Origin of the sequence: Dehalobacter sp. CP (assembly GCF_047652685.1) — a bacterium.
GTDB lineage: Bacteria > Bacillota > Desulfitobacteriia > Desulfitobacteriales > Syntrophobotulaceae > Dehalobacter.
This window is the reverse complement of record NZ_CP157399.1, coordinates 2,655,811-2,713,481: the sequence shown is the minus strand read 5'-3', so window position 1 is coordinate 2,713,481 and position 57,671 is coordinate 2,655,811. Positions and strand designations below refer to the sequence as shown.

General features: G+C 43.1%; 54 protein-coding genes and 2 pseudogenes (2 of these 56 only partly in view). 41 read left to right on the top strand and 15 right to left on the bottom strand.

Translation table 11 applies throughout. From position 1 onward, the window contains the following. The 9 genes from AAH944_RS13485 to AAH944_RS13445 all read left to right on the top strand — a co-directional run. Window positions 1-424, top strand: the 3' portion of a protein-coding gene (locus AAH944_RS13485) for a 4'-phosphopantetheinyl transferase family protein (RefSeq protein ID WP_415535308.1). It extends 242 nt beyond the left edge of the window; only the last 424 of its 666 coding nucleotides appear in the window; the start codon falls outside the window, past its left edge; its stop codon occupies window positions 422-424. An 81-nt stretch (window positions 425-505) separates the two neighbouring features. Next, window positions 506-4,819 (top strand): amino acid adenylation domain-containing protein, encoded by a 4,314-nt coding sequence (locus tag AAH944_RS13480; protein ID WP_415535307.1) that lies wholly within the window; start codon window positions 506-508, stop codon window positions 4,817-4,819. 5 nt (window positions 4,820-4,824) lie between these two features. Further along, window positions 4,825-6,858 (top strand): ATP-binding protein, encoded by a 2,034-nt coding sequence (locus AAH944_RS13475; RefSeq protein WP_415535306.1) that lies wholly within the window; start codon window positions 4,825-4,827, stop codon window positions 6,856-6,858. Beyond that, a complete protein-coding gene (locus AAH944_RS13470; RefSeq protein ID WP_415535305.1) occupies window positions 6,842-8,344 on the top strand; it encodes a DUF3369 domain-containing protein in 1,503 nt (500 codons plus the stop codon). Before AAH944_RS13475 ends, AAH944_RS13470 begins: the two co-directional genes overlap by 17 nt. 164 nt (window positions 8,345-8,508) lie before the next feature. Then, window positions 8,509-9,537, top strand: coding sequence for a glycosyltransferase (locus AAH944_RS13465; RefSeq protein ID WP_415535304.1), 1,029 nt, complete (start codon window positions 8,509-8,511; stop codon window positions 9,535-9,537). 394 nt (window positions 9,538-9,931) lie between these two features. After that, a complete protein-coding gene (locus tag AAH944_RS13460) occupies window positions 9,932-10,990 on the top strand; it encodes an energy-coupling factor ABC transporter permease (RefSeq protein WP_415535303.1) in 1,059 nt (352 codons plus the stop codon). A 72-nt stretch (window positions 10,991-11,062) separates the two neighbouring features. Continuing rightward, window positions 11,063-11,872, top strand: coding sequence for a cobalt ECF transporter T component CbiQ (gene cbiQ / locus AAH944_RS13455; RefSeq protein WP_415535302.1), 810 nt, complete (start codon window positions 11,063-11,065; stop codon window positions 11,870-11,872). After that, window positions 11,873-12,643, top strand: a complete 771-nt coding sequence (locus AAH944_RS13450) for an energy-coupling factor ABC transporter ATP-binding protein (RefSeq protein WP_415535301.1) — start codon at window positions 11,873-11,875, stop codon at window positions 12,641-12,643. Between the two features lie 173 nt (window positions 12,644-12,816). Then, on the top strand, window positions 12,817-14,037 hold the full coding sequence (locus tag AAH944_RS13445; protein WP_415535300.1) for a S1C family serine protease: 1,221 nt from the start codon (window positions 12,817-12,819) through the stop codon (window positions 14,035-14,037). A gap of 162 nt (window positions 14,038-14,199) precedes the next feature. Here the strand turns inward: AAH944_RS13445 and AAH944_RS13440 are convergent, their stop codons facing one another. After that, window positions 14,200-14,532, bottom strand: coding sequence for a cation:proton antiporter (locus tag AAH944_RS13440; RefSeq protein ID WP_415535299.1), 333 nt, complete (start codon window positions 14,530-14,532; stop codon window positions 14,200-14,202). A 226-nt stretch (window positions 14,533-14,758) separates the two neighbouring features. Here AAH944_RS13440 and AAH944_RS13435 point away from each other — a divergent pair, with 226 nt between their 5' ends. The 4 genes from AAH944_RS13435 (at window position 14,759) to nrfD (ending at window position 16,828) form a co-directional block, all read left to right on the top strand. After that, entirely contained in the window at window positions 14,759-15,682 is a 924-nt protein-coding gene (locus AAH944_RS13435) for a hypothetical protein (protein ID WP_415535298.1), read from the top strand. Window positions 15,683-15,699: 17 nt separating this feature from the next. Next, the gene (locus AAH944_RS13430; RefSeq protein WP_415535297.1) at window positions 15,700-15,927 is read left to right on the top strand and encodes a hypothetical protein; all 228 of its coding nucleotides are present in this window, start codon (window positions 15,700-15,702) and stop codon (window positions 15,925-15,927) included. A 15-nt stretch (window positions 15,928-15,942) separates the two neighbouring features. After that, the gene (locus AAH944_RS13425) at window positions 15,943-16,260 is read left to right on the top strand and encodes a 4Fe-4S dicluster domain-containing protein (protein ID WP_415535296.1); all 318 of its coding nucleotides are present in this window, start codon (window positions 15,943-15,945) and stop codon (window positions 16,258-16,260) included. A gap of 70 nt (window positions 16,261-16,330) precedes the next feature. Next, window positions 16,331-16,828, top strand: a complete 498-nt coding sequence (nrfD, locus tag AAH944_RS13420; protein ID WP_415535295.1) for an NrfD/PsrC family molybdoenzyme membrane anchor subunit — start codon at window positions 16,331-16,333, stop codon at window positions 16,826-16,828. A 172-nt stretch (window positions 16,829-17,000) separates the two neighbouring features. Here the strand turns inward: nrfD and AAH944_RS13415 are convergent, their stop codons facing one another. Next, window positions 17,001-17,360, bottom strand: coding sequence for a rhodanese-like domain-containing protein (locus AAH944_RS13415; RefSeq protein WP_415535294.1), 360 nt, complete (start codon window positions 17,358-17,360; stop codon window positions 17,001-17,003). Window positions 17,361-17,366: 6 nt separating this feature from the next. Next, the gene (locus AAH944_RS13410; RefSeq protein ID WP_415535293.1) at window positions 17,367-17,780 is read right to left on the bottom strand and encodes a MarR family winged helix-turn-helix transcriptional regulator; all 414 of its coding nucleotides are present in this window, start codon (window positions 17,778-17,780) and stop codon (window positions 17,367-17,369) included. A gap of 171 nt (window positions 17,781-17,951) precedes the next feature. Here AAH944_RS13410 and AAH944_RS13405 point away from each other — a divergent pair. The 10 genes and pseudogenes from AAH944_RS13405 to AAH944_RS13360 all read left to right on the top strand — a co-directional run. After that, a pseudogene (locus AAH944_RS13405) lies at window positions 17,952-18,224 on the top strand (reductive dehalogenase); the annotation flags it as partial. A gap of 306 nt (window positions 18,225-18,530) precedes the next feature. Next, complete coding sequence (locus tag AAH944_RS13400) at window positions 18,531-19,169, top strand: B12-binding domain-containing protein (RefSeq protein WP_415535292.1); 639 nt, start codon at window positions 18,531-18,533, stop codon at window positions 19,167-19,169. Between the two features lie 69 nt (window positions 19,170-19,238). Beyond that, entirely contained in the window at window positions 19,239-20,411 is a 1,173-nt protein-coding gene (locus tag AAH944_RS13395; RefSeq protein WP_415535291.1) for a uroporphyrinogen decarboxylase family protein, read from the top strand. 14 nt (window positions 20,412-20,425) lie between these two features. Then, window positions 20,426-20,572 (top strand): hypothetical protein, encoded by a 147-nt coding sequence (locus tag AAH944_RS13390; protein ID WP_415535290.1) that lies wholly within the window; start codon window positions 20,426-20,428, stop codon window positions 20,570-20,572. Window positions 20,573-20,666: 94 nt separating this feature from the next. Then, a complete protein-coding gene (locus AAH944_RS13385; protein WP_415535289.1) occupies window positions 20,667-21,833 on the top strand; it encodes a uroporphyrinogen decarboxylase family protein in 1,167 nt (388 codons plus the stop codon). 60 nt (window positions 21,834-21,893) lie between these two features. Next, complete coding sequence (locus tag AAH944_RS13380; protein WP_415535288.1) at window positions 21,894-22,016, top strand: hypothetical protein; 123 nt, start codon at window positions 21,894-21,896, stop codon at window positions 22,014-22,016. Between the two features lie 275 nt (window positions 22,017-22,291). After that, complete coding sequence (locus AAH944_RS13375) at window positions 22,292-23,866, top strand: phytoene desaturase family protein (RefSeq protein WP_415535287.1); 1,575 nt, start codon at window positions 22,292-22,294, stop codon at window positions 23,864-23,866. Window positions 23,867-23,907: 41 nt separating this feature from the next. Next, window positions 23,908-24,138 (top strand): hypothetical protein, encoded by a 231-nt coding sequence (locus AAH944_RS13370; RefSeq protein WP_415535286.1) that lies wholly within the window; start codon window positions 23,908-23,910, stop codon window positions 24,136-24,138. Between the two features lie 56 nt (window positions 24,139-24,194). Continuing rightward, the gene (locus tag AAH944_RS13365; protein ID WP_415535285.1) at window positions 24,195-24,947 is read left to right on the top strand and encodes an SDR family NAD(P)-dependent oxidoreductase; all 753 of its coding nucleotides are present in this window, start codon (window positions 24,195-24,197) and stop codon (window positions 24,945-24,947) included. Window positions 24,948-24,958: 11 nt separating this feature from the next. Continuing rightward, window positions 24,959-25,070 (top strand): annotated as a pseudogene (locus tag AAH944_RS13360) (methyl-accepting chemotaxis protein); the annotation flags it as partial. A 264-nt stretch (window positions 25,071-25,334) separates the two neighbouring features. On the opposite strand, the gene AAH944_RS13355 reads toward AAH944_RS13360, so the two are convergent. Genes AAH944_RS13355 through AAH944_RS13345 form a run of 3 tightly spaced genes read right to left on the bottom strand, consistent with a single transcriptional unit; the run spans window position 25,335 to window position 27,235 of the window. Then, on the bottom strand, window positions 25,335-25,772 hold the full coding sequence (locus AAH944_RS13355) for a MarR family winged helix-turn-helix transcriptional regulator (protein WP_415535284.1): 438 nt from the start codon (window positions 25,770-25,772) through the stop codon (window positions 25,335-25,337). Between the two features lie 43 nt (window positions 25,773-25,815). Continuing rightward, complete coding sequence (locus AAH944_RS13350; RefSeq protein WP_415535283.1) at window positions 25,816-26,502, bottom strand: TorD/DmsD family molecular chaperone; 687 nt, start codon at window positions 26,500-26,502, stop codon at window positions 25,816-25,818. 31 nt (window positions 26,503-26,533) lie between these two features. Beyond that, window positions 26,534-27,235 carry a DNA-binding response regulator gene (locus tag AAH944_RS13345; RefSeq protein ID WP_415535282.1) on the bottom strand — a complete coding sequence of 234 codons (702 nt, stop codon included), beginning with the start codon at window positions 27,233-27,235 and terminating at the stop codon, window positions 26,534-26,536. A gap of 284 nt (window positions 27,236-27,519) precedes the next feature. On the opposite strand from AAH944_RS13345, the gene AAH944_RS13340 reads away from it, so the two are divergent. The 3 genes from AAH944_RS13340 to AAH944_RS13330 are packed head-to-tail and all read left to right on the top strand — an operon-like array spanning window position 27,520 to window position 31,931. After that, the gene (locus AAH944_RS13340; RefSeq protein WP_415535281.1) at window positions 27,520-28,569 is read left to right on the top strand and encodes a hypothetical protein; all 1,050 of its coding nucleotides are present in this window, start codon (window positions 27,520-27,522) and stop codon (window positions 28,567-28,569) included. After that, window positions 28,569-31,307, top strand: coding sequence for a molybdopterin-dependent oxidoreductase (locus AAH944_RS13335; protein ID WP_415535280.1), 2,739 nt, complete (start codon window positions 28,569-28,571; stop codon window positions 31,305-31,307). Before AAH944_RS13340 ends, AAH944_RS13335 begins: the two co-directional genes overlap by 1 nt. Before the next feature lie 12 nt (window positions 31,308-31,319). Next, window positions 31,320-31,931, top strand: coding sequence for a 4Fe-4S dicluster domain-containing protein (locus AAH944_RS13330; RefSeq protein ID WP_415535279.1), 612 nt, complete (start codon window positions 31,320-31,322; stop codon window positions 31,929-31,931). A 229-nt stretch (window positions 31,932-32,160) separates the two neighbouring features. Here the strand turns inward: AAH944_RS13330 and AAH944_RS13325 are convergent, their stop codons facing one another. Continuing rightward, a complete protein-coding gene (locus AAH944_RS13325) occupies window positions 32,161-33,345 on the bottom strand; it encodes a pyridoxal phosphate-dependent aminotransferase (RefSeq protein ID WP_415535278.1) in 1,185 nt (394 codons plus the stop codon). Between the two features lie 203 nt (window positions 33,346-33,548). Here AAH944_RS13325 and AAH944_RS13320 point away from each other — a divergent pair, with 203 nt between their 5' ends. The 5 genes from AAH944_RS13320 (at window position 33,549) to AAH944_RS13300 (ending at window position 38,745) form a co-directional block, all read left to right on the top strand. After that, a complete protein-coding gene (locus AAH944_RS13320) occupies window positions 33,549-34,727 on the top strand; it encodes a GGDEF domain-containing protein (protein ID WP_415535277.1) in 1,179 nt (392 codons plus the stop codon). Between the two features lie 131 nt (window positions 34,728-34,858). Further along, window positions 34,859-35,533, top strand: a complete 675-nt coding sequence (locus AAH944_RS13315; RefSeq protein ID WP_415535276.1) for a response regulator transcription factor — start codon at window positions 34,859-34,861, stop codon at window positions 35,531-35,533. Window positions 35,534-35,549: 16 nt separating this feature from the next. Further along, window positions 35,550-37,028 (top strand): sensor histidine kinase, encoded by a 1,479-nt coding sequence (locus AAH944_RS13310; RefSeq protein WP_415535275.1) that lies wholly within the window; start codon window positions 35,550-35,552, stop codon window positions 37,026-37,028. Window positions 37,029-37,049: 21 nt separating this feature from the next. After that, window positions 37,050-37,565 carry a hypothetical protein gene (locus AAH944_RS13305; RefSeq protein ID WP_415535274.1) on the top strand — a complete coding sequence of 172 codons (516 nt, stop codon included), beginning with the start codon at window positions 37,050-37,052 and terminating at the stop codon, window positions 37,563-37,565. Window positions 37,566-37,902: 337 nt separating this feature from the next. Beyond that, window positions 37,903-38,745 (top strand): DegV family protein, encoded by an 843-nt coding sequence (locus AAH944_RS13300; protein ID WP_415535273.1) that lies wholly within the window; start codon window positions 37,903-37,905, stop codon window positions 38,743-38,745. A 105-nt stretch (window positions 38,746-38,850) separates the two neighbouring features. On the opposite strand, the gene AAH944_RS13295 is transcribed toward AAH944_RS13300, so the two are convergent. Next, the gene (locus AAH944_RS13295) at window positions 38,851-39,804 is read right to left on the bottom strand and encodes a substrate-binding domain-containing protein (protein WP_415535272.1); all 954 of its coding nucleotides are present in this window, start codon (window positions 39,802-39,804) and stop codon (window positions 38,851-38,853) included. A 367-nt stretch (window positions 39,805-40,171) separates the two neighbouring features. On the opposite strand from AAH944_RS13295, the gene modA reads away from it, so the two are divergent. The 3 genes from modA to AAH944_RS13280 all read left to right on the top strand — a co-directional run bounded on the left by modA (window position 40,172) and on the right by AAH944_RS13280 (window position 42,592). Further along, entirely contained in the window at window positions 40,172-40,978 is an 807-nt protein-coding gene (gene modA, locus AAH944_RS13290; protein WP_415535271.1) for a molybdate ABC transporter substrate-binding protein, read from the top strand. Between the two features lie 265 nt (window positions 40,979-41,243). Further along, complete coding sequence (gene modB / locus AAH944_RS13285; RefSeq protein ID WP_415535270.1) at window positions 41,244-41,936, top strand: molybdate ABC transporter permease subunit; 693 nt, start codon at window positions 41,244-41,246, stop codon at window positions 41,934-41,936. A 5-nt stretch (window positions 41,937-41,941) separates the two neighbouring features. Beyond that, window positions 41,942-42,592, top strand: coding sequence for an ATP-binding cassette domain-containing protein (locus tag AAH944_RS13280; RefSeq protein ID WP_415535269.1), 651 nt, complete (start codon window positions 41,942-41,944; stop codon window positions 42,590-42,592). Between the two features lie 108 nt (window positions 42,593-42,700). On the opposite strand, the gene AAH944_RS13275 is transcribed toward AAH944_RS13280, so the two are convergent. The 6 genes from AAH944_RS13275 to sleB form a co-directional block, all read right to left on the bottom strand. Further along, window positions 42,701-44,116, bottom strand: coding sequence for a DEAD/DEAH box helicase (locus AAH944_RS13275; RefSeq protein WP_415535268.1), 1,416 nt, complete (start codon window positions 44,114-44,116; stop codon window positions 42,701-42,703). A gap of 292 nt (window positions 44,117-44,408) precedes the next feature. Next, complete coding sequence (locus tag AAH944_RS13270; RefSeq protein ID WP_415535267.1) at window positions 44,409-45,566, bottom strand: ABC transporter substrate-binding protein; 1,158 nt, start codon at window positions 45,564-45,566, stop codon at window positions 44,409-44,411. 172 nt (window positions 45,567-45,738) lie between these two features. Beyond that, window positions 45,739-45,996 (bottom strand): hypothetical protein, encoded by a 258-nt coding sequence (locus AAH944_RS13265; RefSeq protein ID WP_415535266.1) that lies wholly within the window; start codon window positions 45,994-45,996, stop codon window positions 45,739-45,741. Between the two features lie 70 nt (window positions 45,997-46,066). Then, a complete protein-coding gene (locus AAH944_RS13260) occupies window positions 46,067-46,759 on the bottom strand; it encodes a Crp/Fnr family transcriptional regulator (RefSeq protein ID WP_415535265.1) in 693 nt (230 codons plus the stop codon). 213 nt (window positions 46,760-46,972) lie between these two features. Next, window positions 46,973-48,340, bottom strand: coding sequence for a PepSY1/2 domain-containing protein (locus AAH944_RS13255; protein ID WP_415535264.1), 1,368 nt, complete (start codon window positions 48,338-48,340; stop codon window positions 46,973-46,975). Between the two features lie 10 nt (window positions 48,341-48,350). Continuing rightward, complete coding sequence (gene sleB / locus AAH944_RS13250; RefSeq protein ID WP_015044778.1) at window positions 48,351-49,046, bottom strand: spore cortex-lytic enzyme; 696 nt, start codon at window positions 49,044-49,046, stop codon at window positions 48,351-48,353. Between the two features lie 138 nt (window positions 49,047-49,184). Between sleB and AAH944_RS13245 the strand changes: the two genes are divergently transcribed. From AAH944_RS13245 to nifJ, 7 genes are all read left to right on the top strand, one after another. Continuing rightward, the gene (locus AAH944_RS13245; protein ID WP_415535263.1) at window positions 49,185-49,916 is read left to right on the top strand and encodes a FadR/GntR family transcriptional regulator; all 732 of its coding nucleotides are present in this window, start codon (window positions 49,185-49,187) and stop codon (window positions 49,914-49,916) included. Between the two features lie 217 nt (window positions 49,917-50,133). Next, a complete protein-coding gene (gene rd / locus AAH944_RS13240; protein ID WP_015044776.1) occupies window positions 50,134-50,298 on the top strand; it encodes a rubredoxin in 165 nt (54 codons plus the stop codon). Between the two features lie 190 nt (window positions 50,299-50,488). Next, window positions 50,489-51,193, top strand: a complete 705-nt coding sequence (locus AAH944_RS13235; protein ID WP_415535262.1) for a response regulator — start codon at window positions 50,489-50,491, stop codon at window positions 51,191-51,193. Continuing rightward, the gene (locus AAH944_RS13230) at window positions 51,186-52,592 is read left to right on the top strand and encodes a sensor histidine kinase (protein WP_415535261.1); all 1,407 of its coding nucleotides are present in this window, start codon (window positions 51,186-51,188) and stop codon (window positions 52,590-52,592) included. Before AAH944_RS13235 ends, AAH944_RS13230 begins: the two co-directional genes overlap by 8 nt. 134 nt (window positions 52,593-52,726) lie before the next feature. Continuing rightward, on the top strand, window positions 52,727-53,128 hold the full coding sequence (locus AAH944_RS13225) for a hypothetical protein (RefSeq protein ID WP_415535260.1): 402 nt from the start codon (window positions 52,727-52,729) through the stop codon (window positions 53,126-53,128). Between the two features lie 20 nt (window positions 53,129-53,148). After that, window positions 53,149-53,709 (top strand): hypothetical protein, encoded by a 561-nt coding sequence (locus AAH944_RS13220; protein ID WP_415535259.1) that lies wholly within the window; start codon window positions 53,149-53,151, stop codon window positions 53,707-53,709. 265 nt (window positions 53,710-53,974) lie between these two features. After that, a complete protein-coding gene (nifJ, locus tag AAH944_RS13215; protein ID WP_415535258.1) occupies window positions 53,975-57,526 on the top strand; it encodes a pyruvate:ferredoxin (flavodoxin) oxidoreductase in 3,552 nt (1,183 codons plus the stop codon). A gap of 78 nt (window positions 57,527-57,604) precedes the next feature. On the opposite strand, the gene AAH944_RS13210 is transcribed toward nifJ, so the two are convergent. Then, window positions 57,605-57,671: the 3' portion of a YhgE/Pip family protein gene (locus tag AAH944_RS13210; RefSeq protein ID WP_415535257.1), read on the bottom strand. 2,141 nt of this gene lie beyond the right edge of the window; 67 of the gene's 2,208 nt are visible here — the last part of the coding sequence; its start codon lies beyond the right edge, outside the window — the gene reads right to left on this strand; the stop codon is at window positions 57,605-57,607.

The following is a 57,671-nucleotide window of genomic DNA, read 5'->3' as shown; positions in this document are numbered from 1 at the left end:
GGATGCATTTCATTTCAGTGTTGCCCATTCCGGAGAATGGGTTCTTTGTGCGACAAGCAGCCAAGAAGTAGGTGTTGATCTCGAACAAATCAGACCGGTTGACCCAGAGATCGCCAGGCAGCATTTTACCGAACAAGAGAACATTTACTTAACGGGGCTTAGCCTGGACAGGAAAACAGAATATTTTTTTAAACTTTGGACGCTTAAAGAAAGCTATTTTAAAGCAAAGGGTACAGGCCTTGCGGGTAATCTTAAAGAAGCTGATTTTTCCAGCATGGCCGGAGCCAGTTTTTCTTATCCGAATGAAGGGCTGTACTTTCATATTTATCCATTTGATCCGGGTTACGCTGTGGCAGCATGCGGCTGCGAAAAAGAATTCAGCCCCAAGGTTCATGTAGTAAACATCCGATATTCAGACTTTTGAGCTTCTCTGAATACACGTACCTTGTCGATCAAGTCGACAGGGTATGGGAAAATTTGCAGATCTATGGAGGGCCGCTGTTTTATGGTCGAGTATTATCCGTTATCAATCCCGCAGAGAGGTATTTGGTATTTAGAGAAACTCCATCCAGGCACCAGCATTGGCAATATTGCTTCAACCCTGAAGATTAAAGACAGCATAGATTTCCGGCTTCTCGAAAAGGCCATCAACCTTGTAATCGAGAAAAATGAAGCGCTCAGGCTCAGGTTTAGGGAAAAGGACGGACAGGTATTCCAATATGTTGCCAAATTTGCATATACGAAAATAGATTTCTTTGATTTCAGCGAGGGCGGCCTCAAACGGCTGTATGCCTGGGATCAGGGGGAAACCAAAAAGCCATTTACCATTAACGACAGCCCACTGGTTTATTTTTCTATCATTAAAATCAGCGAAAAAGAGAATGTGATATACTGCAAAATCCACCATCTGATTTCTGATGGGTGGACTGTTGTTTATATAGGCAATAAAATTATGGAGAATTACAATATGCTGGAAGAAGGTGTTTCCTCTGAGCAGGAAAATGATCCTTCTTATTTAGAATATGTCAATAGTGAGCTTGAATATCTGCATTCTCCAAAGTATATCAAAGATAAGGAATACTGGGAAAATGTTTTTACGGATACCCCGGAGATGACCACGCTGAAAAGCAAAGCAGCCAAGATGAACCATACTGAAGCAGTCAGAAAAACGTTTAAAATTCCCAATAAATTATCCAGAAAAATTTCCCAATACTGCCTAGAAAATAAAACATCGGTTTTTACCCTTTATATTTCTGCACTTTGTATCTATATTAACAGAATCTCCAATAAAGAAGATATCGTACTTGGAGTACCTGTTCTGAACCGTGCCAATGCCCGGGAAAAGAAAACAGTTGGTATGTTTATCAGCACAATACCGCTAAGGATTAATATCGATAACGATACGAATTTCCAGGATTTCTGCCATAAGCTGACCAGAAATTGGATGGAAATTCTGCGCCATCAAAAATATCCGTATGATGAAGTTCTGAAACATGTCAGAAAATATAACAGAAGTATCGAAAAATTATATGAGATTGCCGTATCTTACCAAAATGCCAAATTTGTCAAGAACAGTGATATTACTAGCTGTGAGGGCAGATGGCACTTTTGCGGTCACCAGACAGAAGCGCTTTACATTCATATCAACGAGCGGGAAGACGACGGCAATATCATTATTGATTATGATTATCTGACGGATCTCTTCTATAGTAAGGAAATTGAATTTATTCATGAGCATGTGCTGAGGATTCTTTGGCATGCACTGGACAATTCTGTGAAAAAAATCTCCGGACTAGAGATGATTTCGGAGAAGGAAAAGCAGAGAATCCTGTATGAGTTCAATGACACCGGATTACTCTTCCCTCACAATAAAACGGTTGCCCAGTTATTCGAAGAACAAGCAGAAAAAACGCCGGCCAAGACAGCATTGATTTTTGAGGAGAGCAGTATTTCCTATTATGAGTTGAATCAAAGAGCGAACCGGCTTGCTAAAGTGCTCAGGGACAAAGGCGTTGGGCCTAACAAATTTGTAGGAATCTTTGTTCCACGTTCTCTGGAGATGATGATAGCGATCCTGGCAGTACTGAAAGCAGGCGGTGCTTATCTGCCGATTGATCCGGACTATCCTTCCCAGCGAATCGATTATATGCTCGAGGATAGCCATACTGCTATTCTGTTAACCTGTCAGAAACTCATGAAAGAGATCCGTTTCAACGGGGAAATGATCGACGTTTTTAGTAACAATGAACGACTGGCCGGATTAGCTAACCTGCCGAAAGTCAATACACCACAGGATATTGCCTATCTGATTTATACATCCGGTTCGACTGGAAAGCCCAAGGGTGTCATGGTTCAGCATTCAGCCGTCGTGAATCTGATTTCGGGAATAACGGCAAAGATTGACTTTTCTCCCGAGAAGGTCATGCTGTCGGTCACAACGATTTCGTTTGATATCTTTGTTGCGGAATCTTTACTGCCTCTCAGCAGAGGGCTTACAGTCGTAATTGCGAACGAAAAGCAGCAGATTATTCCGGAAGAACTTAATAAGGTAATATATGATCATGATATTAATATATTTCAGGCTACACCTTCGAGGATTCAGTTGCTACTGAGCAGCGATCTGGATCTTACGGGGATCAGAAATCTTACTGATATTTTAGTAACTGGGGAAGCAATGTCTGCTGCTGTATTAAACGATTTAAAAAGAGTCGTATCGTCCTCGGCAAAAATATATGATTTATATGGGCCGACCGAAACGACGATTTGGTCGACTATGGCCGATGTTACTTATGAAAGGAAGCCCCATATCGGTAAACCTATTGCTAACACGCAAGTTTACATCCTTGACCACCATATGAATTTACTGCCAATTGGAATTCCAGGGGATTTGTTTATCGGTGGAACGGGCGTCTCGAAAGGCTATTTTGGAAAAGACGATGTGACCGCTGAACGCTTTATTGCCAATCCTTTTTTTCCCGGAGAAAGACTTTATAAAACGGGGGACCTTGCCAGGTGGTACCCGGAAGGGGATATTGAATATCTGGGGAGGACTGATTATCAAATAAAAATCAGAGGATACCGAATCGAGCTTGGTGAAATTGAAGACAAACTTCTTCAACATCCTCATATCAGGGAGGCAGTTGCAGTTGTCAAAGAAAATTCAAACAATAGTAAAATAATATGTGCTTATATTATTGCAGATACAGAAATAGACAGTACTGAGCTAAAGGCCTACTTAGCACAGTATCTGCCTGACTATATGATCCCAAGTTATATTATCCCGGTTGATTTTATCCCTAAAACCCCGAATAATAAGATTGACAGAAATTCACTGCCTGAGTATGAAGAAAATGCAGCAAAACCTGTTTCGCCAAGAAACTCAATAGAAAGGACAATTGCGAAAGTCTGGTGCTCTTTGCTGGGCAGAAAATCTGTTGGTATTGATGATAATTTTTTTGATCTAGGCGGAGACTCACTTACGATTGTCCAGCTTCAAGTCCTGTTGATGAAAAAAGGGATTGATATCGGGATTCAGGATCTTTATGAATATCAGACGATCAGACAAGTATCCGAGAATATGGAGGCTCAAAAAGACAGTGCTCAAAGTGGATCGATTAGTGAAAACCCAATCAAGGAGATTAGTCTTGATTATGATGTGCAGCCTAGTCTGAAGGAGGCGCAGCACATCTTACTGACCGGAGCTACTGGTTTTTTAGGGATACATTTACTTGAACAGCTAATTAAACAAAAGGACTGTAATATCTACTGTTTGCTGAGAGGAAAAACGATTCACGAAGCGGAAGATAAACTGCGGAAACAACTGGACTTTTATTTTAACGGAAGATACAGTCAGGAGTTAGACCAACGGATTATTATTATTTCCGGTGATATTGCGCAGGATCGGTTTGGACTGGACGGCAATATTTATCAATATCTTCTGGAAAAGATCGATCTGGTCATTCATTCGGCCGCAATCGTAAAACATTATGGATTTTATGAAGACTATATGGATGTCAACATTAAAGGTACGGAAAGAGTGGCGGCCTTCTGTCTGCAGGGGAACATTCGTTTGAATTATATTTCCTCGATCACAGTCTCCGGAAACTATCTTACAAATAATATCCACGAGGGAAAGGTAGATTTTACAGAATCCGATTTGTATATCGGACAGGATTACAGCGGGAACGTATACGTAAAAAGCAAGTTTGAATCGGAACGATTTATTTATCAGAACGTCAAAAATGGTTTGAAGGCGGATGTTTATCGCATCGGCGTCTTAACCGGTCGTTACAATGACGGACAGTTTCAGAAAAACATTCAGGAGAATGGTTTCTATGAGAGGATCAAAGCAATTATTAAGCTTGGTTTTGTTCCGGAAATCTGGGCGGATGAACAATTGGAATTTACCCCGGTTGATTGTTGCAGTGAAGCGATAGCCAGGTTAATCAATTTATCTGTCGGAACACGTATTTTCCATTTGTTTAATCATAAAACGGTCAGCCTTGCCAATATAGTTGAGATGTTAAACAGCCTGGGCATTGATATTGAAGTTGTTCCGAATGATGTCTTTGTTCAGATCGTTGAAAAGAATATGAAAGAGCATAACATCAGTCCTGCTGTCAACGAGCTGCTAAAGGGAAATTTTTCTGCTTATTCTCAGACAGTCAATGTTAAATCAGAAATCACTCGGAATGCATTGGGTCAGGTGGATTTTGACTGGCCGGACATTGACCAGGCTTATATTTCACAGATTCTTCGCTATATGAGCAAGATCAATTATCTAAATAAAAATCAGATCAGAAGGAATGTTGTATGTTAAAAAAGATGAAAGAATCTTTTCAAAAGAGGATAAGTCTGCAGATAACGCTTATCTATACGCTCGTCATTCTTTGCACGGTACTCGCGTTATATTTCCTCATTCCATTTGTATTCAACTATCCGCCAGGATCCATAAATTCCAACTTTGATGTTGACGTATCGTATATATCCTATAATACCCAGTTCATTATCATTACGTTCTTAATCATTATTCCAAGCTTTATATTTTTCAAATTGTCACTTTCCAATATTGATCAGTGGGCTCCTTTAGTAGCAAATAATTCTGAGGAGTCGCGTCTGAAGCTGCAGAAAATCAGGAAAAAATGTATCAACATGCCCTATATCATTTATTTCGGGCAAATCATCGTATCGCTAATTGTCTTGTTTATCATACTATTTATAACAGGAAGCCACCCGTTAACACTGATCTATAGAATTGTTATTCTGGTGTTTTCTTTCGCAACACTGGCAGCACTTTTTTCTTTTATTTTCTCAAAAAGGATGTTTACCAATGTCCTTTTAAAAACTTCTGTCAATAATGAGCTTCAAGGAATCAATCTAAGCATTCGAAGAAAAATAGTGCTTCACGTTTTGCCAACAATTATCATCGCAATATTATTCACATCTCTAGTGGGTTATTCCAGATTGATCACCGAAAAAGGCGATCTTATCTATAGAATGTATTCAGAGGAGCTAAAAACGAATGTCACCATGGAGACTTATGATGAAAAAAAGGTAAAAGAGGCTTTAAGCCAGATTGTCATGTTGAATAAAGACCATGATTCCAGGTTTATTATTACACCGGCGGGAGAATATATTTCCCTAGATGATAAAAACGCGAGTGATTTCTTTATTAAATATGCCATTGAAGTATCAAGCAATTACGAGGGAAGAATTTATGAAGACTATACAGTCGAGTCTCAGGGAACATCCGTAAGAGTTCCAGGTCCTAACGGCGATTATATTATTGGTATTAAATATGATATTTCTTCCTATAATACAATTATTTATTTTTCTGTAAGCTTCATCCTGCTGTTCATGATTAACTTTATCGTCTTAAACTACTTTTCCAAGTCCCTCGGTGAAGACGTTTCAAGGGTGGCCAAAAACCTCTCCGACATTTCGCATGGCGTTAACGTTGACCTCGATCAGAAGTTGGCGATCACCTCCAATGACGAAATCGGAGATCTGATTATTGCCTTCAATAAAATCCAGGAAAAAGAAAAAGCGAATATTGAATCGATGAAAGAAAATCAGGCTATCATTCTGGAACAGGAGAGGCTGGCTTCGCTTGGCCAGCTGATCGGCGGAATCGCCCATAACCTCAAAACACCGATCATGTCGATTGCCGGGGGTATCGAGGCACTCAAGGATTTAACGAATGAATACAAGGAATCTATTGAAGATCAAGCTGTATCACCTGCCGATCATTATGAGATTGTGAAAGAGATGCAGGAATGGCTCGATAAGATGAAGCCATACTGTTCCTATATGACAGACATTATCAGTGCAGTTAAAGGCCAGGCAGTACAGATGAACTACGCCGGCTCAGATAAGTTCACCGTGGAAGATCTGGTTAAAAGAATTGATGTTCTGATGAAGCATGAACTAAAAAAATACCATTGCAAGATCAAGTTTGATTTCCAAATTGATTTGCAGACAGAAGTACGAGGAGAACTGAACAGCCTGGTACAAGTATTTGACAATCTGATTATCAACGCAATTCATGCCTATGAAGGGCAAACCGGAGAAATTGGTTTTAGAATTCACAGAGACGGCCATAACCTCAAATTTGAGTTAAGCGACAAGGGTAAGGGCATTCCTGAAGAAGTGCAGAAAAGACTGTTCAAGGAAATGTTTACGACCAAAGGTAAAAATGGAACAGGTCTTGGACTATACATGTCGTATTCTACAATTAAAGGACGATTCTCGGGCAATATGAAGTTTGAATCGCAGGAAGGCGTTGGCACTACATTCTATATCACGATTCCTTATCTATCCGCACACGTACAGGAGGCTAACGATGAGACGTTCAACTAATCGCGTTAATCTAGACTACAAAATCTTAATTGTTGATGACGAACCAGGAATCATTGATTCGCTGTCCGTCGTCCTGAAAAGAAGCGGCTACCAATTCGTCGGCCTGACCGATCCACTGGAGGCTATCGAAAAAGTCCGTGAAGAGAAGTACGATTTGTTGATTCTTGACTATTTAATGTATCCGATCCATGGCGACAAGGTCGTAGAGAGAATCAGAGAGTTCAACAACGAACTGTATATTCTTTTGCTGACAGGACACAAGGATCTTGCTCCGCCGCTGGAAACCATCAAAGCGTTGGAAATCCAAGGTTACTGCGAAAAAGGTGACCGCTTTGACCAGCTGCTCCTGCTCGTTGAATCCGGGATCAAATCGATTTCCCAAATGCGGACGATCAAGAAGTTCCAGGAAGGCCTGAACAAAATTCTGCAGTCTGTTCCTAAGATCTATCAGCTTCAACCGATAGATAACATTCTGGAGGATATCCTGGCTGAGATTCTGCCTTTGGTCAATAGCAAGAATGCTTTTATTCTGATCGATGATATCACCAGGATTAGTTCCGGCAATAACAGCATATTTAAAGGGATCGGGAAATATAAGAAAAAAGTGGCCGATTTCATGGAAATGCTTGATCCGGAACTGATGGAGTTTATCGGCAGCGCCAGGATCAATAAAAAGGTCGTTAAGCTTGATAAAAAAGTAATTATTCCTCTGATCAACGAATATCTTCAGGACATTGGCATCATTTTTGTAGAAGGGGACGATCTTGAGGATGGACTGAAACTGCTTGAGATCTATTCCAACCAGGCCTCCTCGTCCATCAATAATGCGTTTCTGCATTCCCTGGTGAATATTAAAAATGATGAGCTGAACAAAACGTATGACCAGCTCAGAGAAACCTACATGGATACGATTGAAGCCCTAAGAATGGTCGTCGATGCGAAGGATATTTATACCCGCGGTCATTCCGACAGAGTGGCCTATTTTGCCGTTAAGATCGGAGAGGCTTTTGATTTCTCCAAGGAGGAGCTTGAGTTGCTGCGGATCAGCGGTATTTTCCATGATGTTGGGAAAATCGGTACTTCAGATGATATTCTGTTTAAGTCCCAGAAGCTGAACGAGAAAGAGTATGAAGAGATTAAAAAACACCCCTTGAAAGGGGCGAGAATCCTATCGGCTGTATCGATGTTCAAAGAGGTGGTTCCGATTGTGAAATGCCACCATGAACGCATCGATGGCAAAGGATATCCGGAAGGACTGAAAAAAGATGAAATCCCGTTCCTGGCGAGAATCATTTCTGTTGCTGATGCTTTTGATGCGATGATTTCCGACCGTCGCTACCGCTCCAGACTGAAGTTTGAGGAAGCCAGGAATCAGCTCATTCAGGGATCCGGGACCCAATTCGATGCGGAAGTGGTTGAAAAATTCATCCGCCAGCTGTCTGATTTCGAACAAATGGCTAAGGAAGTTGCTTCAACATTTGAATAAAATCATTCGAGCATATTCAAAAAACGTACGGTGTTCACTATTATTTTACCAAATGATATTGACGTTTGAATTCATGAAACCGTAATTGAAAGTTCACGAAACGGACATAATGAATCCTTACAATAATAGATACAATCGTGCAGTTATGTAAGGAGCGGAATTCGATGACGATACTTATACCGGCCTATGAACCGGATGATCGGCTTCTCAGGCTGATAGAGGATATAAAAGAAAAGTGCGATTTTCAGATTGTGATTGTAGACGACGGTAGCGGTAAGCCTTATAGCAGGATATTTCAGGCCGCTGGCAAATTGGGATGCACGGTGTTAACACATCCGGCCAATGAAGGCAAAGGGGCTGCCCTGAAGACGGGATTTCGATATATCAAGGAAAAAGGTGAAAAAGAAGGGGTTATCTGCGCCGACAGTGACGGACAGCATTTGCCTGAAGATATCATCAGAGTTGCCCAGGTTGCCAAAGAACACCGCGAATTTATCGTTCTTGGCTCCCGAAAGTTTTGCGGCAAGGTTCCTCCGCGCAGCCGTTTCGGGAATACGGTAACCCGGGCAGTATTTTCTGTCTCTTCGGGTTCGCATTTGACGGATACGCAAACAGGCTTAAGAGGGTATTCTGCCGATATGCTCGATTGGTTAGGCAGCATCCAGGGGAAAAGATTTGAATATGAAATGAACATTCTGCTCGAAGCGAAGGCAGCGGGCTATTTGTTCTACGAAGTATGGATCAATACAGTCTATGACGAAAAAAACAGGTCTTCCCATTTTCGGACCTTTTCAGATTCAGCCAGAGTATATTACCCGATCCTTAAATTTTGCACCTCCTCTTTGATGTCCGGAGGGCTTGACTTTGCTCTGCTGCTGTTGTTTCAATTCTCTACATCAAATCTGCTGATCGCTGTAGTTGGGGCAAGAGTCTGCAGTTCTATTTTCAATTACAGTATGAACCATTACTTTGTCTTTTCCCGGAATAAAAACACGGAACATCATAAATCTGCCCCGAAATATTTTTCACTCGTTGTATTTATCATGGCCTGCAATTACGGGCTGATGTATCTCTTCCACATTCTGATCGGCATACCGTTAGTCTTTGCCAAGATTATCACCGAATTAACACTTTTCTTATTCAGTTACTGGTCTCAGCGCAACTTTGTGTTTAGTTCGGGAAAGACTCCCTGATTACGGTAAATAAAAAATAACACTGACCCACTGACGAATGTTCATAAAAAGAAAAAAGAAGGTTTGCTTTGCAGTCCGTGGCTACGCCCGGTTTTTTTGTTTTAGTGCAAGGTTTAGTACCTTAATGGCATTGGTTTGGACATAGGACCTCCTGCCGTAATTGATTGAACAGCTGGATATAGGGTATATTCTTAGTTCAACGTACAAATAGGATAAGTGATGAAGAAAATAGGCGATGTATCCCCCCTACCAGGATTGTAAAAATTGAAGAGTAATTTATAATTGATCTAAGCAAGATTGCTTTGCAAAGCAGGAATTGGGGCCTTGGTGCCTTGAATTGGTGCCTTGTTGAAAAGTCTATAAGAAATATACAGAAATATAGGGGTGTTGGGGAATGCATATGGCAGATGCTTTGATTTCGCCGGTCGTTGGTGGAACCATGTGGGTTGCTACAGCAGGGGTAGCGGCTTATTCGATAAAAAAGATTCAGAACGATATGGAGGAAAACAAGGTTCCCTTGATGGGAGTTATGGGAGCTTTTGTTTTTGCAGCCCAGATGATCAATTTTTCGATTCCAGGAACGGGTTCCAGCGGACATCTTGGAGGAGGACTGATTCTAGCTGCTATGCTTGGGCCGTATGCCGGGTTCTTGGCCATGGCATCAATACTATTGATACAGGCCTTGTTTTTTGGCGATGGCGGGCTTTTGGCCTACGGCTGCAATGTATTCAACCTGGGATTCTATACCTGCTTTATTGCTTATCCGCTGATATTCAAGTGGTTTATTAAGAAAGGGATTTCGGCTAAACGCATGATGGCCGGTTCGATGATTGCAGCGGTTGTCGGGCTTCAGCTGGGGGCCTTCAGCGTTGTCTTGGAGACGGTCTTTTCTGGAAAGACTGAGCTTCCGTTTTCAGCTTTTGTGCTTATGATGCTGCCTATTCATCTTGCGATCGGGATTGTGGAAGGGCTGGTTACCGCCGCAGTACTTACTTTTGTATGGAAAGCGAGGCCTGAACTTATTGAAAAGCAGGTATCGGGAAAAATCTCAGGCAATACTTCCATAAAACGTATCATATACGGACTTGCTATTGCAGCAGTCATTATCGGTGGAGGACTTTCTTGGTTTGCATCGTCAAATCCGGACGGCTTGGAATGGTCTATGGAAAAGACCGCCGGGACCACGGAACTGGCAGAGTCCGGCGGAATTTATGGCATATTGGCCGATATTCAAAGCAAAACAGCATTTTTGCCGGGTTACAGTTTTAAAAATGATGGCAGCGTGAGCGAAGAACAAGTCTCAGAGACAAGCGCTGAGGTTGCATGGCCATCCGTAAATGCAGGAACAACCGTATCCGGATTGGTGGGCGGCGCGATGACACTCGTATTAGCGGCCATGATAGGGCTCTTTATCCGTTCCGTGAAGAGAAGGAAGAAGAAAGTTACTGCATGAACCATCTTGAGGCGGGGAACGATATCCTTGCCTTGAATTACTCTGTTCCGGAAGTAGGATTGAAAAGCAATAATGGCTGACTTTACAAGTTCGTTGTACAACATAAGGCTTATGGATGATCTGGCCTGTAAGGACACGTTTATCCATAAGCTTCATCCGCTGATTAAGATATTGACGACGATCGTCTACTTATTCGTCGTGGTCTCATATGACAGGCACGAAATTATCGGTTTGCTGCCCATGATTTTCTATCCGGTGGTAGTTTTTTTTCTTGCAGAGCTGCCGGTCAAACAGGTGTTGGCAAGATTACTCCTGATCGAACCGTTTATTATTGCAATCGGTATTTTAAACCCGTTTTTTGATTCTCAAGTCATTACAGTGGGTGGACTTGCATTGTCCAGAGGGTGGATTACTTTCGCTTCAATCCTGCTGAAAAGTCTCTTCACGATCACGGCTGCTCTGGTTCTTATTTGTACGACAGGAATGGATAAACTTGCCGCCGGTTTGCGTATGCTGAAAGTTCCGCGGCTTTTTGTTTTGCAGCTGCTGCTGACATACAGGTATATTTCCGTATTGATCGAGGAAGTATCCAGAAGCATAAGGGCATATAAGCTTCGGGCCCCCCAGCAGAAAGGTATTCGCCCCGGTGTTTGGGGAACGCTCGTTGGTCAGCTGCTCCTGCGGACGATTGACAGGGCCGAGAGAGTGTATCAGGCAATGTGTGTACGCGGTTTTACAGGAGAATACTATACAGGAGCCGACACCAGGATAACGATAAGGGACGGAGCTTATTTTGGCGGCTGGCTGTTATTTTTCATTTTAGCAAGAATGGTTAATATCCCGTTGATGATCGGTCTATTAATATCAGGAGTGATACGCTAAATGAGCCATCATAAGTTAGAGGCCAGAACCATTAATTATGTTTATCCGGACGGCAACAAGGCGGTTAAGGATATCTCGTTTACGATTCATCATGGGGAATCGGTCGGCATTGTTGGTGCGAACGGTGCAGGAAAATCCACTCTGCTCATGCTACTGATGGGCGTTCTTTTTCCGAGCAGCGGCGAGGTGCTGGTAGGCGATATTCACGTTACCAAAAAAACACTGTCGTTAATCCGCCAAAGACTCGGAATGGTTTTCCAGGACCCGGATGACCAGCTTTTTATGTCGACGGTCTATGACGATGTGGCCTTTGGTCCCCGGAATTACCGTTATGATGAAAAGGAAGTAGAAAACAGGGTTCTTCAAGCTTTGGAAATGGTCGGCATCCTACATCTAAAAGACCGGCCGCCTTTTAAACTGTCCGGCGGCGAAAAAAGGGCAGCGGCGATTGCGTCTGTCCTTTCCATGCAGCCCGATGTTTTGATCATGGACGAGCCGACTGCATCGCTTGACCCGAGATCCCGCCGCAGAGTCATCAATCTACTGAATCGTTTTGAACATACCAAAATTATTACGAGCCACGATCTCGATATGATCCTGTACGTTAGCCAGAGAGTCATCGTGATCAAAGACGGCGAAATTGCTGCCGACGGAGAGGCTGCCGAGATATTGGCGGATGCTGAACTGCTTAACCAATGCGGGCTTGAGGTGCCGATTTCATTGCAAAGATGTCCGAAATGCGGAGAACGGTACTTTACGGGCAGGTCATAAGATGAGATGTGATGTAAGCAGAAAAAAGTAAGAACGGATTTTTGGGGACCATTTTTCACAATTCTGTAAACAAAAGTTCACAGGATTGTCATAAATAATAATTATAATAATAAATAATCTGTAACCCGATTATTTTGCATAAGTAAGTTTAATTTAAAAAGGTGGGGAATGACGTGGACTTTAACAACAATAACCATTATAAAGAATATAACGCTTATCATGACTATCCATACAATGGGGAGCGGCCGCAGACAAAGAAACCGGGGGTCATGGTTATTGCGGTTGTCGCGATCATCAGCGCCTTGTTGGGTGGGACAGCCTCTCTCACTTTAGCCCCGGTAATCTATCCGGAAATCATGAGTATCCAGAACCAGAGCGGTAGTTCGGCTAACACAAATTCACTCGTCACAACCTCGGCGGTCGCGAACACTTCGACGAGTACAGACGGTAATGGCAACACGTATCCGGTGGTAGAAATTTCGAAAACAATAGGTCCGGCTGTCGTGGGGATCGCCAATTTCCAGAGCGGCGGTAATATATTTGGCCGGTCAAGTGAACTTGCTGAAGTAGCCAGCGGATCAGGCTTTATTATTGATGCGCAGAAAGGGCTAATTGCGACCAACAATCACGTTATTGAAGGTGCCGAGAAACTGGTGGTAAGTCTTGCCGACGGGCGTAATATCACAGGTAAACTCGTGGGAGGAGATGGGCGGACAGATCTGGCCGTTGTTCAAATATCGGCCGACAATCTGACTGCAGTCAGTCTCGGAGATTCCAGCAAACTTCAAGTCGGAGAACCTGTGGTTGCGATTGGGAATCCAGGTGGAGAAGATTTTGCCCGCTCTGTGACAACGGGTGTGATTTCAGCGACGAACCGTTTTCTGGAACTGCAGGGAGAAGCAAGTTTTAATCTGATTCAGACCGATGCGGCGATCAACCCCGGAAACAGTGGAGGACCGCTGGTAGATTATCATGGAAAGGTCGTTGGCATTAATGCAGCTAAAAACCAAGACACCGGCTATGAAGGAATGGGCTTCGCGATTCCGATTACAGACGCCTGGCCGACGATCCAACAGCTGATCAAGAAAGGCTATGCTGCTCATCCAGGTATTCTGGTCTCGATCGACGAACGGTATACTGTTGAATGGGCTTCTCAGCAGGGCTGGCCTGCTGGAGCCTATATCTCAGCGGTCTCAACCGGAGGGCCTGCCTATAAAGCCGGGATTCGTGCCGGAGACGTCATTACGAAAGTCAATGGGGTTGAGATCACCAGTTCTCTTGAAATGACCCATGAATTGTTTAAATCTGAGGTCGGGAATACGGTCACCATTACCTATTATCGTCAGGGGGACACAAAAGACGTTAAGGTTACACTGGCAGAATTAAAATCCTGAGCAGTCGGCCTTAGCGATGGGGGGCGTAAAGAAACTTAAATGAAGTTTCTTTACGCCCCCTAATTTCTATATTTCTTCTTATTTCTCAAGATATTGCAGAACGGATTGGTGACAGCTGAGTTTTCTTTTATATTCATTGAGTGCGATCAATCTTGAGGTATATTAAGATAAATTGATGTTACGATCTTTTGTTAAGATGTTAAAAATAAGCGGCGATAGTGTGCAAGATATTATTGCTACTAATATTATTGTTCCATTAAGACTATCGTTAATTATTCCTAGTTTTAGGGCAATTGCGCCGGTGGCTATTATTAAACTTAGTCTTGAAGAAAGCAGCGTTGTAGCTGCCATTGATTTTTTCCATGAAAAGTTAAGTTTAAAAAAAATTGACGGCGCCATTGTAACAGCGTAAACGGCAATGACTAACAAAGGTAAAAGATAAAATGAACTGGAATTATTTATAATGTCCCGAAAGTTAAAATTTACTCCAACCATAACAAAGAAAAACGGAATAAAAATCCCTAGGCTATGGCATCCAGCTTATGGAAAATCTAACTTGTTTTGCGATCATCAACTAAGGAAAAGACTAGTCCAACTAGGAAAGCTCCGAGAATCACCTCAGTTTTTAATAATTGAGCAACTATCATAAATAAGATAAGAAGCGCAAACGCTGCCCGTTCCTGCACGGTTAATTCCGTGCAGGAAGAATAATGTCGGATTGATGGGAACCTTGGTCAGAAGGCCCGTTGTTGAAAACGTCTTTAATACCCGCCTGGCTCAATCCATTTTCATTGATCTGACCGAAAAAACAGGGGGCTTGGCAAAGCTGAATATGATTACAAATCATGATTTTTACACGCGGATTGATGAAAGCTTTCCGCCAGGACTAAGCGGTGAGTATGCTTTGGATCCGGGGAAAAAATATTCCTATGAAGAAATCATCGAGAGAAAAATATGCAGCCATTATGGCCCCGAAGCCTTAGAAGAGTTTGAGAAATGTGCTTTTAAACCTTTTCGCCTGCCTTTGAAGCAAAGCTACAATTACTGGTACGTACCGGAGAACAGCATTCGGCTGCCGCTTTATTATGAACGGATGGCGCGGAATGGGAAAAAACTACTGGCCCAGTTGGCTGAATTTAAGGCCACCCTTCCCGGCCAGGATATGAAACAGGTGGAAGCCCACTATTCCGCTTTGCCTAACTGGTATCAATCCCCGAGCTGGGAAACGACAAAGGAGTTCCCCTTCAAAGTCGTAAACTGGAAAATACATTACGGGCCCAACAATACCGGTAGAATGTATGAAAATGCTTATATGCAGGAAACGATGGATTATTCCAATCCTTTTCTTAAATGCATTTGGGTAGCGGAGTCAGTCGCTGAGGAAATGGGTCTTAAGGAATGGGATACCGTAATCGTCGAATCTGCCGTCGGCGGTAAAATAAAAGGGAAGATTCACCTTTCCCAGTTCATCCACCCCAAATGCATCGGGATACCGGGCAACTTCGGCAGAAGGACTCCTTATATGAATCCAGTCAATAATACAGGCGTTCATTTTAACAGCCTTTTATCGGTAGATGAAAGTACTTTAAACCCGATTTCGCTGTCCCTGGAATCTTCACCACAAGTTAAGTTTTATAAAGCGTAGAGCGAGGAGGTGTTTATGTGCGCTACGGAATGGTTATTAATCAAAAAAGATGTATCGGATGCGATGCCTGTACCATCGCTTGCAAGCAGGCCAATGGCACCCCTCCGGGCGTATTTTGGGGGCATGTTGTGCATAAAGAGACAGGAAAGTATCCCAAAGCCATCATGGAGTATACGCCCTCTTTTATGTATGCATTGCTAAGATCCATCTTGTGTCAAAGTTTGCCCGACCGGAGCCTCCGTTAAGATAATGACGGAATTGTGCATATCATTGCTGAAAAATGCATCGGCTGCAGGCAATGCCTCGTGGTCTGCCCGTATGAGGCACGGTGGTTCCAACCCCAAAAACCCCAGGGTTATTACCCGCAAAAAGGATTGTCCCCAAAAGAAAAGGTCGATCTGACCAAATTTACCAAAGGTAAGGTAACCAAGTGTAATTTCTGTATGGATAAGGTTCACGCCGGTATGAATCCGGTTTGTGTCACGACTTGCCCGGCTGACGCACGAGTCTTCGGCGATTTGGATGATCCTTACAGCAAAGCCGCCAAATTATTAAGGGAAAGAAAGTTGGCCAGTTAGCCGGCCAATATGGAACAAATCCCTCGGTATTTTACATTTAGATTCGTTCGGAGTGATTAGGAGGAACGTTATGATTGATGGAATACTCATCGTCTCGGGTATTTTTACGATAATCTGTCTGATTCTGGGTTTTAAACAAATACGTACCGGTCATCCTCAACCGGGGTTTAATAATAGCTTCCCTTGGGGCCTTTTTATGCAATCTTTCTTTTTCTTTTCGGCTCTTGGCAGCGGTTTGCTGCTGTATGTTGCGACAGTGTATTTATTTAATATTACAACTCTTCTTCCGGCTGTGCTAAAAAGCATACCCTATGCTTTGGGTTTTCTGGCAGGTGCAGGCGTTATGGTTGCCCTTGACATGGGACAGCCGTTTCAGCTGTTAAGGATTGTCACGGGATTAAGGTGGACCTCTCCGTTAACCTGGGACTTCTATCTGATGGGCCTTTGTGCAGCGATTCTTCTTTATTTTAGTCACCGCCGGATCAATACCTATGGTCATATGGTCCATTCTGGCCTTGGTGTTAAGCCTGGCTTTTCTCACAGTTGGCAAAGGTTAATCGGAACATAGTGGTATTAAGTACGGCTTTGAAAAAATAAGAGTGAACCGGTCAAACGGCAGAAGGACATCGTGGAGCGTATCTGAGAAGATGATGAAAAATTGCCGCTTTTTAAAATGACTACACTAGTGTAGTTATTTTAAAAAGCGGCAATTTTTGCAATAGAGGCTGTGATACAATTTATTATCCTATGGCTTCAACATTAAATCCTACTGCTTTCCACGCAGCGATTCCACCGGACAATTCAAGAACATCATAGCCGTTTTCCAAAAGAATAACCGCGGCATGTGCAGCCATATTACACCATGTTTCCCAGCAGTATACAACAATTGTTTTGTCTTTTGGTAATTCAGCCAGTCTGTCTGACAGATTCATTAAAGGAATGTGGGTAGCTCCGGCGATTTTTTCTTTCATAATGTGCGGTGGAGCATTGCGTACATCAACCACTAAAAACTTGTCTGGTTCAGCTTTTGCTGCTTGCATAAAATCCATTGGACTGATGGTTGCCTCAAGTTTCGCTTTGAAATAATCCATTTTACTCATTTCTTTTTACTCCTTTTCAATTATATCAAGCAATTTAAATAATTGCGTGATTTCATCCTGATTCAACCTTTGCAGAAATACGGCTTCACAGTGTTTCATTTGGGCCCACAGAGATGTTATTAGTTTAACGCCGTCATCAGTTAGAACGAGGCTATAGGCTCGTCTATCGGCCGGGTGTTTGACACGTATAACAAGATATTTCTCTTCTAGCTGATCAATAATTTGCCCCATTGTTGTTTGGTCTACCTTTTGAAGCAAGGCAACCTCTTTTTGTGTAATGTTTTTGTGCTCATGAATAATTAGCATCGCACCATTCTGTTTAGATGTAATACCAGCCTGATTCAAGTAATCGACAAAAAGTTCAAACATACGCTGGGATGCTTTTGCCAACTTAAATCCTAAAGATTCCTCAAGCTTCATTACTAATCTCCATTCATATAATATGCATAACTTATAATAAGTAAAACTTATTATAAGTATAACTTACTATTTTGATGTTGTCAATAATTGAATCAGGCTAATAGCGTCTTTGCGCAACAGAGCGATTTTAACTTGAATGTTTTCAACACGTCGAATATGATGTTAATAGAATATTTGCGTTGGAACAGCGATCACAAAAAATGTACAGAGTTTCGTACCGGTAATGATGAAGGGGTTAATTGTGGCCGTTGTATTAAAGTATGCCCATGGAATTCCAAAGAAAGTTCATGGTTCCACGAAGCTGGAATTTGGATTGGCAGCAAAGGTGAGGCCAGTTCAAAACTTCTTAAAACCATTGATGACATGTTCGGCTATGGAACTGAACAGGTTGAAAATTACAAATGGTGGCTGGAATGGCCTGAATTGTACAAATTTAAATATTAATCCCCATTGACTCATTACTTAAGATCAGCTGCGTCGAACCGAAGGCGCAGCTGATCTTGCATAAAAGCCGAAAAATAATTGAAGTGAAAATATATTGACATATCAACAAAAATCGGTTTATATTGTATATACAAAAGGCATCAACATCTAGAATTTTTTGAGGCCTTTCAAGTTAAAAAAAGAGATAGTAATTACCCATAGTGTTGACATATCAATTAATCAATCTCCATAACCTAGACAAATACATGATTTTACATTCCACTATCTGGGTAATATTAAAATATATTTTTATAAGGAGGAAGAAAGATGGTAAATTTCAGTGAGGTTTCAGTTGCAATGGGGGAATTGGATGAAGATAATTTACTCTCGATGCTGAAAGAGTTTGTAAATTCTAATCCCTCGCAAGAAGAAGCACAAAAAGTAGTGGCTGCTTGTCAGAACGGAATGGCAACCGTTGGGGATCTTTTTGAGAAAGGAGAATACTTTGTCGGTGACTTAATTTTCGCCGGGGAAATTTTAACAACAGCAATAGAAACCCTAAAGCCTGTGCTGGGAGCACAAAGTTGGAGAAATACCGGAGTTATGGTCTTGGGAACCGTTGCAGGCGATTTGCATGACATCGGTAAAAATATCTTTAGGAGCATGGCCGAAGCATCAGGTTTTCAAGTACACGACCTGGGTATCGATCAATCTGCCGGTGAATTTGTGAAAAAAATAAAAGAGGTTAACCCTGCGATTGTTGGCTTAAGCGGAGTCTTGACTTTGGCTTTGGAATCGATGAAAAACATTGTTGATGCGCTGGAGCAAGAAGGATTACGCAGCAAAGTTAAAGTAATTATCGGCGGAAACCCTGTAACCAAGGAAGCTTGTGAAGTAATTGGTGCCGATGCCTTCACCACAAACGCAGCAGAAGGTATAAAAATATGCCAAAAGTGGCTAAGTTGATTCAGTAATGAACCGGTCAGATTTAGGTAGAAGGGTATTCCTTAAATACTCTAGAGGGTGGGTTGAAACATGAGTGAATTTTTGAAACGATATCAAGAACGCATGGACCGAGTATTCAAAACATTTATGCTGGAAAAGGCGGACCGTGTTCCGGTCATGGCTTCATATGGGACTTGGAGTTCTTACTATGCCGGGTATACCGATGCCGAAACCAATTGGGATACAGATAAATGCGGCCAATCTTTAATGAAAGTTGCAAATGATATACCGTGCGATATCATTCACATGATCTATAGCAGGCCGGGCAGCCTTTATCAGGCCTTGGGAAGCAAGGCATATCACTATTTAAGTGATAGCAATATCATCCAATACTCGGATGAATCAGCAAACATAATGAGAGAAGATGAATACCCGGAATTTAGTAAGGACCCATTTAGGTTTATGGTAGAGAAGATCTTGCCGCGAAAATACTCCGAACTGGCCAAACCGTCTCCGGGAAAAGACCTGGCATTGGCCAAAGGCGCTATGTTCTTTGGAATGTACGGGCAAAAAGTGGGTGCCATTGTCGGCAGTTTAGCAGGACAATGCGGAATGCCCGTATGTTTTGATGCCACTATGGTTCACCCAATGGATTGGATTGGCGATTTTTTCCGCGGCATTAAGGGAATCTTCGGCGACATTCGCCGCAGACCCGAGGAAGTCTTAGAAGCCATACACGCACTTACACCGCTGGCAATAAGATTAGCCATGTGCGGAATTAATATGGTTCCGCCAAAACAATACCCCAAAGTTTTATTTATACCTATCCATTTGCCTACGATGCTAAAAACTTCGGATTTTGACAAATTCTACTGGCCGACGTTTAAGGCACTTATGGAATTTTTTGCTGCCCATGATATATTTGTGGTTCCGTTTTATGAAGGTGACTGGTCACGCTATTATGATCATCTTCAGGAACTTCCGGTAAAAAAATCAATGGGGTGGTTCGAACATGGAGATCCGAAAGTAATAAAAGAGAAATTAAAAAATACTATGTGCATTACAGGACTTTTCCCAACGCCCCTGTTGCAATATGGTACACAACAAGAATGCATCGACAAGGCAAAAGAATTATTAGATGTTATGGCACCTGACGGCGGTTACATTTTTGCCACCGATAAAGAACTAATTGCGCCAAATGACGGGAAACTAGAAAACATCATCGCTGTAAATAAGTTTGTCATGGAGTATGGTATTTATTAAGGAGGTGCTTACTGGTGGAAGAGCAAAATTTGTTGATTTCCTGGAGTGAGATTGTAGAACAGTATCCTGAACTTGCTGATAAAGATCCTGCAATGGGTATGAATTGGGACATCGGGCAAAGTATGATTTTTGCGTACGTAGGTTTTCTTACGATTTTTTAAATAAACGGATCAGACATGCACAACCTTTGCATTTTATTAACAAATACGTTAACGCGTATCTAATATGAAGAATACGCATAAGGGAGAATAATGTATGAATGATAAATTGAATTTATACAATGAACGAGTCAAAAGACTCAAAGACGCTATAGAATTAAGAGAACCGGACAGAGTTCCCATTTACGGTCTGGTCGATAATTGGGCTCTTTCCTATTACGGGGCAACCTTAAATGAGGTGTTAAAAGATCCGGAGCTGGAATATCAAGTTTACGCTAAAGCCCTGACTGATTTTCCTTTCGATGGAGCGCTTGCACCAGGCGTAACCATGCCGTTAAATTTTGTACATGCTTTAGGTGGCGGTATTTTTAACAATAATACTGAAACCATTCAAATTGCCACCGGTCAGTCGGAACTTATGCGCCCTGAGGAGTATGATGACCTAATAGCCGATCCGATAAAATTCATCCGTGACACGATATTTCCCCGAAAATATAAGATATTTCAAGAAGGAACGGTGGAAGAAAAATTTGGAAGATATGCGTATGCGCTTTCACATTTCTTTAAGTATGTCCAATCACTTCAAATTTGTTCCGAAAGGATCAAACAGGAGTACGGTCTTCCCATTACCAATGGCGGTGTAAATTTATTTATGCCTGGCGATCTTATCATGGATTATTTAAGAGATTTTAAAGGGATTATGAGAGACATAAAGAAATGTCCCGATAAATTGGCCGAAGCCTGTATGGCCCTGGTTGACCCTTTACTAATGAATACATTTGGAGTATTGCATTCGCCCACCGATGACAAGTATGTTCACTTATATTTACATCTGCCGCAATATATAAGGGCTAAAGAATTTGAGAAGGTTTACTGGCCGTCCTTCAAAAAATATGTGGATATCGTTGCAGCTAGGGGTTTGAAAATTCTTATTCTATTTGAAAAGAATTGGGAACATTTATATGAGTATCTGCAGGAGTTTCCAAAAGGATCGGTTATTGGATTCTTCGAAGAAGATGATCTGAGAAAAGCCAAGAAAGCTTTGGGTAAGAATATATGTATTGCCGGCGGTTTGCGCACAAACGATCTGTACTACGCTTCGAAGGAAAAATGTATCGATATTGCCAAAGGTTTAATTGATGATCTAGCGCCGGGCGGAGGATTTGTTTTTGCACCGGATAAGGTTCTGGCAACTAAAAATGATGCCAAGGCTGAAAACCTAAAAGCGGTGACAGAATTTATCGTTGAGTATAGCGCGAGATAACAAAATTATGGGCTGTTTATTTAATTTTCGAAATTATTCGAAAATAAGGGGGTACTCAAGATGAACGAAATGGAAATTATCTTTAAATTGGCTCGGGAAAATATTCTATCTCAATTTCTTAGTACGGATCAAGAAAAGGACGGAGTAGAACTGGCAATTCTGGTCATGATGCTTATGTCATAAGTCGGTATAAGCATCAAACAAATTAACTACCACAAAAGGGCATTTTAATTACTAAATGCCCTTTCACTTAGAACTAGCTACTGTGAAAGATTGTGAGCGTCTATAAGTTTTCTGAGTCTTTATGCATTATTGAATCACTGCTGAAAGTTTGTCAAATATTTAATAAAATTGCGCATAAAAGTGTTGACTACACAACCGAACGGAACTATACTTAATCTGTTGACATATCAATTGTTTGGAGTTGAACAATAATTCATTGCGAGGAGGTAGATCAAATGTCAAGCAAACATGAGGTTGTCATAGCAGGAGCAGGGCACCATGGATTAACAGTTGCCTGCTACCTGGCTAAAGCGGGATTGGATGTGATCCTGCTGGAGAGGAGTTCCAAAGTCGGAGGGGGTGTAACCTCGACTGAAGCTGCGGCCCCAGGGTTCGTCACAGATACCTGCGCCGTTGTCCATCACCTTTTTCAAGCCAGCCCAATTATGACGCGGGATGAACTTGGACTGCAATCCAAATACGGACTTAAGTACAGTAAGCCGGATCTTACTACAGCAGTACAGTTTACCGACGGCACCTACTTAACTATTTGCGCCAGCCTGGACAGGACATGCCAATCTATAGCCAAATTTTCACAAAAAGATGCTGAGGCCTACAGGAATTTCGCCTCCTGGATATCGCATGCACACGATATGATGATAGCCGGCTTTTTTGCTCCGCCACCGCCGTTTGGCATGTATACAACGATGCTGGATTCCAGTGACGAAAGCAGAGAACTGCTCAGGTGCAACCTTTTAAGTGCCTGGGACGTTATCGAAGAATGGTTTAGCTGTGATAAAGTTAAAATTGCCCTAAGCCGGTGGGTTTCTGAAATTATGATCATGCCCCAGACCAAAGGCACCGGGATTGTTGTTCCCATGATGATTGGTTTGCAGCATTCGCCAGGCCGCGGCCCCGGAATTCCAATCGGAGGATCAGGTAAAGTCAGCGAATCCATGGAACAGTTTATCCTTGATAACGGCGGTACCATCCGTACCAAGGCAGCTGTTAAAGAATTCATCGTCAAAGGCGGCAAGTGTGAAGGCGTAATTCTGGAAGACGGTGAAGAAATTTTCGGCACTAAGGCTGTTATCAGTAACCTAAACATCAAAAAAATGTTCCCCGAAATGTTCAGCTCCGGTCTTTCACCGGAAGGTTATACACGAAAAGTTGACAGGCTGCGGGTTAGTGAATTCTCAGCTTACCAACAAGGTTTGGCTTTGCACGAAGCACCAAATTATAAAGAAGATGAACTTAATGAAGCACTGCTGGTTGAGTATGCTCCGGCTAACGAAGAAGATTATCTCAGGTACTTTGAAAATCTCAAACACGGTGTAACGGATCATTTCCCGGGGCTTGTCTGCCAGAGCCGGTATGATGAAACCCGTGCGCCAAAGGGCAAGCATACGCTCTATCTCTATGAATACGCTCCATATTTCCTCAAAGACGGTGGACCAAGCAAATGGGATGAAATATCAGATCAATATGCCGAAGAGGTAATGAATTTCCTACGTCAATTTACTACGAATATGGGTAAGGAAAACATCATTGGGCATTGGAAAATGTCCCCCTTGGAAATGGAACGTAAAAATCCTTCGTTCCTCTACGGCGATTTTGGTCATGTTGCTGCATTCCTTGATCAAAATATGGGAAATAGGCCACTGCCGGGCTGGAACTATAAAACGCCGTTTGATAACCTTTTCTTATGCGGACCCGGATGCCATCCCGGAGCAGGTTGTAACGGGGCCGGTCGCGCAGCTGCTCAAGCAGTTATGGAGGAACTGGGTATAGATATCGAAACAGTGGTTTGATGAAATAAACTAGCAATCATAGCAAATACGAGGTAAACGATATGAAAATGCATTCAAAAGAAGGACAGGTTCTTGTGGATGTAAGCAAGATTTGGTGTGAAGGTCAAGACCTTGTTATGAAGGGTAAGCTGATGGGTGCTTATTCTATGAATATTCACCTTAAGCCCGAGGAAGCTTGGAGCATTTTAAAGCTTTTGACCTGGGGCGTTATCAGAAAAATGCCGGGGTACATGTTTAGAGGTTGGCGGAAGTCCCGTCAGAAAAAGGATTAAAAACTAAAAGGATACCAATTACAAAAAGGATTTTAAACATAAAGGAGAGGTAAACAATGAGTAGTCTGGATGGTAAAGTAGCTGTCGTAACGGGCGGAGCGCGCGGAATTGGCTCGGCGACTTGCAAAACCTTAGCTTCAAGGGGAGCCAAAGTAGTGGTTAATTATATGTCCAATAGTTCAGCTGCTGATCAGGTTGTGGCCGATATAAAAGCAGCCGGGGGAGAAGCAGTAGCCATCAAAGCCGACGTCAGGAGCCAGGAACAGGTTGAAAAGATGATTACTGAAGCAAAAAACCAGTTTGGACGTATTGATATCCTGGTTAACAATGCATCGATGAATTTTGTTGTGAAACCATTCCTCTATATGAGCTGGGAAGAATTCTCCCAGAAATTGAATGATGAGCTTCAAGCATCTTTTGTCACAACCAAGGCTGTCATTCCAACGATGCTGGAACAAAAAAGCGGTCGGATAGTTTATGTATCAAGCAATATGTCCAAAGTAGCCGGACCGGCCTTTATCGCCCATGGAACAGCCAAGGGCGGACTTGATTCCTTTGTAAAATATATTGCTCAAGAATTTGGTCCGAATGGTATTACGGCAAATGTTGTGGGTCCAAGCTTAATTGAAACAGATGGTTCAGCCGGGGTTCCCGATGAAGCCCGTAAAATGATGATCGGTCACACCCCCTTACGGAGACTAGGGGTACCGCAAGATGTTGCCGGGGTTATTGCTTTCCTGGCCAGCGATGACAGTTGCTACGTGACAGGAACTTATATTCCCGTATCGGGAGGACAATTAATGCTTTGATTCAATAGACTATTGCAGAACAAACTAATCTTTTGGCACTTAATGCAGCTATAGAAGCTGCCCGGGCAGGGGAATACGGTAGGGGATTCGTTACAGATGAGGTCAGGAAACTGGCTGAACAGTCCTCCAGTTCCAGAAGATCGCAGTGCTATTCAATCGGAGACCAACCGTGCAACTGAAGTGACTAATGCGGGAGCAGAAGATGTGAACCAAGGAGTAATCGCGGTTAATCAAGCGGGGAATGCCTTTTAAAAATATCATTGCGGAAGTGGAAAGCGTTGTTAGGCAGAACGAGGACACAAAAAACGACTGATAAATAATGTTTGAGATAAATATTAAAAAAATGTCTGCCGTATGATATATAGGGCAGACATTTTTTATTCCATTTTAAGATAGGTTATCAAAGAGGTTTTCAGAAGTCAAATATATTCTGGAGAGACAATTCCTGAAAAATGAGACTTCCTCCGGGGCTAATTTTGATAGAACCTCATCCTCCCATTTAACGATCATGTCTAATATTTGGGGAGCAATTTCTTTACCCTTTTCTGTGAGAAATAAATTTTTCTTGGACTTATTTCGTTGGTCAGTCAATACGTATATATATCCGAGCTTTACTAGATTACGTGTAACCCGAGCAATGAGTGCTTTGTCTCTTTTCAGCGCCCTGGCTATCTCATTTTGGCCGGGGTTCTCTATATTTTCGTTATAATTCAAATAAAGTATTATAGGGTAGTCGCTTAAACCTATTTTAAATTGTCTAATATTCTTAGATAAGTATAATTGGTAAACATTTATAATATCCATAATTTCTCTGGAAAAATACATAATGCTAGACACCCCTATTCATAACAGAAATAAGCTACAATCATTATAACTGGTTAAGAGCTTTATTCAAATATTTTTTTTCCTCTTTAATAAAATCGATCAGAAAATAAGCTAAACCCTTAAAGAAGTCAGTTTTGGCATATTCTACGACTTGAAGGCAGAAATCAGGAATCCATTTTGATAAATGATTTTGGTAAAAATTCTGTTTCTGTTTTATGATTTCAATATACTGAGGTTCTTTTATTTGGTTGAATTCTCTTTGACACAGTTCACTCATGAACGAAAGCTCTACTCCTATATAGTCTGGTCTTTCGTGAATATTTTTACTAATAGCAAAACCACTTTGCTGGTAAAATCTCAGAAGTTTGATTATTGTGTTTGAATCATGCTGTTCCTTTATATAAAGAGATTCATAGGGTGGAACCGGCCCAACTGCTTGATTAATGCCTCTGCATAAAAAGGTCCGGTCCACAGCTATTTTCTCCTGAATGGCTTGGGCAGTCAGAAGTAAACAAGAGTCGTAGAAAGTTTTTAAAAGTCGAAAACCTTCAGTTTTATTCTCGGAACAGTTAACCAGGATCGAGACATTGTTCAACATTGTATTGGCATACTTCTCTCCGGGGACTGGTATTGGCTCCATAAAGATCTGGGCAAAAAAGCTGTAAATTTTTGAGCGGTTGGACATTTGTTCTATCCATAACAATTCCTCATGGTTCTTTGAATTCTGCATTCGATTCTCCTCCATATCAGTATCTTTCTAATCAAATCCTCTTTAATAATTCCTGATTGGTCTGCAGCGTTAAAAGCTGAGTACGTTTGGTAATGCCTAATTTGCGATATAAGTTAATAAAATGGTTATCCACAGTGCTTTTTGATATGACTAGTTGCTGAGCGATTTGCTTATTGGTCAAACCTTTAAAGGCATACTCGCATATTTCTTTCTCCCGAGGGGTAAGATTTTTCTCCAAGTTGGGCATTTCGTTGTAGCTTACTGACTCTTTTAATAATTCTATTATCACTTGCGAAATTTTGGGGTCTAAATACGAGCCCTGATTAATAAATTGCTTAATTCCAAGCGTTATATCATCGATACTCGAATTTTTTAACAAAAAAGAATCAAAACCCGCTTTTATCGTAGCGCAAATGGTTACTTTAGATATAACGGAAGTAAAGGCCATTATCTTAATATTAGGGTTGTACTTATATACCAGTTCTGAAAAATCTTTAATGTTTTCTATTATATTTATGTCGACAATAATTATTTTAAATGTTTCGTTATTTAAGGCAGCAATAAAACTTTTCAGTGATGCAAATTCCGTAATTGAATAACCGGTATTGAGAAAATCCATCAGAATGTGATTTAGAAGGCTGCGGATAAGAGAACTATCATCGATTAAGGCCACACTCAATTCTTTTTTAGCGGTATAGATGAGTGAATTTATGTTAGGATGATTAAGTCCCATAAAAACACCTCGTTCTTGTAAATATATGGGGTTGGGGTAACATACAGTTACCCCGTTAAGAGGAAATTGAGATCTTACAATAGTATCATATATGTTAAACGTTGATATGTCAACGAGTATTATACTAAATATCTAGATATCTTTTATAAAAATAAATATTTGTATCTATTGTTTGCAGGAATCAGTATATGCAAAATTATTAGTAAGGTGTCCACTAACTTCTTTCAATGGTCGACCGAAAGAAAGTAGTTAAAGAAAAAAATAATAAGGAGTGTGAAAAACTAGTGAAAATTAATAATTTAGGAAAGCATCATATTTTTGCCATGTGTTTATTTATCATTGGCATAGTTTCCCTGATAAAACAAATGGTTACAGGCTTTGACGGTTACATTAATCATTATCCATGGGGTCTGTACATTGGGTTATTTTTTACAGCTGCAGGCGGCGGTGCAGGTCTTCTAATAATTCTTGGATTCGGCATGCTAAGTGGCACAATAGAAAATTCGACAAGCAAACAGTTATACACATGCGCATTGGCAATGTTCATAACCGCAGGTTGTCTGATATTTGCAGATTTAGGTTATCCTATTGGGTTTTACAATATGATTATTTCACCCAATTTATCTGCTCCCATGAATTATGATGCCATAGCTCTTCTGGCTGCAATTATTATGAGTTTACTGGCAGCCATTAAAATTAAATCCGATGGGGCAAAAAGCAAAAATTTCGCTGTAGCCGGTATTGCGATAGGAATCATTCTTCTCGGAGTGGAATCATGGCTTGTTGCCGTCAGTGTCAGACAGGATATCTGGGCAGTGATGTTAGGAGCCGGCCCGGCTTTATTTCAAGCCCTGACCATAGGACTCGCCGTTGTTGTCCTATTTCATAACGGCGGATCTTGGCGCAATGGGCTTGTAATGGCTTTATTTCTCGTATTAACCACTCAGCTCATTGACTTGTTTGCCGGAATAGGCAATATGAACCATTTAGGAAGCCAGTTAACGATGCTTGCTAAATCCTACACATTCTGGATCTCATCTTTGGGAATGCTTGCATGTTTATTGATCGGGGTCTTATCTTCCAGCAAAAAGACAATTGCCGTATTAACAGTATTTTCAATTGCTATGGCCAAGCTTTCAATCATTTGGGCCGGACAATCTTCAGCTGCTCTTGACCAGTTGACATTCACAGGGGAACCCCATCTGGTATTGTCGGAGATACTGGTCGTTATTGGCATGATCGGACTGGGAGCATTAATTTATTCATTAGCAGCATGGTTTGTCCAGGTAAGACTTCCTGGTCGTATTACAAAAGATGAGGGGGCGAATATTTAATGGCCACTATCAGCAGGCGTTCATTTATTAAAGGGTCGACAGCGAGCCTTGTCTTGCTGGCAACAGGGTTTGGCTCAAAAGCATATTTTTTTCAAACAGCCAACGCGGAAACATCCAATACTGAAGAATGGAAACCGGCTTATTGCCCGGGATGTCATATGCCCATCTGCGGCACCCAAGTGAAAGTTGTTAATGGTGTTGCAGTGGAAATTAAAGGTGATCCCAAAAGTCCTACCAATAAAGGGAAGTTATGTCCGAGGGGAAATTCAATCATTGGCGGACTTTATCACCCATACCGGGTAAAAACTCCCTTAAAACGAACGAATCCTGAAAAAGGGCTGGATATTGATCCCGGTTGGGTGGAAATTACCTGGGATGAAGCCTATGCTATTGTAGCAGGTAAACTAAAAGAAGCCAGAGCATATGATCCCAGGAGCTTTATTTATAATTTTGGATTCGGCAATGAGGATTCTTTCAGCAGAATTTTGTTTGATAAGGCATTAGGCTCTACTACCCGAATAGGTTCTGCAGGTCCGTTATGTCCGGACCATTATGGCTCGACGACTTGCTTGTCCACAAGGGTAGAGAGGGTTGATTTGCAATATTGTAAATTGATTTTGAATATTGGCCGGAGCATTGGTGATGAGTGGGCCTTAGCGCATTATAGTACAAGTGATTATGCCACAGCCGTTGAACGGGGATTGAAAGTTATCACTGTCAACCCCCGGAAGACAGTCGCAGCCCAAAACGGAGAATGGGTACCCATTATACCGGGTACGGACATAGCGTTTTGCTGGGCGTTAGTTCACACGATCATTTATGAAATCAACAAATACGACGAAAAGTTCCTCAAATGGAGGACAAACGCGCCCTATCTCATCGAGGATAAACCTCAAGTCTTTAAAGGGTCCAAAGTGCACATTGAGGACCACTTCAGAGATGAAGCAACCCAGAAACCTCTGGTATGGGACGAATCCCAGCATAAAGCGGTGCCATTTGATTCCTCCAGGGGAGACACTTATGCCCTGACAGGTACCTATACCGTTAGGGGAAAGACGGTTAAAACCGCATTCCAGCTTATGACCGAGTATGTAAAAGAGTACACACCCGAATGGGCCGAAAAAATATGCACCGTCCCTGCAGCCAAAATCAGAGAGATAGCCAAAGAATTGGTGGATACGGCACAAATCGGCGCAACGATTAATATTGAAGGCTTTGAGTTCCCGCTCAGGCCCGTAGCAACCTTCCCGGGCCGGGGAGCAAACTGCAATCCCCTGAATACGGAATTGTATAAGGCACTTTATATAATCAATGAGCTTTTAGGTTGTTTGGATGTACCAGGCGGCGTACTGGGTGTCGAGACAGGAGATTTTCACCCGTTCATGACCGACAAAGATGGGATGCTTACACCTGTTCCGTGGGATATATTTAAGGCTCAGTCCGTTGGAACGCCGACGTTTGAATTCCCTCCTAACAGCTTTGATAATAATTGCTTTTACCCTATGAAGCTGGATGTTGAACAACTAACATGGAAAACAATACTTGATCCAAAGAGTTATTATGTTCCCTTCGAAGCAAAAGTATTAATGATCCATGGTGCCAATAATATAAAATCAAACGCCGATCCTGAACCTGTGATGGCGGCCATGAGAAGGATCCCCTTTGTTTTTGACATTGCAGTTTGGCTGGACGAAGCAAGCCAGTTTGCAGATGTTATCCTACCGGAACATCACGCCTTGGAAAGGGCAGCTGCATTTAATGCGTCTTTTATATGCTCCAAGGGCTCCGATGACGAAAGCCGCGGAATGAGGGCGATATGTGCCAGAAAGCCGGTAGTTGCCCCGGCGCATAACACCAGGCTCGCTGAGGATATCTGTTTTGACCTTGCCGAACGGGTAGGATGTCTGCCGGCCCTGAATATGATCACGAATAAGACATTCCTGGGCATGTACTTCTTGAATAAACCAGCCGGATTAGCAAAAGAGTATTCGCTTTTGCCAATCAAAAAGTATACTTATGAAGAAATAATTGAAAGAAAACTCAAATCCCTTTACGGCCCCCAATCCGGCTGGAATGATTTTGCCGAATGCGCCGTAAAAGGTTATAAAGTCCCCACAATAAAAGGAAGCTATAACTATTTCTATGCACCGGAGAACAAAATCAGAATACCGCTTTATTATACGTACTCGGGGCGAAACATTAATACGATTATGAACGGCCTTAAGGAGCATGGGATAAAATTCCCGGGTGCCGATATTGAAGAAGTCGCCAGGAATTATGCCGCTACCCCGCTTTATTACGAGTTTAACACCATGCTGCCTACGGCGGAATATCCTTTCAAAGTATTCCAGTTTAAAACCCATTTTCAAGTTAACGATTCAAGCGGACTCGTGTACAATCCTTGGCTAAGGGAAATCCAACACAACTTTGATCCAAATATTCTTAAAGTCCTGGTCCCCTATGAGGCAGGGAAAGCCATGGGCTTGAATGAGGACGATGAAATTGTCGTAGAATCCCAATATGGACACAAAACCCAGGGCAAAGTTCATTTATCCCAAATGATTCATCCTCAAACCATAGGAATTGGCGGCAAATGGGGTAAACGCGGAACACATATCATTCCATTCGCCAAAGAAGGCCCGAATTACAATGTTTTATTGAATGGGGACGAGAGAGATATCGGATTCCTGATGGGTAACCTGAACAATTCAGTTTGTGTAAAAATTTATAAGGCATAGGGGGGAATATAAATGCGGTACGGAATGGTAATTAATCTTAAACGATGCGTAGGTTGCGACGCTTGTACAGTTGCATGCAAGCAGGCCAATGGCACGCCGCCGGGAGTATTTTATTCCCATGTATCACATATTGAAAAAGGTATCTATCCCAATGGAAAAGTTGAGCATACACCTATCTTATGTATGCATTGCAGTAATCCGGTATGTGTAACTGTTTGCCCGACTAAAGCATCCCATAAGAATGAAGACGGTACAGTAACCATTGACCAGTCCAAGTGTATAGGTTGCAGACAGTGTATTGCTTCCTGTCCGTATGATGTTCGTAATTTTATCTCTGAAAAAATCAAAGGATATTATCCGGACAAAGGTTTGACTCCGCAAGAGCAGACTTCTTACAGCAACTTCATTAAAGGGAAAGTATATAAATGTGATTTTTGCAGGAATAAACGATTAGGCCAGCAAGAAGAACCGGTTTGCGTGCAGACCTGTCCTGCCGAAGCCCGTATTTTTGGCGACCTTGATGACCCGAACAGCAATGTTTCCAAACTTGTCGCAGAGCACAATACAGTTCGATTGGCTGAAGAGTTTGGAACACAACCCAGTGTCTATTACATCCAAAAGTAGATAGGTTTAAAGGGGACGTCGCTAAGTTACGTCCCCTTTAGAATTTCCAGTGGAGCCGATGGTCGGAATCGAACCGATTCGCACGTATATTTTAATTGATAAATATTTCCTGATTAACTATCAACAAAGAGGGCTGTGATCTTTTGAATAAGGATATTACAAAACGTATTTTTGCCGAAGCATTAATAGAATTGTCAACCTGCATGGATACGGCTGGATTTTAAGAGCTTCAGGATCCGAACTCCTGCACCAGTTTTTCGAACGCGGAAATGGAATTTACGATGGTATCCATACTGACGCAATAAGAGATTCTGATATGACCGGGACAGCCAAATCCGCTTCCGGGGACAAGCAATAAATTGTATTTAACGGCCCTTTTGACAAATTCAACATCGTTCTCGATCAGTGTTTTGGGGAAAAGGTAAAAGGCTCCCTGCGGTTTGACGCATTCGAAACCAAGCGCAGTGAGATGCTCATATAAATAATCTCTTTTCTTTTGATAGTCTGCGGTATCTGTTTTGACGTCCAGAGAATCACCGATAACTTTCTGGAACAATCCGGGAGCATTGACAAACCCCAGCGTTCGGTTGCAAAAGCTTAAGGCGTTATTCAGCACGTCAGCGTCTTTAATTCTGCTGCTCGCTGCAATATATCCTATTCTCTCTCCGGCAAGGCCGAGTGATTTACTGAAGGAATTGACAATCATGCTGTTTTCAAAAATCGACAGGATGTTCGGAATTTTCATCCCGTCATAGACAATCTGGTCGTAGGGCTGATCGGAGATAATATAGATGATCGTACTGTATTCGTTTTCTTTTTTCTGCAGAATTCCTTTGATTTGTTCCAGCTTCTCCTTGCTGTAGACAATACCGGTTGGATTATTCGGGGTATTGATGACAATCGCCTTTGTTTTGGGCGAAATCGCTTTTTCTAGGGCATCCAGGTCCGGCTCGAGTGTCCGGGGGTCCGGCGGCACAATGACCGGTTTCCCACCATGGTTATCCGTATAGAAAATATATTCCACAAAATAAGGTGCAAAGATAATTACTTCTTCACCTGGATTCAGAAGTGCTTTCAGCACAACATTCAGCCCGCCGGCAGCCCCGATAGTCATAGTAATATTATCTTGTGTAAGTCCGATCTGGCTGTCGCTCTGGAGCGACTGGGCAATTTTTTCTCTGACTTCGGGATAGCCGGCATTGTTCATGTATTTATGGATTCCTTTATAATTCCCGGTGACATAATTTTTCAGAGATTCAATGACCTCCTCTGGCGGCTCAGAAAAGGGATTGCCCAAACTGAAGTCATAGACGTTTTCGCGTCCATAAATTTTGGCGAGCCTTTCGCCTTCCTCAAACATTGCTCTGATCCAGGAGGCATTCTTTAAATTATTGATTACTTTTTCCGAAAACACGCACATTTCTCCTTTAGGACATCATCATATTGTTACTGGTATTATTTTACCTCATTTCATCTTGACAAAAAAGTCTATTTGCTGAAGTCCGGCAAAATGTTCCTATCGATGAAAAAAACGTCAAGAATAAAAGAAAACAGGAATATAGAAGAAAATGTCGAATTTTACAGTTAATCAGACGAGAAAAGATTTGAGGGATTAAAATGTTCTATGCCTATTTAAATGACCAGGCTGCAGTCATTATCATTTTATGTTTTTCTTTTCTGAATTTGGCATTTGTATTTACAATGAACAAGGAGAAGAGTTTTTCGGCTCTTTTTGGATTTAGTTTTATTGCGCCGTTTCTCTTGGCGCTGCTTAGTATAGCCTATCCTGATATGGTACTGCGTATTAAAGTGCTTCATCATACAAATTTTGCTTTTCTCTGCTTGTTGCTTATACTGATATTATCGTGGCGGTGGAAGAATTACGCTGCATCTGCCGCTTTGAGCGTGATTTTCCCCTTTCTGGTACTTTTCACGGTCATGAATGCGGACCACCTGCCGGTTATTCTGACGATGACGGAATCCTTAAGCGGAGCGGCTGTCGTCCTGGCCGCCGGCATTATTATATTGCTGCATAAATTCCTCGGTGAAAAGCAGATATCATTGACCTGGGGAGTCATATTTATGGGTTTTGGACAGCTGCTCCAATATGAGTTTCCTACCAATTCCTCTTTCTTGATTCCGTTATGTCAGTTTGCCGCGTACCTGCTGTTTTACTGTTATATCCAAAAAACATCAAAGGAGCCGTACCGTTTAAAATTGGCGAACGCTGAAGAGAAGATTGTAGACATCAATAAGACCATCAACTACGAAGTAAAGAGAAAAATGCTGGAAATGGAATTGCACAATGAACACTTGCTCAATATGGTCCAGAGAGATCCGCTGGTCGATGCGTATAATAAAAAGGGGATCATGAATTATTTTGGAAACCTGATTGATGATCCCAAGATAGACGAATTCACGCTCATGCTCTTTGACATTGATAATTTTAAAAGCATTAATGATAACCGTGGACATGTTGTCGGGGACATGGTCCTCAAAAAGGTCGTAAGTATTGCCAAGGAAAATATCAGGGAATTTGACATACTTGGCCGTTATGGAGGAGATGAATTCCTGGTCATTTTGCCGAAAACCAAAATAACGGATGCCCTGATTGTCGCCGAACGGTTCAGAAAAAGAGTCAGTGAAGAGCCGGGTATTTCGGTCTCTATAGGACTAGCTGCTTATCCGGAGGATGGCACTACAGCCCATAATCTGATTGAGACCGCTGATGCTGGCCTGTATCACTCCAAAAGGGTCGGCAAGAACGCAATAAGCCATGCGGGTTCAATGATCTGAACTTTCACAGAATATTAATCGATCGTTCACGAAACGTACACATTCATTCCTTAAAATATCATCCAGGGATCAATCCCTCCTGAAACAAATAGAATTATAGACTGTTGGGGGAAACTAAAGGGGGTTAGGCAATGACTGCAGGGAATATACTTATCGCAGACGATGAAGCCAGAATGAGGAAACTGGTTGCTGATTTTTTAAAAAAGGAAGGGTATACCGTCATCGAAGCGGAAGATGGGAAACAGGCCCTGGATATTATTCATTCCGGACAGCATATCAGCCTGGCCATCCTGGATGTCATGATGCCCGAGACGGATGGATGGACGGTATGCAGGGAAATCCGAAAGAGCGGCCAGACTCCGGTCATCATGCTGACAGCAAGATCTGAGGAATCGGATGAGCTGTTCGGTTTTGATCTGGGCGCAGATGAATATATTACGAAACCTTTCAGTCCGCTGATCCTGGTCGCGCGGGTGCAGGCCCTTCTTCGCAGAACCAGTGATCCGAAGGCTAGCATTAAAAACTTTGACGGCCTGGAGATCGATAAAAACAGGCGAGTCGTAAGTATTGACGGAGAACGGGTAGATTTAAGCCCGAAGGAATATGAGTTGCTTTTATATCTGGTAGAAAATGAAAGCCTGGCTGTATCGAGGGAACAGATCTTAAATTCAGTCTGGGATTACGATTATTATGGCGACGCCAGAACTGTGGACACCCACATCAAACGGTTAAGGTATAAATTAGGGATCAAAGGAGACTTTATTCAAACCGTCAGAGGACTGGGATACAGATTTGAGATAATCTGAATTTGAGGTAATTCTAATGAAATCATCCATCAAACTAAAGCTATTCACTGCTATAAGTTGCCTAACTGTATTGTATGTTTTGCTTTCGTGGTTTTTAAACGACCAGTTTCTTGCGAAGTATTACTACTTGAACAAGGAAAGCACCTTGAAGGAGTACTACCATGAGATCAATGAAAACTATGATGGCGAGCCGTTCGATATTTTACTCAATCTGGAGAAAATTGAGAGGACCGAGGGCCTGAACATTACGATTCTTGATTCATCCATGTATATCAAATATATTTCTTCGTTGAAAGAAGAAGGATTTTTCCATGAACCATTCAAAAAGCCCGGAGGCTCGGATTATTCGTTCATTCCTGATATTGCCATCCTCAAAGATGCCCAGAATTCCACGCAGCCTGTGATTGTTAAATCCACTGACCGCAGACTGAATTCCGATTTTATTAATCTGGTTGGACAGTTAAATAACGGAGACTATCTGTACCTAAACACTCCGGTCGTCGCGATCGAGGAAAGTGCGGCGATTGCTAATAAGTTTTCTCTTATTACGGGTTTGTTTATTATGGTTATCGGGGTGCTGATCGTATTTTTCTTCACAGATAGATTTACCAAGCCCATTCTTCGTCTGAATGAGATCGCCCAGGCCATGGTCAAACTGGATTTTGGCAAAAAATACCCGGTGCGGACCTACGACGAAATTGGCGAACTTGGCTCAAGCATTAACTCGCTTTCCACCCAATTGGAGAAATCGATTAATGAACTCCGGCAGGCCAATGAAAAACTCATGGAGGATATCGAAAGAGAAAGAAAAATAGACGACATGAGAAAAGAATTTATTTCCAATGTTTCACACGAGCTAAAGACGCCGATTGCACTGATCCAGGGCTATGCCGAGGGACTCAAGGTCAATGTCAACGAAAGTGAAGAGGATAAAGACTTCTATTGTAATGTGATCATTGATGAAAGCGCTAAGATGAATAAGCTTGTCAAACAGCTCCTGGAGTTATCGCAGATCGATGCGGGCTACACCCGGCTGGAAAAAACAGATTTTGACTTAAACGAACTGGTCGAATTTGTCCTCAGAAAAAATATGCTGCTGATTAAAGAGAAAGATATTCAGCTGATGCGGGAAATTCAGGATAAATTTACGGTTAATGCCGATATCGACAGGATTGAACAGATCATCGTGAACTATCTGGTCAATGCGATCAATCATGCAGACCAGCGCAAAGAAATTAAAGTCAAGCTCGAAAAAACAGGACAAAAAGCCAGGGTCAGCGTTTTCAACTCCGGCACTCTTATCCCTGAAGAAGCCCTGGATAAGATTTGGACCAGCTTTTATAAGGTGGACAAAGCAAGAACCCGTTCTTATGGCGGCACAGGCCTTGGCTTGTCGATCGTCCGGGCCATTCAGGAACAGCATGGTAATGCATATGGGGCTCAAAACGTGGAAAATGGCGTCGAGTTTTGGTTTGAGGTAGATCTAGCGGAATAACAAGAAAAGAGGAATTTGTGAGTGAAAAAGAAGTTATTGGTTGTGGGACTTGTTACCTTACTGATTGTGTTGACAGGGTGTTCAGCAAGTACTTCTTCGACGGCAACGGACGATACGGCAACAGCGCAGACGGAAAGTACACAGACCGAGGGAGTCCGGCCAACCCGACAGATGGATTTACTCGGAAAAGTGGTCAGTGTGGGTGAAAAACAGCTGATCGTCGCAGAACTGCAATCTTCGGATTCTTCACAAAGCGAACAAAAAGCAGCTCCGCCGGAACAAGGAAATACGCGTGTAGAAACCTCGTCAGCACGGGAAATGAATGATAAGACGACCGGCACGAACTATACAATTGTCGTTGCTGAAGATACACCGATTTTCAGTAGAACGGCGGGTGCAGATGGCGCTCAGGAGACCAGCATTAATCTGAGTGATTTAAAAGCAGGCGATATCCTGAGAATATGGGTGAATGAACTGAATACTTCAAAAGAATCCAACGCAGTATACGTGGAATTAACGTCGCAGCAAACGACGTAAGTCAGAAATAGGCTTTGCGAGCGAAAGAAATTTGGTTTGCTTTCGAATCGAAAAAGTGAGGGATACATCCAACCACAAGGATGCATCCCTTTTGACACCGATTTATTCCAAACGGATTGCTCGATTTTAAAGGGATAATGGCGGAATACAGAGAATAATACAAACGGACAAATATATGAATTTAAGCTTGTTGTCGGAGGTGCCCGGGTCGGGGAATCCAATGTTACTGCAGTGAATCTTCCGTGATTGATATCTTGGGATGATATGGAGAAGAGATAAGAAGACCATACACGGAGATGAAATAGCTTATGTTTCAAGAAAGAAAGTAGGATGAAGTATGAAAAAAATTGCTTTGGTCACTGACAGCACTGCGGATTTGCCGGACGAGCTATCGAAAAAATGTCTGGCCCATGTTATTCCTCTTAAAATTCTATTTGGGGAAAAAAGTTTTGTGGATGGAGAAATTAGCCCCAAAGAATTTTATCGGTGTCTAGAACAGGAAGAAGAGCTTCCGAAAACCTCTCAGCCTTCCCCGGAACAGTTTGTTTCGTTATACTCGATGCTTCTTGAAGAATATCAGGAGGTTATTTCCATTCATATTTCTTCCGGCTTAAGCGGTACGTTGAACGCGGCCCATCTGGCCAAAGAAAAAATAAAAGGTGCCGTTCATCTTGTGGATTCTAAGACCATAAGCCTCGGTTTGGGCTTGATGGTAATGGAGGCATCCAAAGCCATCAAAGAGGGTTTGGGATCGGTTCAAGTTTTGGATAAGCTTCAACAGGCCAGAAATAGTATTGAAACGCTTTTTACCTTAAATACGCTGGAATACCTTCAAAAAGGCGGAAGAATTGGCAGGGTATCAGGGTTTATGGGGACACTGCTGAATATTAAGCCGGTAATCCGGGTAGGCGATGACGGAGTTTACCAGAATTTTGGCAAAGTCCGGAGTCAGGAGAAGGCCTTAAAAAGCATTGTCAAGGCATTTCAGGACTTTGCTGGAAAAAGGACAAATATCAAATTTGCCGTTGCGCATGGATCGGCTCCCCAGGCAGGACTATATTTGAAAGAAGAACTGGAGAATGCTTTTCAAAAACCGGCAGAGATGTTTGCGCAGGTTGGAGCCGTAATAGGTGCCCATACAGGACCGGGGACAGTCGGAGCGGCTATTCAGCTGGATTAATCGGTGATCATACAACATTTGTTCAGTAAATTTTCAAGAGAAAAGACCTTCTGCTGCCTGTCAAAAGGCAGCAGGAAGTCTTTTCTCTTTGTTTATATGTTTTGACTACTCCATCATTTCACCCATCCGCGAGACATCATAGCCGCCCAATCCCTCGACTTCCTTACGGTAGGCCTCAGAACGGATAATGGCCAGCAGGGCTTGGAAGTGCGGTCTGTTTAGGTCTTCCTGGCGCATGACGAGGTCATATCTTTCTGTTTGCAGCGGAATAAAGTCAAGCCCTAGCACCTGCATAGCGGCTTTTTCAATACCCAGTCCAACATCGGCTTCTCCCCGCGCAACTTTGCTGGCCACGGCCAGATGGCTCATTTCTTCATCGTAGTAGCTATTGATTAAGTGATGAGGGATACTCTCAACGCGCAATTTTTCATCAAGCAAGACTCGGGCTCCTGACCCACGCTCGCGGTTAATAAACCGGACGTCCGGTCTGGTCAGGTCTTTCCAGGATGTAATATCTTTAGGATTGCCGCGGGAAACATAAAAGCCTTCCTGGCGATAGACCAGATTAATTACGATTGTCTGGTGTCCGGGCATAAGTCTTCGGATATAAGGAAGATTATAATCATCAGCATCACTGTCCCAGAGATGGACAGTAACAATGTTGGCTTCACCTCTGTAGAGTGCCAGCAGACCATCAATGCTGCCGATACAGCTTCTTAAGAATTTGATATTCGGGTATTGCTTCAGAAGATGACGGGTCAGAATATCCAGTATGATATCCTGGCCGCAAATAACGACCGTATCCGATATAGAGACATCCGGAGAGCGAAAGGGTTCTGAAGGGCGCTCTAAGACCGGATAAGTAGAAACGTCAGTCGTCATTGAGGCACCTTTGCTTTTCTGAATATAGGCTTCGATATCCTTGTCCTCTACTCTTACCTTACGTCCAACCCGGTATGCTGCAAGATCCCCGCGTTTGATCAATTCATAGACGGTATACTTGGATATTTTAAGTTTCTGGGCTACTTCTTCAGGAGTATAGGAAGTGCTTTGGAGCAATGCCAGTCACCTCAATTTTAAAATAATATCATTTTATTATATCACAGGACAAAACAGTACTCAAAATAAAAGAACAAAACAATACTAAATACGGAAGAGTTCAGAGTCGTACAGATGAAAAAATTACGCCTATTATACAAATTTGGCGCATTATAACGTAATATTACAACAGCATAAGACAGGGAGCAATAGGATGTTAGGTTATGTTAAGTCATTATATTAGTCTATATTAGCTTAAGATTGATATTGAAGAGCTCAAATATATATTGTATAATAACTTATGCTAGTCTAAGATGGTTTATGTTTGTTTATCTTGAATGGCAGTTAGGGGATTAATCATATCATTTATTTTTAGGAGGAAAATTCAATGAAAAAAATGAGTGGAATTCTGATTATGCTTTTGGTTGCGTGTTTGGTACTTGTCGGCTGCAGCAGCTCGGGCAGTTCAGCAAATGGTATTGAACAAAAAGGAACTGTTCCGGTCGAGAAAAAAGAGATTCTTGTATCGGCAGCGGCCAGTTTAAAAGATGCCATGACAGAAATAGAAACACAATATGAAGCCAAAAACGCAGGGATTAATCTGGCAATTAACTATGGCTCATCTGGTTCTTTGCAGCAGCAGATTGAGCAAGGCGCACCGACTGATTTATTTATTTCAGCAGGAAAAAAACAAATGGATGCATTGGAAAAAGGAAACCTTTTAGCGGAAGGGACCCGGATTGACCTGCTTGGAAACGATCTTGTGCTGATTGCAGGGAAAGATAACAAAGATATTACTAGTTTTCAGGATCTTGCCAAGGCAGATAAAATCAGTATTGGCACTCCGGACAGTGTACCGGCAGGGAAATATGCTCAGGAAGCTTTAACCAGTATGAAATTATGGGGCACGCTGCAAGCCAAATTGGTTCTGGCCAAAGATGTCACACAAGTACTGACATACGTAGAAAGCGGAAACGTTGATGCTGGTATTGTCTATCAATCTGATGCTCAGGGATCCGATAAAGTAAAAGTCGTTACAGTTGCACCGGCTGACAGCCATAGCGCCATTGTTTATCCTGCGGCTGTAATTGCCAGTACCAAAAATCTGACTGAAGTGAAGGATTTCTTAAGCTACTTAAGCAGTGATGATGCTCAACAGATTTTTGTGAAATACGGTTTCAAAATAATTAAATAAGAAAGAATCATTAATATTCGATGGAATCTGACAGCATGATAAATATTTAGTTGTTTTATATCTAAATAATAGGTATGATAATACTTGCCCGAAATAAATAATAAAGATGTCAAATTATCAAATGATGGCGAGCAGATTTTTAGCAGTAAAGGAGCGGTATGTTAACGCAGTATTGCTTAAAATCTGCTGTCATGTATTTCATATTTTGGTTGGATAGGGTACTGTGAATAGGATATTTGTTTTGTACGGATCAGGAGAGACGCTAATGGGCTTTGACTACACACCAATTATCTTATCTCTAAAAGTTGCAACGGCAGCAGTTATCATTGTTGTTTTGTTGGGGATCCCTTTAGCCGGTCATATGGCCAGACGGAATTTTCCGGGGAAGGATCTGGTAGAGGCTTTTGTCACTTTGCCGCTGGTTCTTCCTCCTTCGGTCGTTGGCTTTATTCTTCTTTGGCTGTTCGGTAAGAATGGACCTTTAGGTCAATTTCTGGCCGGTGTTTTTCATGTCAGCGTCGTGTTCAATCTGGCTGGAGCAGTCATTGCTGCGGCTGTGGTGTCATTCCCTATGATGTATCAATCGACGAAAGCTGCAATGGAGGGAGTCGATAAAACGCTGGAGAATGCTGCCCGTACCTTGGGCGCAGGGGAGCTGCGCGTTTTTCTTACCATCACGATCCCGCTTTCCTGGCCGGGTATTGTCTCGGGGTTCATCCTATCCTTTGCGCGTTCTCTTGGAGAATTCGGAGCCACACTAATGATCGCAGGCAATATTCCCGGAAAAACGCAAACCATGCCGATTGCAATTTATATGGCCAATGAAGGCGGGGATACTGCAACGGCGATGATCCTGGTTGTGATCATGACGGTATTCAGCTTCTTAGTGATCTTTTGGCTGAACCGTTGGTCAAAAAGGCAGCAAAAAGGATTTATTCAGGAAGAGGGGGGTGAGTAAGTAAGATGCTAAAGGCTAAATTTAATTTAACGCTTCGCCATTTTGAGGTTGAGGCTGAATTAGAAGCTGGAAATGAAATACTTGTCCTTGTTGGGCCCTCGGGCTCGGGAAAAACAACGATCTTAAAATGCCTAGCCGGACTGAAAGCTCCTTCCCACGGGATCATTCAAATCAACGATCGTATTGTCTACTTCTCGGAGAATAAAATTAATTGTCCTTCAAAAGAGAGGAAGGTGGGATACGTATTCCAGGAGTATGCCTTGTTTCCTCATATGTCGGTCAGAAAGAATATCTTATACGGGGTAAGCAAGGAAAAGCGTCATGCCAAACCGCGGGCTGCGGAGGAGATGATGGAAATGCTTGGTATCCTTCACCTCCAGGGCCGTTATCCGCAGCATATTTCGGGAGGAGAAAGGCAACGGGTCGCTTTGGCTAGGGCATTAATGACCGAACCGGAGATCATGCTGCTTGATGAGCCATTGTCAGCACTTGATCAGGAAACGAGAAGCGGGCTGCAGCAGGAACTAAAAAAAATTCAAAGACAGTGGAAAATTCCTTTTGTTCTGGTTACCCATGATCTTGCTGAAGCAGAATTGCTGGGGGATCAGATCATCCGCATAGACAAGGGCCAAAGCGTTTCCAATAGAAGACTATGATGCAAAGCTTTGGAGACATTAAAGGCAAAATCCTTCCCGCTAAAAACGGAAAGGATTTTTTAAAATTACTACCAAATAAATTGTAAACCATCTTATGCGTATATTTGTTTAGAATTTCCGTTTCGGAAATCTTGAAGGATATTTGCTGTTATCGCGGTTTCGGTGGAATCCTTGCTGCTGGTCAAACCTGCGGGGCTGCCTACTACGCAAAGGCGCTTCCTCGGTCAGCACGATCGGAGCCGTATTTGGCTCCTTCGTCAGTAGTTTCAGTGCAGCGGATAACATCGTGATAGAATCGTTGTCCTCTAACAATTCTTCCGCCATTTCCTTGTAGCGTAGAATATCTTCGTCCTCAGCAGCTTTAAGAATTTTATCCATGGTCATGCGCTGCTGGCCGACAAGTACGTCGTTAAAGGTTGGCAGAGGCTTGCGCGTAATTCTCCTTTTGGCAACTTGCTCGATCAGTCTTAAATGGCCAATTTCTCTCGGGGTGACAAACGTAATCGCTTGTCCGCCTTTGCCAGCTCGGCCGGTACGACCGATTCTGTGGACATAGCTCTCTGGATCCTGGGGAACGTCAAAATTGTAGACGTGCGTCACGCCGCTAATATCGAGACCTCTGGCCGCAACGTCCGTAGCAACCAGAATCTCCGTTAAACCTTCTTTAAAATGACGCATAACCATATCGCGCCTGGCCTGGGTCAGGTCGCCGTGGATTCCCTCGGCGGAATAACCTCTTTTGCTTAAAGCCTCAAACAGCTCATCGACCCGCCGCTTTGTCCGGCCAAAGACAATGGCCAGATCGGGAGACTGAATATCCAGCAGGCGGCAGAGCACATCGAACTTTTGTTTTTCCTGGACTTCCACGTAACACTGTTCGATTTGAGGAACTATGATCTCTTTGGTTCTCATGCTGATAAATTCCGGAGTCTGCATAAAGCGCTGGGCCAAATCCAGAATCGATTTTGGCATCGTTGCCGAAAAAAGCAGCGTCTGCCTTTGTTCGGGAACTTCCTTTAGAATGTTTTCAATATCTTCCACGAAACCCATACTGAGCATTTCGTCTGCTTCATCAAGCACGACCGTTTCAACCTGTTGCAGACGGATGGTTTTTCTTCTCATATGGTCCATCAGCCGTCCGGGAGTCCCCACAATAATCTGCGGCCGGTTCCGCAGAGACCGGATTTGCCGGTCAATATCCTGTCCGCCGTAAATTGGCAGGGACCGGACACCTTTAAACTGACCAATACGGTTCAGTTCTTCAGCTACCTGGATAGCCAGTTCCCGGGTTGGTGTGACCACAAGGGCTTTGATACTTTCTCTGTCAGGACTCATACGCTCAATCATCGGAATCCCGAAAGCGGCTGTCTTGCCTGTTCCGGTCTGCGCCTGCCCGATAATATCCTTGCCTTCCAGGGCAAGCGGGATCGTTCTCTCCTGAATCGGTGTGGTTTCTTCAAAGCCCATTTCAGAAATAGCTTTGGTCAGTACATTACTGAGGCCTATTTCAAAAAAATTTGACATGTACAATGATTCTCCTTTTTTATCGCGTTTACTATTTTATTATGACAAAAACTGCTTCATATCATTTATTTATTTTTATAAATGATAATAAATGAAAAAAGCAATCGTTATAATATCTAATCAAACGTAATCAAACCTATCTAAATATTTTAGCACATAACTGGAAAACAGGGAAGTTAAATACAACTGTTGAAAGGAATAGGGAAAAAATTACATAAAAATAGAAGCATAAAAGCATAGAGACACTGCTTTCTTTCATGCGTCTATCTTTAATCACGTTCGGTAATTTGCTTTATTGAAGATCCACGCGTGCAGCGAATACTTTTTGGCCCTCCACAAACTTCAGGATGGCAGCACTTTTCTCAGGATTATGGGTTGCGGGATTCACGGTGATCGTACCGGTGATTCCTTGAAAATCTGTCAGGTTCTCGAGGGCTTCCCTGATCTTTTCCGTATCTATGCTGTTCGCCTGCTCAATGGCTGTGATGATCATGTTCGCGGCGTCGTAACCAAGTGCGGCAAACATATCAGCATCCTGACCGTATTCCTTTTTGTAAGCAGCTGCAAAGTCTGCTAGGGCCGGATCATCCAAAGCGACCTGGTCCACATAATAAGCATTGTTCAGTGCGGCTTTGCCGGCAATATCGGTAATCGGCCCTGTTCCCCAGCCATCACCGCCAAGGAAGACTGTGTCAAGTTCCATTTCACGGGCCTGCTTCATAATCACCCCGGCTTGATTGGCCCATCCGGGGACAAAGACCACATCAGGATTTTGAGTTTTGATTTCTGCAAGCATGACCCGAAAATCCGTATCCTGGCCGGAAGTGTATTCTTCAGAAACAATAATTTGTTTGCCCGCTTTTTCAAAAGTATCCTGAAAACCTGCTGCCAAACTCTTGGCAAAGGTGCCGTTCTGATCGATAATCAGCGCAGCTTTGGACGCATTCAGTGTGTTCAGCGCATAGGAAGCAGCGATCCTTCCCTGAAAAGCGTTGATAAAGCAGCTCCGGAACACCCATTTGTTCAGCCCGGCATCGCCGACGGTAATGCTTTCGTCCGTGCCGGTCGGCGTAATCAGCAGCACATTGTTGGCGGATACAACAGGGATTGCCGCAAGCGTATCCGCATTCGTCATCGGACCGAGGATCGCAATGACTTTATCCTGTGTAACCAGTTTGGTGGCCGCTGCGGTTGATTCGGCAGCATTGGACTGATTGTCCGTACTGATGTATTCAATTTGGCGTTTAAGTACGCCGCCTTTTTCATTTGCTTCTTTAATGGCAAGCTTAGCTCCATTTTCACCGTTGATTCCAAACGCGGCTATTTCTCCGGTTAACTCAAAATTACCGCCGATTTTTATAGCCGCAGTTTGTTGAGCATTGCAGCCGGATACAAGCATCAGACATAGTCCTGTAATCAGGGCGGCAGAACAGATTTGTTTAAATTTCATATCTTCTGATCCTCCTACGTTTCCAACCATTTTAATCGTATAGTTTATCGAGGAAAGTGTCAATAAGAGAATCGTTTTAACAATGAAGTTTGCTTTTTACGATGTTCCCCAGCACACAAGCAAAATAAAAAGAGACTTCAACCAAAGTTAAAGTCTTGCTAGCATAGCAAAGCTACTTGAAATCGGCAAGAATATTTTGATTGTCTCTTAGGCGTTTCAGATAAGCCTGGGCTTCATTTTCTGTCAAGAATACTTCAACCCGGTCGTCCCCGATTTCAGCATCATCCCAGGTAAGAAATCTATCCGGCGAAAGCTTGGTGATATTCCAGCAAGTACCAGTATCGTTGTCTTTAAAGACAGTCGTTGTACTTGCAAGCATATGGCCGTAATCATCGAAGCCAAATGTTCTTGCAAAGGTGTCCTTCGTCATCACAACACTCCTTCAGGTACTGGTTAAGGCAAAATCAGAAACCATTCTAGTATGCTTTAAATCAATAGCTTCATTCACTGAATTTTTTTAAAACCTCATAATCTTTTATTTTAACCGCTGTACTGTGGAAATCAATCATCCCTTCGTCTCGCATTTTACAGAGTTCACGGGAAAGGGAAGGGCGGGATACGTTGATGAAATCGGCCAAATCATTTCGGTTGAGGTTTAACTGAAATGTATGATGGCCTGTCTTCTCATATTCATCGAGTAAGTAGGTGCTGATCTTGCCCCGGAGACTCTTGATTGAAAGGTATTCTACCTTTTTATTGAGCATTAATGCTCTGTTCGATAAGACCTTCAGCATATTCATGATCAATTTCTTATGGCTGATGCACACTTTCTCACAGCAGCCGACAATTTTGTCCTGAGGAAAAAATATCACCGTACAGTTCGATTGGGCGATGACTGTGATTGGCCAGGACTTTGTACCGGAATAGGCGGCCATTTCTCCGAACATTTCTCCGGGGCCGAGAACACTGATTAAAACCCTGTTCCCGGAAACCGTTTCTTTGGTGGAGGAAACATTCCCGTTCAAAACTATACCGATTTTGGAGAGCATTTCACCAGCTAAGGTCAGGCATTCATTCTTTTTATAATCATGGATCTTTATATCCATGCAATGAAGAATACCTAGAATCTCGCTGGGTTCGATCCCGTCAAACAGCGCACAGCTGCTCAATGGTTTCAGCCATTTTTCATACATGCCCCACACACCTCTGAATCAATATCCTGTATGGTATCTTTCATTTTTGTCAGGATTTCTGTGGATACCGGCGAATTTGTTACTTTGGGCTGCCAGTTTTTCTATTTTTTAATACAAGGATTATAACCTTTTTGATGGTGCATTTCCAGTGTTTTACCGACGGTTAGGCTTTTTATTGGGGAAATTTATCATTGTTTTTATATGGATTTTACCTTACTCCAGATATTCTCCTCGTGGAGTTTGGATAACCCGCTGGATTTTTTCCTCGTACCCACTGACCGCATTGATATAGATCATGAATTCCTCCCCGCCTTTTTTTACCCGGAATTCATAACAGAAAGCTTCGGGCCAGCCGGGAAGGGATATGACGACCAGCCTGTACTCCTGGATGGAGACGTCAGAACGGAGACGAGATTTGGCCTGATCCATCGTGATTTCCGGCAGAAGCGTGCGTTTATGGTGAAACAGCCAGTACGATGTTGCATCATAACCTGTTATTCTGCCGTTGTCTTTGGCAACAATCAGCCGGATTTTATCAGGATAGATTCGAATGCCTTGTTCTTCAACGACTGCGTCCAACTGTATCGTTCCGCCAAAATCATTGACTGAAGTCTGAACAAGATTCTTCCATCCAAGATTTTGTATAGTTTTCAAGGCCCGAGATGCTGTATTTTCTGCATCAAATCGCTGCAGACCAAGCGCTCTTTCATCCCGGAAGTACGTGATTACACCGCCTTTTTTAGCCACGTCGACCGTGGTGCTGCTAAATTTGAAAACATAAACGCTGAAAGTACCGTTGGAGATGCCGGAAGACTGCGGATCAACGTTCGTATAGCCAAGGGTCTGCAAAAAATCAGTGGCTGCAGCTTTTGCTTCCTCCTCGGTTACGGTCTTTTCAGGAAGACCAAGCGGTTCCGACACAAAATGCGTATCTGCCTGACCCTCATAAGAATATGGGGGGTATTTCTGCAGGCTGGCATCAAGCTGCTCAAGTCCAGAGCTGACTGAGTCAGGGACTGTAGCAGCACCTTCTTCTCCAATGGCTGAGGCAGGAGCAGCATTGGAAAAATTAGTTGAAGCACTCCGCTTATTTTTACTGAGCCAGGAAATGTTTTCTGTACTAAGACTGACATTGAGTTCTTGAACAATCCGGTTAACAGAAATAAGCCTTTCCTGCATATTGGTCAGCGTTTTTTCCTGGGAAGCATTCATCTTCTCCCCTTTGGCAATCTGCTGCGTCATCAGATGGGCATATTCGCCGATTTGATTCAAAAACTGGTCGACATAATTTAACCCGTAATCATCTGACGGTAGCAGTGAGAGATCCTTCACGGCCGTTTCACTCTGCTGCCAGGATTGGCTTAAATACAATACCTGCTGGGTCGGGGTCCCTGCAGCTCTGCTTTTGGCCAGCGTAGTTTCTAAACCGTCAAGGTGAGTCACCAGGTCGGCAAAAGATCTTTGATATTGGTTCTCGGCGGCGAGGTCCAAACTCTCAGCTCTTTGAAATTGATTCACCCCCCAGATCAGAGAGAGCGCGAGTCCCGCAGCTAAAGCCCACGGCCAAAATCTTTTCTTCATATTTTTCCTCCTAACGACAAAAGATGTGTTTGCCAATTTGAATAATTTGAGGTCGTGACCAGATATAATTGTTGCTTGTTTTGGCAGGGTTAAAAAAGAATAATGCTCCGTAGGCAGGGTCTGTTCCGTGTAACGCTTCATATACTGCGTTATAGGCCGAAGGAACAGGCTCATTCCAAATGGACCCGTCTGCCACCGGAGAAAAAGCACCAGGTTGGTAAATGACATCCGGAATCGTATTTGGAAATGAGGAACTTTGGACACGGTTTAACACAACGGAGGCAACGGCAATTTGCCCGCGATAGGGCTCTCCTTTAGCTTCGGCACTGACCAGGCGGGCTAAAAGATTAATATCCGAATTCTTATATCCAATCGCTGTGCCGCCTACTGTCACACTTTCCCCGGTCAAGCGTTTGAGCTCGCGTATGGTTCTGGTTCCGGCTATACCATCTGCGCCTAGTCCGTGCTCTTTTTGAAACAAACGGACCCTAGCCTCGGTTTGGCGTCCATAGATTCCGTCAATTGAACCGATCACATATCCCAGCATAGACAGCCTTTTTTGGAGTTCCGCTACCTCCGGCCCCCGGGATCCGCGTGAAAGATTGCGGTCTCCCAAGGCAGCATTGCTCAAGGAGGATGCACACAGCATAAGGGCCATCACTACAACAAGAATTCTTTTATACGTTGGATGGGGAGATAATGACATACAACCACCTCATGATCCTTTTTTCCATAGTCTGGCTTAAGATACCGAATATTATCCGTTTTCCCATATTTTGAAGTCATATGTTATAATACAATCGTATGACTATATTTTGTCGGATACCTGTAAGGGAGTATGGGCATGGATATCAAGCCGATCAAAAGCAGGAGAACTACAGAGATTATTCTTGAGCAGATCAAAAACTTTATGATTCAGGGTCAGCTGAATCCGGGTGATAAGCTACCGACAGAAAGTATTCTTGCCGAAAAGTTTGAAGTAAGCAGAACTTCGGTCAGGGAGGCATTATCAGCGCTGAGCCTGACAGGGATTCTCGATATCCGGCAGGGAGAGGGAATTTTTGTCAAACGTTCTCCATCCAATGCAGTGATTGAACCTCTAAGTTTTATTTTTCTGCTGGAAAATGATTTTGAAAAAATTATGGATGTCTGTATTGCTCTGGAGACCCAAGCCGTTGATCTTGTTGCCCGAAACAGGGATAACGACGATATTGCCGCCATGCACAAGCTGTTTGAAAAGATGAAACAGGATCTGCCGGAAGGCAAAAATGTCCAGAAGGATGATGTCTCTTTTCATCTTGCTTTAGCCGGGATGTGCAAAAACCCGCTTCTGGAACGAATGGTTAATACCGCTCTGAATATATCCGGTCAGGTTTTGCTATCGACGTATCAGCAGTGGGTGCGGACCTATTATTTTGAAAACAGACAGATGCTTTATCAGGAACATCTGGAGATCTTTCAGGCTGTGGAGAATAAGGATAACGAATTAGCTAACCGGCTGATGAATGCCCATCTTTCCAAAACCCAACAGGAACTGAAAAGGTTTGAAAGAATTAGGAATATCCTGGAGTATTAAGTATGCCCGGTATGCATCTATTTCCTGATTGTAGTGCGGCTGTTTTACAAGCTGGACAAAGAGTATCCGCAAATCGTTCAGGATTTATGGACCGCCGCGCTGCTATGAGAGTGCAGGAATAACCGCGAAAATTCAGTAAATATTTTAGCTGAAAGCCCCTTGTTTTCAAAGAAACCTCCGGTTATAATGAAAAAAATTGACAAAGGAGGCGCTTTGAATGCAAAAGTACGAATGTACAGTATGCGGTTATGTTTATGATCCGGCTGAAGGAGATCCGGATGCTAGGATTGCTCCCGGTACGGCTTTTGAAGATTTACCCGATGACTGGGTTTGTCCTTTATGTGGGGCTGCTAAAGACGAATTCGAAGTTGCTGTTGAATAGAAGAATTGCGATTATTTTTTCACTTTGATTTTAAATAAAGACTGACCAGAGAGGATGTTATTCGGCATCCTCTTTTCATTTGAAAAACCATGACAGAATTGGAAAAATACTGATATAATAGCATCAGGTATAGTTGTCTGGTCTATTGGCAATTTATTTTTCCTTTCCGAAGTGTGGAGGTGAACGATGGATGACAAACATACTTGTCGTTGATGATGATCACAATATCTGCCAGCTGTTGGAACTTTATCTTTTGAATGAGGGATACCAGCTTTATATGGTTCATGATGGAAGCAGTGCGCTCGATGTCCTGCGAACAGAAAAAACAGATTTAGTGATTCTCGATATCATGCTGCCGGTCATTAACGGGTGGGAAGTCTGTAAAATGATCAGGCAGATCAGCTCTGTTCCGATCATTATGTTGACTGCCTGTGATTTGATGGAAGATAAGATTCAGGGGTTTGAACTTGGTGTCGATGATTATATTGTGAAGCCTTTTGAACCGAGAGAACTAGTGGCCAGAGTCAAAGCCAGACTAAAAAACGTTCAAGGAAATGAAACGAGGGATAGAGAAGATCAACAAGCCGAAACCAATGTTCTGAATATCGGAAATATCCAGGTGGATATGAACCGTTACGAGGCCAGACTGGAAGGCGAAAAAATAGAACTGAAGCCGAAAGAGATCCAGCTGCTGTATTTCCTTCTCAAGAACAGAAATATGGTTTTTACCAGAGATCAGCTGCTGGAAAAAGTATGGGGCTACTCATATGAAGGAGATACCCGGACTGTTGATGTTCATATCAACAAACTGAGAGAAAAACTGGAGGGTGTTTGTTCTAACTGCCGGATCAGTACCGTCTGGGGAGTAGGATACAAGCTGGAGATTGATGGTTAAGAAAACAATTTTCTCAAAACTGTTTTTTACCTATCTGATCTTGATCATTGCGGTGATGGCTGTCATTGCCGTTCTTCTCTCCTATGCGTTTAACAACTATGTATTCGGGGAAAAGCAGCAAGAAATGCGTGCGGCGGCAGCCGAAACGGTTCTGCTGCTCGGGAAGTATGAACAGGCCGAAATAACCTATTCGGAACTAAATGATTCGCTGGATATCCTGGGTTCGATGACGGGTTCACGGATTTATGCAATCCGGCTGAATCCGGAGGTTCTTGCGAATAAGAATCTGGTACTGGATAAGGAACTGCTGGATGCGTACCTGTTTGAAGATTTAAAAAGCATCCTGCAGGGCAAGGAAGTTTCCCGGAAAAAGCAATACTCGGACAGGTTTGCCGCAGATGTAGCCTTTTTAGGGGTCCCCTACGGCCAGGGTAATATGATTGAAGGAGCTATTTTGTTTTTTGCTCCGCTTGACGAAATCTACGCTTATATTCAAAAGATCAATATGATCATATGGTGTTCTGCGCTGGTAGCAGTTATCTTAAGCGGTATCATGATTTATCTGACAGCCCTTAAAATTACCAGGCCGTTGAAAATCATGGAAGAGGGAGCGATACAGCTGGCCGCCGGAGAGCAGATCAATGATTTGGCAGTGCATTCAGGTGATGAGCTGGAAAAGATGGCAAAAGCCTTCAATAATATGAAAAACCAAATCAATACGGCCGAAAATATGCGGCGTGATTTTATGGCAAGTGTGTCTCACGATCTGAGAACGCCGCTTACATCGATCAACGGTTTTGTCCAGGGAATGCTGGATGGATTGGTAAAACCTCAGGACTATCCAAAGTATTTGAATATTATTAAAACGGAAACAAACCGTTTAATGGGGCTGACAGGTGAAATCCTAGAATCAGCGAAAATTCAGTCAGGGGAGATTACACTCGCCAGAAAGTATTTCCTGGTCGGGAATACCCTGGAGGAGATTCTGGAAAGCACAGGGATGAGGGAAAATCCTAAAAACATAGAGCTGATGATGGATTGTCCGGACGGACTGGAAATCTATGCGGATCAGCATCGTTTTAAACAGATCCTGATCAATATCCTGGATAATGCGCTGAAATATACCGGAAAAAACGGAAAAATCAAACTGACTGTAACGCCGGAAGACGGCGGGATCAAATTGAGTGTTCAGGATAACGGGAAGGGAATCGCACCACAGGATCTGCCATTTATTTTTGAGAAATTCTACCGGGCAGATAAATCCCGGCAGGAGGTGGAAGGCGGAACCGGTCTTGGTCTTAACATCACCAAGATGCTGGTTGAGCAGCACGGCGGCAGAATTAGTGCTTCCAGCACCTATGGGCAGGGAACGGAGATTGTGATTTTTTTCCCTGGCTAATACCTAGAATTTTAAAAAGTACGGTCATAATTTTACGTATTATTTACAACTCATCTGTTTTGCTTTGATATCTTTTCTTTATAATAAGGCTGTAGACCGATGGTCTGCCTGCCTGAAGTACCAGGAGGGTAGTGATGAAAGGTAGAGTGTTCTTAACGACAATCCTAATTCTTTCCTTTTTTGTCACGCTGAGCGGCTGCTCGGGCCAAACGGATCAATCGAAGAATTCCGAAGTGCCGCGAAACGGTGTTCAGACTGAAGACCAGCAATCCGCGAACAAAGACGATCAGGTGCAAAGTGATGGAGTAGAAATCGATGGAGCAGGAACCGATGAAGCAGGAATCGATGGAGCGGAAATAGACGGGACAGAAAATAAAGAATCTGATAATCAAGAAATTTCAGTGGTCGCAAAATCAGGCACACGGTCGGCAGATGAAGAAAAAGAAGCTGTATTGGACGAGATTTCCAGAGAGCTTGATGAAATCATCAACACTGTGAATGCGATGGATGATATTGAAGAAAATGATCTGAAATAACATTGTGGGGAGGAAGCAATATGAAAAGAATAAAAGTTGTGCTGCTGGCTGTTATGAGTGTTTGCTTAATCCTTAACAGTGCGCTGGTTTTTGCCAAGACAGACAAAACAACGGATGGCACATCAAGTAAACAGAATTCCGAAAGCAACAAGCAGATGAATACTGAAGCTAAGAGTATTACTGTCCAGCAATGGCAGAAGGAACTCAAGCCCTTATTTGATGAAATCCATGCCAATAAAACAGAGACGATTCATTTGCGCAATCAATTGATTCAGCTTCGCAATAATGCAGTTGCCAAGATTAATGATCTTAGACAACAGAATGAGAATTTGACCGATGAACAGATGGAAGCCCTGCTTGCTCCGCTGAAGAACTTTTTGCAGACGCTCAAGGAAGATAAAACTGAGATAGAAGGCCAGTTGGGCGACGTTCAGCAGCAAGTCGTTGATCTCAGAAAGACAAAAAAAGAACTGGATATTGCTCAGGCCAAAATAACGCTGCATAATATTATTACGGCACAAGAACAAAGGATTACGACGCTGAAAGCGACGATTGAAGATTTAGAGGATTTTCTGGATTAGACGTTCTCAGTAATGTTTGATGAAAGATCAAAAATGAGATTAACAATAAGCCTTTGAGATACTGCTAATAGTAACGCACTATTGGTAGTATTTTTTTGTAATTTTTTTGCAAAATTAACTGGTTTGCACTTCTGTGCATTTTTCGCTGGAAAGTATCAATAATATAGATCATAAAGCTTAGTACCGAGTTGACGAGGTACTGGATCATCAATTTAATAACAGATCACAAATAGGAATCAAGCTTAAGCTAAAAGGAGGTTTTTTGATGCCAATGAAAACGGCCACGATGGATGGCAATGAAGCTGCGGCACTGGCGTCCTATGCCCTGACTGAAGTTGCCACCATCTTTCCGATCACTCCGTCATCTCCGATGGCCGAAGGTGTTGATGAATGGTCGGCGCACGGTAAAAAGAATATTTTCGGTCAGCCTGTAAAAGTGGTGGAAATGGAATCCGAGGCAGGTGCTGCGGGAGCCCTTCACGGATCGCTCGCTTCAGGAGCACTGACAACGACTTACACTGCTTCTCAGGGTCTGCTACTGATGATACCGAATATGTACAAGCTTGCCGGAGAACTGTTGCCAGCCGTATTTCATGTCAGCGCGAGAGCGTTGGCGACCCATGCACTGTCCATCTTTGGCGACCATCAGGATGTCATGGCCTGCCGGCAGACGGGTTTTGCGCTGTTGGCATCCACCAACGTCCAGGAAGCACATGATCTTGGATATGTTGCTCATCTGAGCGCTATCCAATCCAGAATCCCGTTTCTGCATTTTTTTGACGGATTTCGTACTTCGCATGAATATCAAAAAATTAACTTGATCGAACAGGCGGAGATCCGGGAAATTGTAGATGATCAGGCACTCCAGAATTTCAGGGATCATTCCTTAAATCCTGAACATCCTGTGGTAAAAGGATCTACGCAGAATCCGGATGTCTATTTTCAGTTCAGAGAAGTTTCCAATCCGTTTTATGAAAAAGTTCCGGATATCGTGGAAGGCTACCTGCGGGAAATAGAAAGAATTTCGGGACGGGTCTATCACCCGTTTAATTATTACGGAGCACCTGATGCCGAGAACATCATTGTGACGATGGGGTCGGTCTGCGACACCGTTGAAGAGACAATTGATGTTCTGCAGAAGAGAGGCGAAAAGGTCGGGATGGTGATTGTTCATCTTTACAGGCCATTCTCGGCAAAATATTTCTTTGATGTGCTGCCCGCTTCCGTTAAAAAAATTGCAGTTTTGGACCGTACCAAGGAGCCGGGAGCTTTAGGTGAACCACTCTACCTTGATATTCTGGAATTATTCAGGCACACCTCGGATAGGACTTCAGAACAAGCAGCCCATCAGCCGATTATCGTGGGGGGAAGGTACGGACTGGGGTCCAAAGATACAACGCCGTCTCAGATTCTGGCGGTATATCAAAACCTGAAACAGGACAAACCAAAGAATCATTTTACAATCGGGATTGCGGATGATGTCTCCGATACTTCTTTGCCGGAGGGTGAATGGATGGATGCGACTCCGGAAGGGACGATTAGCTGCAAGTTTTGGGGGCTGGGTTCCGACGGGACTGTCGGAGCAAACAAATCAGCCGTAAAGATTATCGGGGACAATACGGACCTTTATGTCCAGGCCTATTTTTCCTATGACAGCAAAAAATCAGGAGGGACAACGGTTTCCCACCTCAGATTCGGCAGAAGTCCGATTAAGTCCCGCTATTTGGTCTTCAGCACGGATTACATTGCCTGTCATAATCAATCGTTCATTTACCATTACGATCTCCTGAAAGGAATCAAAAAAAATGGCACTTTTGTTTTGAATTGCCCATGGAAGAGCCTTCATGAACTTGAAGAGCATCTTCCGGCATACCTGAAGAAAACGATCTTTCAAAACAACATCCATTTCTATGTCATAGACGCAATTGATATTGCTTCGCAGATTGGCCTGGGCGGACGGATCAATATGGTGATGCAGGCCGCATTCTTTAAGCTGGCGAATGTCATACCGATTGAAGAGGCCGTCCGGTATCTGAAAAATTCGATCGAAAAAACCTACGGCCGGAAAGGGCAGAAGATCGTTGAAATGAACAAAGCCGCCGTAGATCAAGGCATCAGCCGGCTTATCCGTATTGAGGCGCCTGCTTCCTGGGAGAGCGCCCAGGATCAAAAAACGGAGCTCAAAGAAGAACCCGAATTTATCAAGAAAATTCAGCGGCCGATTGCGCGCTCTGAGGGAGATGAGCTTCCTGTCAGTACCTTTTTGGAGATGGAGGACGGGAGCACGCCTCTCGGGACAACAGCCTATGAAAAGCGCGGTATTGCAGTCCAAATTCCAGAATGGCAGATAGATAAATGTATTCAGTGCAATCAGTGCGCCTATATTTGTCCGCATGCGACAGTCAGACCCTTTTTATTGGATGATCAGGAAAAAGCCCAGGCACCGGAGACGTTTATAACGAAGGAAGCTGCCGGAAAAGGACTGGAGGGTCTGCATTACCGTATACAGATTGCCCCTCTGGACTGTACAGGCTGTATGAACTGTGCCGACATTTGTCCTGCTCCGGGAAAAGCATTAATCATGAAACCAGCCGAACACGAAATCGAAACGGAAGCGGAGAACTGGGAATATGCGTTATCCATTCGGCCCAAGGAAGACCGCGTGGAACGTAATAGCTTAAAGGGCAGCCAGTTTATCCGTCCGCTGCTGGAGTTTAACGGCGCCTGTCCGGGCTGCGGGGAAACGCCATATATCAAACTGCTGACGCAGCTCTTCGGTGAACGTATGATGATTGCGAATGCGACAGGCTGTTCCTCGATCTGGGGAGGAAGTTACCCTTCCATTCCATATACGACCAATGCCGAGGGCAGAGGACCGGCTTGGGCCAATTCACTTTTTGAAAATAACGCGGAGTACGGATACGGCATGTACCTCGGCGCTTTGCAGATCAGAGAAAGAATTTCCGCCCTGATGCAGGAAGCCCTGACAATGGAACTGTCCGAAGAAATCAAGACTGCTTTCAGAGAATGGCTCGATGCGTACCATGATGGAGAAAGGTCGCTGGCTGTCTCCGTCAAAGTGCTTCAGGCATTGAACAGCAATGCTACACCGAGTCATCCGGTCATCAGTGAAATATTGAAGAGAAAGGACTATCTCGTCAAACGCTCGGTATGGGCAATCGGCGGGGACGGCTGGGCGTATGATATCGGCTATAACGGTGTTGATCATGTCCTGGCCAGTGGGGACGATGTAAATCTGTTGGTTATGGATACGGAGGTCTATTCCAATACAGGCGGGCAGTCCTCCAAAGCGACCCCGACGGCCGCGATTGCCAAGTTTGCCGCCGCAGGCAAAAAGATCCGGAAAAAGGATCTTGGCATGATGGCGATGTCCTATGGCTATGTTTACGTCGCTCAGATTGCGATGGGCGCGAATATGATTCAGACGATCAAAGCGATCACAGAGGCTGAAAGATATCATGGGCCGTCCCTGATCATCGCCTATTCCACCTGCTTCAATCATGGCCTTAAGAACGGAATGGGGATGAGCCTGGCCCAGCAAAAAAAAGCAGTAGAAGCAGGATACTGGCATCTTTACAGGTACAATCCGGATCTTAAGCAGCAGGGTAAAAACCCGTTTAGCCTCGATTCCAAAGAACCCAAAGGAAACTTTAAAGAATTCCTGGAAAGCGAGATCCGTTATGCTTCTTTGAAAAACGTTTTCCCTGAGATTGCCGAAGACATGTTTAGCTTGGCGGAACAACATGCTGCTGAACGTTATGAGAGCTACAGGAAGATGGCAACCTCCCAATCCTAACCTATAATTATCCGGCCAAAATTGGTGCCTAAAGCTTGAAAATAGGTACGTTTACACCGCAGGATAATAAACTCCTGTCTATGAAACAACGGTCATTTCAACAGAGGTTTTTTCCCTTTGCTTTTTCGTCGCTCTGATGCTCAGC

What these genes read in the sequence shown, in the direction of transcription:
- AAH944_RS13400 (WP_415535292.1), top strand. Translation starts at nt 18,531, where the DNA reads ATGGTAAATTTCAGTGAGGTTTCAGTTGCAATGGGGGAATTGGATGAA.
- AAH944_RS13380 (WP_415535288.1), top strand. Translation starts at nt 21,894, where the DNA reads ATGAACGAAATGGAAATTATCTTTAAATTGGCTCGGGAAAATATTCTA.
- AAH944_RS13220 (WP_415535259.1), top strand. Translation starts at nt 53,149, where the DNA reads ATGAAAAGAATAAAAGTTGTGCTGCTGGCTGTTATGAGTGTTTGCTTA.
- sleB (WP_015044778.1), bottom strand. Translation starts at nt 49,046, where the DNA reads ATGTCATTATCTCCCCATCCAACGTATAAAAGAATTCTTGTTGTAGTG.
- AAH944_RS13375 (WP_415535287.1), top strand. Translation starts at nt 22,292, where the DNA reads ATGTCAAGCAAACATGAGGTTGTCATAGCAGGAGCAGGGCACCATGGA.
- AAH944_RS13315 (WP_415535276.1), top strand. Translation starts at nt 34,859, where the DNA reads ATGACTGCAGGGAATATACTTATCGCAGACGATGAAGCCAGAATGAGG.
- AAH944_RS13345 (WP_415535282.1), bottom strand. Translation starts at nt 27,235, where the DNA reads ATGGGACTTAATCATCCTAACATAAATTCACTCATCTATACCGCTAAA.
- modB (WP_415535270.1), top strand. Translation starts at nt 41,244, where the DNA reads ATGGGCTTTGACTACACACCAATTATCTTATCTCTAAAAGTTGCAACG.
- AAH944_RS13280 (WP_415535269.1), top strand. Translation starts at nt 41,942, where the DNA reads ATGCTAAAGGCTAAATTTAATTTAACGCTTCGCCATTTTGAGGTTGAG.
- AAH944_RS13320 (WP_415535277.1), top strand. Translation starts at nt 33,549, where the DNA reads ATGTTCTATGCCTATTTAAATGACCAGGCTGCAGTCATTATCATTTTA.
- AAH944_RS13230 (WP_415535261.1), top strand. Translation starts at nt 51,186, where the DNA reads ATGGTTAAGAAAACAATTTTCTCAAAACTGTTTTTTACCTATCTGATC.
- AAH944_RS13355 (WP_415535284.1), bottom strand. Translation starts at nt 25,772, where the DNA reads ATGTATTTTTCCAGAGAAATTATGGATATTATAAATGTTTACCAATTA.
- AAH944_RS13350 (WP_415535283.1), bottom strand. Translation starts at nt 26,502, where the DNA reads ATGCAGAATTCAAAGAACCATGAGGAATTGTTATGGATAGAACAAATG.
- AAH944_RS13460 (WP_415535303.1), top strand. Translation starts at nt 9,932, where the DNA reads ATGCATATGGCAGATGCTTTGATTTCGCCGGTCGTTGGTGGAACCATG.
- AAH944_RS13260 (WP_415535265.1), bottom strand. Translation starts at nt 46,759, where the DNA reads ATGTATGAAAAATGGCTGAAACCATTGAGCAGCTGTGCGCTGTTTGAC.
- AAH944_RS13470 (WP_415535305.1), top strand. Translation starts at nt 6,842, where the DNA reads ATGAGACGTTCAACTAATCGCGTTAATCTAGACTACAAAATCTTAATT.
- AAH944_RS13410 (WP_415535293.1), bottom strand. Translation starts at nt 17,780, where the DNA reads ATGAAGCTTGAGGAATCTTTAGGATTTAAGTTGGCAAAAGCATCCCAG.
- AAH944_RS13370 (WP_415535286.1), top strand. Translation starts at nt 23,908, where the DNA reads ATGAAAATGCATTCAAAAGAAGGACAGGTTCTTGTGGATGTAAGCAAG.
- AAH944_RS13465 (WP_415535304.1), top strand. Translation starts at nt 8,509, where the DNA reads ATGACGATACTTATACCGGCCTATGAACCGGATGATCGGCTTCTCAGG.
- AAH944_RS13330 (WP_415535279.1), top strand. Translation starts at nt 31,320, where the DNA reads ATGCGGTACGGAATGGTAATTAATCTTAAACGATGCGTAGGTTGCGAC.
- nrfD (WP_415535295.1), top strand. Translation starts at nt 16,331, where the DNA reads ATGATTGATGGAATACTCATCGTCTCGGGTATTTTTACGATAATCTGT.
- AAH944_RS13275 (WP_415535268.1), bottom strand. Translation starts at nt 44,116, where the DNA reads ATGTCAAATTTTTTTGAAATAGGCCTCAGTAATGTACTGACCAAAGCT.
- cbiQ (WP_415535302.1), top strand. Translation starts at nt 11,063, where the DNA reads ATGGCTGACTTTACAAGTTCGTTGTACAACATAAGGCTTATGGATGAT.
- AAH944_RS13300 (WP_415535273.1), top strand. Translation starts at nt 37,903, where the DNA reads ATGAAAAAAATTGCTTTGGTCACTGACAGCACTGCGGATTTGCCGGAC.
- AAH944_RS13385 (WP_415535289.1), top strand. Translation starts at nt 20,667, where the DNA reads ATGAATGATAAATTGAATTTATACAATGAACGAGTCAAAAGACTCAAA.
- AAH944_RS13435 (WP_415535298.1), top strand. Translation starts at nt 14,759, where the DNA reads ATGGGAACCTTGGTCAGAAGGCCCGTTGTTGAAAACGTCTTTAATACC.
- modA (WP_415535271.1), top strand. Translation starts at nt 40,172, where the DNA reads ATGAAAAAAATGAGTGGAATTCTGATTATGCTTTTGGTTGCGTGTTTG.
- AAH944_RS13450 (WP_415535301.1), top strand. Translation starts at nt 11,873, where the DNA reads ATGAGCCATCATAAGTTAGAGGCCAGAACCATTAATTATGTTTATCCG.
- AAH944_RS13235 (WP_415535262.1), top strand. Translation starts at nt 50,489, where the DNA reads ATGACAAACATACTTGTCGTTGATGATGATCACAATATCTGCCAGCTG.
- AAH944_RS13265 (WP_415535266.1), bottom strand. Translation starts at nt 45,996, where the DNA reads ATGACGAAGGACACCTTTGCAAGAACATTTGGCTTCGATGATTACGGC.
- AAH944_RS13225 (WP_415535260.1), top strand. Translation starts at nt 52,727, where the DNA reads ATGAAAGGTAGAGTGTTCTTAACGACAATCCTAATTCTTTCCTTTTTT.
- AAH944_RS13395 (WP_415535291.1), top strand. Translation starts at nt 19,239, where the DNA reads ATGAGTGAATTTTTGAAACGATATCAAGAACGCATGGACCGAGTATTC.
- AAH944_RS13245 (WP_415535263.1), top strand. Translation starts at nt 49,185, where the DNA reads ATGGATATCAAGCCGATCAAAAGCAGGAGAACTACAGAGATTATTCTT.
- AAH944_RS13480 (WP_415535307.1), top strand. Translation starts at nt 506, where the DNA reads ATGGTCGAGTATTATCCGTTATCAATCCCGCAGAGAGGTATTTGGTAT.
- AAH944_RS13335 (WP_415535280.1), top strand. Translation starts at nt 28,569, where the DNA reads ATGGCCACTATCAGCAGGCGTTCATTTATTAAAGGGTCGACAGCGAGC.
- AAH944_RS13475 (WP_415535306.1), top strand. Translation starts at nt 4,825, where the DNA reads ATGAAAGAATCTTTTCAAAAGAGGATAAGTCTGCAGATAACGCTTATC.
- nifJ (WP_415535258.1), top strand. Translation starts at nt 53,975, where the DNA reads ATGCCAATGAAAACGGCCACGATGGATGGCAATGAAGCTGCGGCACTG.
- AAH944_RS13310 (WP_415535275.1), top strand. Translation starts at nt 35,550, where the DNA reads ATGAAATCATCCATCAAACTAAAGCTATTCACTGCTATAAGTTGCCTA.
- AAH944_RS13415 (WP_415535294.1), bottom strand. Translation starts at nt 17,360, where the DNA reads ATGAGTAAAATGGATTATTTCAAAGCGAAACTTGAGGCAACCATCAGT.
- AAH944_RS13440 (WP_415535299.1), bottom strand. Translation starts at nt 14,532, where the DNA reads ATGGTTGGAGTAAATTTTAACTTTCGGGACATTATAAATAATTCCAGT.
- rd (WP_015044776.1), top strand. Translation starts at nt 50,134, where the DNA reads ATGCAAAAGTACGAATGTACAGTATGCGGTTATGTTTATGATCCGGCT.
- AAH944_RS13255 (WP_415535264.1), bottom strand. Translation starts at nt 48,340, where the DNA reads ATGAAGAAAAGATTTTGGCCGTGGGCTTTAGCTGCGGGACTCGCGCTC.
- AAH944_RS13270 (WP_415535267.1), bottom strand. Translation starts at nt 45,566, where the DNA reads ATGAAATTTAAACAAATCTGTTCTGCCGCCCTGATTACAGGACTATGT.
- AAH944_RS13365 (WP_415535285.1), top strand. Translation starts at nt 24,195, where the DNA reads ATGAGTAGTCTGGATGGTAAAGTAGCTGTCGTAACGGGCGGAGCGCGC.